Annotated in this window: 51 protein-coding genes and 4 pseudogenes (1 of these 55 running past the window's edge); 42 read left to right on the top strand and 13 right to left on the bottom strand. The window is 48.1% G+C overall.

The window, feature by feature from the left end; genetic code table 11:
• Nucleotides 1-296: 296 nt before the first annotated feature.
• Nucleotides 297-2,636 carry a histidine kinase gene (locus ACX1DY_RS00005; RefSeq protein ID WP_458962167.1) on the top strand — a complete coding sequence of 780 codons (2,340 nt, stop codon included), beginning with the start codon at nucleotides 297-299 and terminating at the stop codon, nucleotides 2,634-2,636.
• Between the two features lie 46 nt (nucleotides 2,637-2,682).
• Here ACX1DY_RS00005 and ACX1DY_RS00010 read toward each other — a convergent pair whose 3' ends face one another.
• Nucleotides 2,683-3,651 carry a LacI family DNA-binding transcriptional regulator gene (locus ACX1DY_RS00010; protein WP_458962168.1) on the bottom strand — a complete coding sequence of 323 codons (969 nt, stop codon included), beginning with the start codon at nucleotides 3,649-3,651 and terminating at the stop codon, nucleotides 2,683-2,685.
• A gap of 115 nt (nucleotides 3,652-3,766) precedes the next feature.
• Between ACX1DY_RS00010 and ACX1DY_RS00015 the strand changes: the two genes are divergently transcribed.
• The 11 genes from ACX1DY_RS00015 to ACX1DY_RS00065 all read left to right on the top strand — a co-directional run bounded on the left by ACX1DY_RS00015 (nucleotide 3,767) and on the right by ACX1DY_RS00065 (nucleotide 15,086).
• Nucleotides 3,767-4,624: a Cof-type HAD-IIB family hydrolase gene (locus tag ACX1DY_RS00015; RefSeq protein ID WP_458962169.1), complete on the top strand. Its 858-nt coding sequence runs from the start codon at nucleotides 3,767-3,769 to the stop codon at nucleotides 4,622-4,624.
• A gap of 186 nt (nucleotides 4,625-4,810) precedes the next feature.
• Nucleotides 4,811-5,938, top strand: coding sequence for an NAD(P)/FAD-dependent oxidoreductase (locus ACX1DY_RS00020; protein ID WP_458962170.1), 1,128 nt, complete (start codon nucleotides 4,811-4,813; stop codon nucleotides 5,936-5,938).
• 35 nt (nucleotides 5,939-5,973) lie between these two features.
• Nucleotides 5,974-6,897: a protein-ADP-ribose hydrolase gene (locus ACX1DY_RS00025; RefSeq protein WP_458962171.1), complete on the top strand. Its 924-nt coding sequence runs from the start codon at nucleotides 5,974-5,976 to the stop codon at nucleotides 6,895-6,897.
• On the top strand, nucleotides 6,898-7,743 hold the full coding sequence (locus ACX1DY_RS00030; RefSeq protein WP_458962172.1) for a Sir2 family NAD-dependent protein deacetylase: 846 nt from the start codon (nucleotides 6,898-6,900) through the stop codon (nucleotides 7,741-7,743). It abuts the gene before it with no gap.
• Nucleotides 7,744-7,884: 141 nt separating this feature from the next.
• On the top strand, nucleotides 7,885-9,501 hold the full coding sequence (locus ACX1DY_RS00035; protein ID WP_458962173.1) for an ABC transporter substrate-binding protein: 1,617 nt from the start codon (nucleotides 7,885-7,887) through the stop codon (nucleotides 9,499-9,501).
• Nucleotides 9,501-10,487 (top strand): ABC transporter permease, encoded by a 987-nt coding sequence (locus ACX1DY_RS00040; protein ID WP_458962795.1) that lies wholly within the window; start codon nucleotides 9,501-9,503, stop codon nucleotides 10,485-10,487. Before ACX1DY_RS00035 ends, ACX1DY_RS00040 begins: the two co-directional genes overlap by 1 nt.
• On the top strand, nucleotides 10,484-11,350 hold the full coding sequence (locus ACX1DY_RS00045) for an ABC transporter permease (protein ID WP_458962174.1): 867 nt from the start codon (nucleotides 10,484-10,486) through the stop codon (nucleotides 11,348-11,350). The genes ACX1DY_RS00040 and ACX1DY_RS00045 overlap by 4 nt, the downstream gene beginning before the upstream one ends.
• Nucleotides 11,350-12,108, top strand: a complete 759-nt coding sequence (locus ACX1DY_RS00050; RefSeq protein WP_458962175.1) for an ABC transporter ATP-binding protein — start codon at nucleotides 11,350-11,352, stop codon at nucleotides 12,106-12,108. The genes ACX1DY_RS00045 and ACX1DY_RS00050 overlap by 1 nt, the downstream gene beginning before the upstream one ends.
• A complete protein-coding gene (locus ACX1DY_RS00055; RefSeq protein WP_458962176.1) occupies nucleotides 12,105-12,890 on the top strand; it encodes an ABC transporter ATP-binding protein in 786 nt (261 codons plus the stop codon). Before ACX1DY_RS00050 ends, ACX1DY_RS00055 begins: the two co-directional genes overlap by 4 nt.
• The gene (locus tag ACX1DY_RS00060; protein ID WP_458962177.1) at nucleotides 12,874-13,932 is read left to right on the top strand and encodes a pyridoxal-phosphate-dependent aminotransferase family protein; all 1,059 of its coding nucleotides are present in this window, start codon (nucleotides 12,874-12,876) and stop codon (nucleotides 13,930-13,932) included. The genes ACX1DY_RS00055 and ACX1DY_RS00060 overlap by 17 nt, the downstream gene beginning before the upstream one ends.
• A gap of 2 nt (nucleotides 13,933-13,934) precedes the next feature.
• On the top strand, nucleotides 13,935-15,086 hold the full coding sequence (locus ACX1DY_RS00065; RefSeq protein WP_458962178.1) for an amidohydrolase family protein: 1,152 nt from the start codon (nucleotides 13,935-13,937) through the stop codon (nucleotides 15,084-15,086).
• Here ACX1DY_RS00065 and ACX1DY_RS00070 read toward each other — a convergent pair.
• Both ACX1DY_RS00070 and ACX1DY_RS00075 read right to left on the bottom strand, forming a co-directional pair.
• Nucleotides 15,075-16,370 (bottom strand): HNH endonuclease family protein, encoded by a 1,296-nt coding sequence (locus ACX1DY_RS00070; RefSeq protein ID WP_458962179.1) that lies wholly within the window; start codon nucleotides 16,368-16,370, stop codon nucleotides 15,075-15,077. The genes ACX1DY_RS00065 and ACX1DY_RS00070 overlap by 12 nt on opposite strands.
• Nucleotides 16,367-18,349 carry an AAA family ATPase gene (locus ACX1DY_RS00075; RefSeq protein WP_458962180.1) on the bottom strand — a complete coding sequence of 661 codons (1,983 nt, stop codon included), beginning with the start codon at nucleotides 18,347-18,349 and terminating at the stop codon, nucleotides 16,367-16,369. The genes ACX1DY_RS00070 and ACX1DY_RS00075 overlap by 4 nt, the downstream gene beginning before the upstream one ends.
• A gap of 148 nt (nucleotides 18,350-18,497) precedes the next feature.
• Between ACX1DY_RS00075 and ACX1DY_RS00080 the strand changes: the two genes are divergently transcribed.
• Nucleotides 18,498-18,767 carry a metal-sensitive transcriptional regulator gene (locus tag ACX1DY_RS00080; protein ID WP_458962796.1) on the top strand — a complete coding sequence of 90 codons (270 nt, stop codon included), beginning with the start codon at nucleotides 18,498-18,500 and terminating at the stop codon, nucleotides 18,765-18,767.
• Nucleotides 18,768-18,803: 36 nt separating this feature from the next.
• Entirely contained in the window at nucleotides 18,804-19,118 is a 315-nt protein-coding gene (locus tag ACX1DY_RS00085; protein ID WP_458962181.1) for a rhodanese-like domain-containing protein, read from the top strand.
• 59 nt (nucleotides 19,119-19,177) lie between these two features.
• On the opposite strand, the pseudogene ACX1DY_RS00090 reads toward ACX1DY_RS00085, so the two are convergent.
• Nucleotides 19,178-20,038: pseudogene (locus tag ACX1DY_RS00090) on the bottom strand (MurR/RpiR family transcriptional regulator).
• A gap of 146 nt (nucleotides 20,039-20,184) precedes the next feature.
• Here ACX1DY_RS00090 and ACX1DY_RS00095 point away from each other — a divergent pair.
• From ACX1DY_RS00095 to ACX1DY_RS00120, 6 genes and pseudogenes are all read left to right on the top strand, one after another.
• Complete coding sequence (locus ACX1DY_RS00095) at nucleotides 20,185-21,204, top strand: Gfo/Idh/MocA family oxidoreductase (RefSeq protein WP_458962182.1); 1,020 nt, start codon at nucleotides 20,185-20,187, stop codon at nucleotides 21,202-21,204.
• A 1-nt stretch (nucleotide 21,205) separates the two neighbouring features.
• The gene (locus tag ACX1DY_RS00100; protein ID WP_458962183.1) at nucleotides 21,206-22,195 is read left to right on the top strand and encodes a Gfo/Idh/MocA family protein; all 990 of its coding nucleotides are present in this window, start codon (nucleotides 21,206-21,208) and stop codon (nucleotides 22,193-22,195) included.
• Nucleotides 22,196-22,292: 97 nt separating this feature from the next.
• Nucleotides 22,293-22,673 (top strand): MerR family transcriptional regulator, encoded by a 381-nt coding sequence (locus ACX1DY_RS00105; protein ID WP_458962797.1) that lies wholly within the window; start codon nucleotides 22,293-22,295, stop codon nucleotides 22,671-22,673.
• Between the two features lie 31 nt (nucleotides 22,674-22,704).
• A complete protein-coding gene (locus ACX1DY_RS00110) occupies nucleotides 22,705-23,076 on the top strand; it encodes an MmcQ/YjbR family DNA-binding protein (protein ID WP_458962184.1) in 372 nt (123 codons plus the stop codon).
• A 282-nt stretch (nucleotides 23,077-23,358) separates the two neighbouring features.
• Nucleotides 23,359-23,719: pseudogene (locus tag ACX1DY_RS00115) on the top strand (carbohydrate-binding protein); the annotation flags it as partial.
• Between the two features lie 66 nt (nucleotides 23,720-23,785).
• Nucleotides 23,786-24,886, top strand: coding sequence for a polysaccharide deacetylase family protein (locus ACX1DY_RS00120; RefSeq protein ID WP_458962185.1), 1,101 nt, complete (start codon nucleotides 23,786-23,788; stop codon nucleotides 24,884-24,886).
• Between the two features lie 80 nt (nucleotides 24,887-24,966).
• On the opposite strand, the gene ACX1DY_RS00125 is transcribed toward ACX1DY_RS00120, so the two are convergent.
• Complete coding sequence (locus ACX1DY_RS00125) at nucleotides 24,967-28,077, bottom strand: ATP-binding protein (protein WP_458962186.1); 3,111 nt, start codon at nucleotides 28,075-28,077, stop codon at nucleotides 24,967-24,969.
• Between the two features lie 118 nt (nucleotides 28,078-28,195).
• Between ACX1DY_RS00125 and ACX1DY_RS00130 the strand changes: the two genes are divergently transcribed.
• The 3 genes from ACX1DY_RS00130 to ACX1DY_RS00140 all read left to right on the top strand — a co-directional run bounded on the left by ACX1DY_RS00130 (nucleotide 28,196) and on the right by ACX1DY_RS00140 (nucleotide 30,730).
• Nucleotides 28,196-28,837 (top strand): sugar O-acetyltransferase, encoded by a 642-nt coding sequence (locus ACX1DY_RS00130; RefSeq protein WP_458962798.1) that lies wholly within the window; start codon nucleotides 28,196-28,198, stop codon nucleotides 28,835-28,837.
• Nucleotides 28,838-28,873: 36 nt separating this feature from the next.
• Nucleotides 28,874-29,347 (top strand): MarR family transcriptional regulator, encoded by a 474-nt coding sequence (locus ACX1DY_RS00135; RefSeq protein WP_458962187.1) that lies wholly within the window; start codon nucleotides 28,874-28,876, stop codon nucleotides 29,345-29,347.
• Between the two features lie 153 nt (nucleotides 29,348-29,500).
• Nucleotides 29,501-30,730 (top strand): MFS transporter, encoded by a 1,230-nt coding sequence (locus ACX1DY_RS00140; protein ID WP_458962188.1) that lies wholly within the window; start codon nucleotides 29,501-29,503, stop codon nucleotides 30,728-30,730.
• A 46-nt stretch (nucleotides 30,731-30,776) separates the two neighbouring features.
• Here ACX1DY_RS00140 and ACX1DY_RS00145 read toward each other — a convergent pair whose 3' ends face one another.
• Nucleotides 30,777-31,313 (bottom strand): flavin reductase family protein, encoded by a 537-nt coding sequence (locus ACX1DY_RS00145; RefSeq protein WP_458962189.1) that lies wholly within the window; start codon nucleotides 31,311-31,313, stop codon nucleotides 30,777-30,779.
• A gap of 101 nt (nucleotides 31,314-31,414) precedes the next feature.
• The gene (gene hmpA, locus ACX1DY_RS00150; protein WP_458962799.1) at nucleotides 31,415-32,596 is read right to left on the bottom strand and encodes an NO-inducible flavohemoprotein; all 1,182 of its coding nucleotides are present in this window, start codon (nucleotides 32,594-32,596) and stop codon (nucleotides 31,415-31,417) included.
• Between the two features lie 152 nt (nucleotides 32,597-32,748).
• On the opposite strand from hmpA, the pseudogene ACX1DY_RS00155 reads away from it, so the two are divergent.
• Nucleotides 32,749-33,174 (top strand): annotated as a pseudogene (locus ACX1DY_RS00155) (RrF2 family transcriptional regulator); the annotation flags it as partial.
• A 13-nt stretch (nucleotides 33,175-33,187) separates the two neighbouring features.
• On the opposite strand, the gene ACX1DY_RS00160 reads toward ACX1DY_RS00155, so the two are convergent.
• The gene (locus tag ACX1DY_RS00160) at nucleotides 33,188-33,607 is read right to left on the bottom strand and encodes a hemerythrin domain-containing protein (protein WP_458962190.1); all 420 of its coding nucleotides are present in this window, start codon (nucleotides 33,605-33,607) and stop codon (nucleotides 33,188-33,190) included.
• A 284-nt stretch (nucleotides 33,608-33,891) separates the two neighbouring features.
• Between ACX1DY_RS00160 and ACX1DY_RS00165 the strand changes: the two genes are divergently transcribed.
• From ACX1DY_RS00165 to ilvB, 11 genes are all read left to right on the top strand, one after another.
• Nucleotides 33,892-37,566: a nitrate reductase subunit alpha gene (locus ACX1DY_RS00165; RefSeq protein ID WP_458962191.1), complete on the top strand. Its 3,675-nt coding sequence runs from the start codon at nucleotides 33,892-33,894 to the stop codon at nucleotides 37,564-37,566.
• Nucleotides 37,556-39,127 carry a nitrate reductase subunit beta gene (gene narH, locus ACX1DY_RS00170; RefSeq protein ID WP_458962192.1) on the top strand — a complete coding sequence of 524 codons (1,572 nt, stop codon included), beginning with the start codon at nucleotides 37,556-37,558 and terminating at the stop codon, nucleotides 39,125-39,127. Before ACX1DY_RS00165 ends, narH begins: the two co-directional genes overlap by 11 nt.
• A complete protein-coding gene (gene narJ, locus ACX1DY_RS00175) occupies nucleotides 39,120-39,683 on the top strand; it encodes a nitrate reductase molybdenum cofactor assembly chaperone (RefSeq protein ID WP_458962193.1) in 564 nt (187 codons plus the stop codon). The genes narH and narJ overlap by 8 nt, the downstream gene beginning before the upstream one ends.
• Complete coding sequence (gene narI, locus ACX1DY_RS00180) at nucleotides 39,683-40,372, top strand: respiratory nitrate reductase subunit gamma (protein WP_458962194.1); 690 nt, start codon at nucleotides 39,683-39,685, stop codon at nucleotides 40,370-40,372. Before narJ ends, narI begins: the two co-directional genes overlap by 1 nt.
• Nucleotides 40,373-40,423: 51 nt before the next feature.
• A complete protein-coding gene (locus ACX1DY_RS00185) occupies nucleotides 40,424-40,879 on the top strand; it encodes a GAF domain-containing protein (protein WP_458962195.1) in 456 nt (151 codons plus the stop codon).
• A complete protein-coding gene (locus tag ACX1DY_RS00190; RefSeq protein ID WP_458962800.1) occupies nucleotides 40,879-41,943 on the top strand; it encodes a sensor histidine kinase in 1,065 nt (354 codons plus the stop codon). Before ACX1DY_RS00185 ends, ACX1DY_RS00190 begins: the two co-directional genes overlap by 1 nt.
• A 7-nt stretch (nucleotides 41,944-41,950) precedes the next feature.
• Nucleotides 41,951-42,598 carry a response regulator gene (locus ACX1DY_RS00195; RefSeq protein WP_458962196.1) on the top strand — a complete coding sequence of 216 codons (648 nt, stop codon included), beginning with the start codon at nucleotides 41,951-41,953 and terminating at the stop codon, nucleotides 42,596-42,598.
• A gap of 128 nt (nucleotides 42,599-42,726) precedes the next feature.
• The gene (locus ACX1DY_RS00200) at nucleotides 42,727-43,149 is read left to right on the top strand and encodes a hemerythrin domain-containing protein (protein WP_458962197.1); all 423 of its coding nucleotides are present in this window, start codon (nucleotides 42,727-42,729) and stop codon (nucleotides 43,147-43,149) included.
• Nucleotides 43,150-43,344: 195 nt separating this feature from the next.
• Entirely contained in the window at nucleotides 43,345-44,835 is a 1,491-nt protein-coding gene (locus tag ACX1DY_RS00205) for a nitrate/nitrite transporter (protein ID WP_458962198.1), read from the top strand.
• A gap of 25 nt (nucleotides 44,836-44,860) precedes the next feature.
• Entirely contained in the window at nucleotides 44,861-45,877 is a 1,017-nt protein-coding gene (moaA, locus tag ACX1DY_RS00210; protein ID WP_458962199.1) for a GTP 3',8-cyclase MoaA, read from the top strand.
• A gap of 45 nt (nucleotides 45,878-45,922) precedes the next feature.
• On the top strand, nucleotides 45,923-47,599 hold the full coding sequence (gene ilvB, locus ACX1DY_RS00215; RefSeq protein WP_458962200.1) for a biosynthetic-type acetolactate synthase large subunit: 1,677 nt from the start codon (nucleotides 45,923-45,925) through the stop codon (nucleotides 47,597-47,599).
• A gap of 74 nt (nucleotides 47,600-47,673) precedes the next feature.
• On the opposite strand, the gene ACX1DY_RS00220 is transcribed toward ilvB, so the two are convergent.
• Nucleotides 47,674-48,387, bottom strand: coding sequence for a YwiC-like family protein (locus ACX1DY_RS00220; protein WP_458962201.1), 714 nt, complete (start codon nucleotides 48,385-48,387; stop codon nucleotides 47,674-47,676).
• Nucleotides 48,388-48,625: 238 nt separating this feature from the next.
• Between ACX1DY_RS00220 and ACX1DY_RS00225 the strand changes: the two genes are divergently transcribed.
• A complete protein-coding gene (locus tag ACX1DY_RS00225; protein WP_458962202.1) occupies nucleotides 48,626-49,519 on the top strand; it encodes a hypothetical protein in 894 nt (297 codons plus the stop codon).
• Between the two features lie 445 nt (nucleotides 49,520-49,964).
• Here ACX1DY_RS00225 and ACX1DY_RS00230 read toward each other — a convergent pair.
• Nucleotides 49,965-50,261, bottom strand: a pseudogene (locus ACX1DY_RS00230) (cupin domain-containing protein); the annotation flags it as partial.
• A complete protein-coding gene (locus ACX1DY_RS00235) occupies nucleotides 50,260-50,580 on the bottom strand; it encodes a carboxymuconolactone decarboxylase family protein (protein WP_458962203.1) in 321 nt (106 codons plus the stop codon). The gene ACX1DY_RS00235 and the pseudogene ACX1DY_RS00230, both read right to left, overlap by 2 nt.
• 146 nt (nucleotides 50,581-50,726) lie before the next feature.
• On the opposite strand from ACX1DY_RS00235, the gene ACX1DY_RS00240 reads away from it, so the two are divergent.
• The 5 genes from ACX1DY_RS00240 to ACX1DY_RS00260 all read left to right on the top strand — a co-directional run bounded on the left by ACX1DY_RS00240 (nucleotide 50,727) and on the right by ACX1DY_RS00260 (nucleotide 55,448).
• Nucleotides 50,727-51,587 carry a DUF3737 family protein gene (locus ACX1DY_RS00240; protein ID WP_458962204.1) on the top strand — a complete coding sequence of 287 codons (861 nt, stop codon included), beginning with the start codon at nucleotides 50,727-50,729 and terminating at the stop codon, nucleotides 51,585-51,587.
• Nucleotides 51,577-52,764, top strand: a complete 1,188-nt coding sequence (locus ACX1DY_RS00245) for a MalY/PatB family protein (RefSeq protein WP_458962205.1) — start codon at nucleotides 51,577-51,579, stop codon at nucleotides 52,762-52,764. The genes ACX1DY_RS00240 and ACX1DY_RS00245 overlap by 11 nt, the downstream gene beginning before the upstream one ends.
• Nucleotides 52,765-52,897: 133 nt before the next feature.
• A complete protein-coding gene (locus tag ACX1DY_RS00250) occupies nucleotides 52,898-53,800 on the top strand; it encodes a metallophosphoesterase family protein (RefSeq protein ID WP_458962206.1) in 903 nt (300 codons plus the stop codon).
• Nucleotides 53,801-53,833: 33 nt separating this feature from the next.
• On the top strand, nucleotides 53,834-54,832 hold the full coding sequence (locus ACX1DY_RS00255) for a histidinol phosphate phosphatase domain-containing protein (protein WP_458962207.1): 999 nt from the start codon (nucleotides 53,834-53,836) through the stop codon (nucleotides 54,830-54,832).
• A gap of 64 nt (nucleotides 54,833-54,896) precedes the next feature.
• Nucleotides 54,897-55,448 carry a GNAT family N-acetyltransferase gene (locus tag ACX1DY_RS00260; RefSeq protein WP_458962208.1) on the top strand — a complete coding sequence of 184 codons (552 nt, stop codon included), beginning with the start codon at nucleotides 54,897-54,899 and terminating at the stop codon, nucleotides 55,446-55,448.
• 124 nt (nucleotides 55,449-55,572) lie between these two features.
• Here ACX1DY_RS00260 and ACX1DY_RS00265 read toward each other — a convergent pair whose 3' ends face one another.
• Nucleotides 55,573-56,565 (bottom strand): glycoside hydrolase family 43 protein, encoded by a 993-nt coding sequence (locus tag ACX1DY_RS00265; protein ID WP_458962209.1) that lies wholly within the window; start codon nucleotides 56,563-56,565, stop codon nucleotides 55,573-55,575.
• 254 nt (nucleotides 56,566-56,819) lie between these two features.
• Entirely contained in the window at nucleotides 56,820-57,521 is a 702-nt protein-coding gene (locus ACX1DY_RS00270) for an SDR family oxidoreductase (protein ID WP_458962210.1), read from the bottom strand.
• A 75-nt stretch (nucleotides 57,522-57,596) separates the two neighbouring features.
• Between ACX1DY_RS00270 and ACX1DY_RS00275 the strand changes: the two genes are divergently transcribed.
• A protein-coding gene (locus ACX1DY_RS00275; protein WP_458962211.1) for a TetR/AcrR family transcriptional regulator crosses the window boundary here: on the top strand, nucleotides 57,597-57,671 show its 5' portion. 495 nt of this gene lie beyond the right edge of the window; only the first 75 of its 570 coding nucleotides appear in the window; the start codon lies at nucleotides 57,597-57,599; the stop codon falls past the right edge of the window.

Here is a 57,671-nt window from a genome sequence, read left to right on the forward strand (position 1 = left end):
GAACCAACTGATCCAAACAGACAAGCTCCATTTGATATTTCCCGCTATTCCCTTGATCCTTCTCGTTTAACATGAGACACCGCACTTTCTTACAAAGTTACCTATATTATACCAAATGATGCGATGTCGTATTGAATTATTGGGTTTCTCAACAGTCTGAGTTTTTCCCACTAAACATTCAGGGGGAGGTCACTCAGCGGAATGAAGTGGAGAAATTCCACCTCAGTTATTTATTCCTGATTAAAAAAATCTGTAAGCTATTGCCCTGGGCGAGAACGGAAGGGGTTGACCTATTTATGGCTCCATACAAACGTAAAACACCGGAAGAAATTTTGGATTCCATTTACCAGTTGCACAGGGGCAGGTTAAAAATTATTATCGGTTCCGTCAGCGGATCTGGTAAAACATACCATATGCTGGAGGAAGGCAAGCTCCTGAAGCAGCAAGGCATAGATGTAGTAATCAGCGCCGTCTCAACCATGCAGCGGGCGGAAACGGTTCAGCAGCTTGTGGATCTGGAGCGTGTCCCCAGCCTTCATTGGGTGAAGGACGGGAAGGAGCAGAAGGATCTTCCTTTGGAAGCTCTGCTGCAGCGCAACCCTGAGGTTCTGCTGGTGGACGGTCTGGCACACCGCAACCGGAAGGGAGCGCGGTTTAAGACCCGCCTGGAGGATATCCGTTATTTAATGGACAACGGCATCAGTGTGATCACGACGATTAATGTGTATGAGCTGGCAGGTATGGCCGAGATCATTCACCAGAAAACCGGTATCCGTGGCGAAGAAACTGTACCGCTCAACACGCTGGAGCTGGCGGATGAGGTGCGGCTGATCGACGTGTCTCCCGAGACGGTTCTGAAAAGAATCGAGGAGGGGGTGCTCGGCGGTGAGGCCCATCCGGCGCTGTCCCGCCGGGGGAACCTCGGCGTGCTTCGCGAGCTGTCTCTTCGGCTGGTAGCGGAAGGCGTCAATGAAACGCTGGAGAAGCATCGGGAGGAGCAAGGGCTTATCGGGCCTTCCGGTGCAAGCGAGCGGATTCTTGTCTCCACACAATACCACTGGAACGGTTCACTGTATGTGAGAAGAGGCCAGCAAATTGCGAAGCGGCTTAACGGCGATCTCATGGTCGTGACGTTCGTCCTCCCGAAGCGTCCGCTTACGAAGGAGCAGCAAAGCTTCAAGCGCTCCATAACGAAGCTGGTAGAGCGGGTGGAGGCCAGGTTCGAAGAGCTGCCTCTGCCAAGCCTGCGCCTGCTTCCTCCCGTATTGGTGCGATATGCTACTCAAAACAACGTAACCCGGATCGTCATGGGACACTCCAAGAAAAGCCGCTGGCAGGAAAAATGGCAGGGCTCCATTGCAAACCGTGTGCTGCGGAGGACGCGGAATATTGATGTGTTCCTGATGGCTGACCGGGCGGAGCAGGATGGGGAGCGGATCTTGCCGATCAGACCGCAGCCTAAGGAAACCGAGGAGCCTTTTCACCGTTTGACCCGCCAGGAGATGGAGCAAAGGATTGAGGGAATCCACCGGGGAACCTTCAAGGTCTATATCGGTGCGGCTCCCGGCGTAGGGAAAACCTACAAAATGCTGCAGGAAGGCAATCTACTGCTGAACAGGGGCATTGATGTAGTCATTGGCCTGCTGGAAACTCACGGCAGAAAGGAAACCCAGAAGCAAATTGGCGGATTGACCATGATTCCGCGGGCCAAGGTTCTCTATCAGTCCACACAACTGGAGGAGATGGACACCGATGCGATAATTGCCCGCCATCCTGAGGTAGTGCTGGTGGATGAACTCGCACATACCAACGTACCCGGAAGCCAGTCCAAAAAACGTTATGAGGATGTTATGCGCCTGCTCGAAAACGGGATTTCCGTCATCACAACGGTGAATGTGCAGCACCTGGAAAGCTTGAACGATGCGGTGGCACAGCTAACCGGTGTGCGTGTCCGGGAAACGGTGCCGGATGCGATTCTGAAGATGGCTGGCGAGGTGGAGCTGATAGATGTCACGCCTCAAATGCTGCAGGAACGGATGCGGGAAGGGAAGATTTATGCGAGCGAAAAGGTGAATCAGGCGCTGGAATCCTTTTTCAAGATCGGGAATCTGATTGCTCTGCGCGAGCTGGCCCTTCGTGAAATTGCCGATGATGTAGATGAACGGCTGGAAGCCTGGGATCGTGATAATTCCCTGCGGGGGCCTTGGAGCAGACGGGAGGTCATCTTTGTCTGTGTAGACCTCAGAGCACGGGCGGAACGGCTGATTCGCCGCGGCTTCCGCATTGCACACCGGCTGAAGGCGGACTGGTACGTACATTATGTACACTGCGGAGGGGTACGCACGCCCGAGGAGCAGAAACGGCTCGATGCACTGCGTCATTTGACGGAACGGCTTGGAGGGAAGATGGAGGTCGCACAGGCAGCCGGCAGCACAAGCGTCCATCAGCACCTGCTGACAAGGATGAATGAAGTGCAGACAACACAACTGATCATCGGATATTCGCGTAAACCTCTCTGGCGCAGCCTATTCAAAGAAAGCTTTGTCCATTATCTGCTCCGGCATGCCCGGCATATGGATATGCTGATCGTGGCGGATTTTGACCCTGAGGCTGCAGTTCCAGAGCCGGTAAGATGATTCTCAGGAGCACGGCGGAACTTACCTGTGACACGGTCTTTGTGTTTCAGGTAGAGCTCCGCTCAATGAGTCTGTATTCCAGGGAATGAAGCTCAAGGCCGGACTGGGTCAGTCTATTTTGAATCAGAATAAACGCATTTTCCGCTTGCAGGTCTACCGGATAGTGTATAGTTGTCAGATCGAGCAAATGGGCTACACCGGTATTGTCAAATCCCATAATGCCCACATCTCCGGGAACCGAAAATCCTCTTCTCCTAAGCTCTGTAACAACCCCGGCAGCGACTTCATCGTTGGAACAGAATATGGCATCCGGCCTGTCCGTCTGTGCGATCCACCATCCGGCGAGCTCCTCACCGTCCTGAACGGCGGCCTTGTCCTGAAACTGCGGGAACCCGTGATCCGGAATAGCATATTTTGCCACAAAATCGGCGTAAGCCCGCATGCGCTCCTTTGTATTGAGACCTGTGGACATCGCGTAGATGCTGAGTATTTTGCGGTAGCCCTTAGAATAGAGATGTTCAAGCCCAAGCAAGTAGGCCCGATAGTGGTCCATAAAGACAGAGGGGATTTTCTCGCTTTGCAAGCGTTGCCAGGTCACAATCGGACCGTATTTCGTGTAGGCTTCAATCACTTCCCAATCATTAGCCCGCAGCACGCATACCAGTGCATCCAACTGCTTGCTCCGCAGCATTTCAAGCGCAACAAGCTCCTTCTCCAAATCTCCGTTTGTCATGAACAGAGTGATATTGAACCCGTATTGCTGAGCAATCTCCGCGAATGCGCGAATAAAATTAAGCAGAAGCGGGCTGAGTGAAACCGCAATAATTCCGATTAACCGGGTGGAGCCCTTCTTTAAGGATCTTGCATTGGCATTGGGTACATAATCAAGCTGTGAAATAATCTCAAGAACTCTAGCCCGGATCGAACCGCTAACATATGGGTGCCCGTTAAGTACACGCGAGACTGTTGTGGTTGATACGCCCGCCAGCCGGGCGATTTCCTGAATATTTGCCATATTGAGCCACCTCATGGACAAGCATATCACAAAATATCCTTTGACCTGTAATGCATTCCACAGTTTACACTGTTCTTGCAGCATACATTAAGCCTCAAAAGGAGACTGAATGCCAATGACTCAGGAACGCCGAAAAATTGTTTTTATAGATATTGATGGAACACTTGTCTTGGATGACGGAAACGTGCCTGAATCCGCACAAATCGCCTGTAAAAAAGCGCGGGAGAACGGCCATCTGCTGTACCTGTGCACAGGCCGCTCGAAGGCGGAAATCTATGAGGAGATTTGGAGCATCGGCTTTGATGGCCTAATTGGAGCAGGAGGGGGCTACATTGAATCCGGCAGCGAGACTCTTTATCATAAAAAGGTTAAGCCTGAGGATGTCCGCCATATGGTAGATTTCTTCGATGCGCAGGGCGTGGATTTCTACCTGGAATCCAATTCAGCCCTGTATGGAAGCAGGAACCTGAAGGCGCACCTGGAACGCAGGATTTACGGAGATGTTGAAAATGACCCTGCGGCCAAGGAGCAAATGCTGCTTTCCCCGCATCCCTTCATTGCCGGTATCACTTATGGGGAGACGGATATGTATAAAGACGATGTCAACAAGGTTTGTTTTCTGGAAAGCAGTCTGTCCTTCGAACAGATTAAGCATGAATTCCACGGCAAATTTGAGGCCATTCAGTGTACAATCCCGATCTTTGGCGAGGACAGCGGAGAGCTGATGATTCCAGGTATTCATAAGGCAGTTGCTATTGCTGATTTGCTTGAGCATCTGAACTTTCCCAGGGAAGACAGCATAGCCATTGGAGATGGCATGAACGATGCTGAGATGCTTGAGTTTTGCGCCATAGGCATTGCTATGGGCAATGCGAAGCCGGCCCTGAAGGAACTCGCAAATGATATTACTGGCAACATCGAGGAAGACGGGCTTTATCAGAGCTTTGTAAAATACGGCTTGATCTCCGGTTGATAACGGAAGTATACTCCTCCGAAATGAGTAACCTCTTGACATTCGTCTCGAAGTGTAACTACAATGGTTACAGAAAAAAATTAGTACAAGTCAGCACCTCATCTCCGGTGTTGGCTTTTTCTATATCCGAGACGCGGGTATACTGAAGGCACACTATGGCGTTTGATATAGGAAAGGAATATACACATGAAGAAGGTCATCGTAATCGGAGCAGGAATTCTTGGGGCATCGACAGCCTATCAGTTAGCAAAATTGGGGGCGGATGTCCTGGTAGTAGACCGTAAAGATAAAGGACAAGCAACCGCCGCCGCTGCCGGCATTATTTGTCCTTGGCTGTCCCAGCGGCGCAACCAGGCTTGGTACCGCCTCGCCAAAGCCGGCGCCCGATATTACCCTGAATTAATTGCACAGCTTCATGGCGAAGGTGAAACAGAAACCGGCTATGCTCAGGTGGGAGCCCTTAGCATTCATCATGACCCGGAGAAAATTACCCGGATGGAAGAACGCGCACAGATACGAAAAGCGGATGCACCGGAAATCGGTGAAATTTCACGGCTGGGCGAATTACAAGCCCGTGAGCGTTTCCCCCTGCTGGCAGAAGGGTATCCCGCTGTTCACATCAGCGGAGCCGCCCGTGTAGACGGCCGTGCGCTGCGCGACGCGCTTATCCGTTCAGCACAGCGGAATGGGGCCGTCTTTGTAAACGGGGATGCTTCGCTTGAGTATCGCGCAAACCGTGTAACGGGAGTAATTGTCGGAGCACGTACCTTTGCGGCTGACCTTGTTATTGTATGTGCGGGGGCGTGGGCCAGTCCATTACTGGAGCCTTTGGGCATTCATTTCGGAGTTCGTTATCAAAAAGCGCAAATCGTCCATTTAGAGCTTCCCGACCCGCAAGATACCGGTAACTGGCCGGTCGTTATCCCGCCTAATGATCAGTACCTGCTTACTTTTGAAGGGCAAAAGATCGTCCTTGGATCAACGCATGAAAATGAGATTGAAGGCTACGATACAAGGATCACCGCGGGTGGAATTCACGAAATTCTGAATAAGGGGCTAGAACTGGCTCCTAGCTTAGCAAACAGCACTTTTCAGGAGGTGCGGGTTGGTTTCCGCCCTTTTACGCCCGGTTTTCTGCCCGTGATTGGAGCTGTTCCCGGCTGGGAAGGCCTTATTGCGGCCAACGGACTCGGTGCTTCCGGTTTGACAATGGGGCCTTTTTTAGGAAGTCAGCTTGCCAAGCTGGCTCTGGGTATGGCTTTGGATATCGACATCAGTGATTATGATATCCGCAAGGCGATGAATCAAGGCTGATCCTTGCAAATTCAACCAGTAAAGGAGGATTAAGAATGCGACATGAAGCACCTAATCTTGAACTGGACGCATACCGGGCAAAAATCCGTTTAGATCAACCGTACCCGGCAATTGCAGACGAGCGGTTAACCGAACAGCAATACCTGGAAAGCTTAGAGGCAGCAGCCAAGCTGCTTCTTGAAGACCCGGAATGTTATATGGAAGGTATTCCATCTGCATCAAATGACCAGAAGAGGGCCTACATCAAGGCGGCTCTGACCATTAAGACCCCGGGCGCAGCCACTGCGAAGCTCAATCCATATATGGATGTAATCCTGCAATATGAATGGCAGTTCAAGACGATTACCAAAGCTTCGGATCTAACACCTGTGTCGAAACAATCCCGCTTTATGAACCAAGATCCCGCTCCAGAAATATCCCTATGGCAGGGAGATATTACCGAGCTTGAAGCCGACGCCATCGTAAACGCTGCTAACAGCAGGATGCTGGGCTGCTTCCAGCCTTTTCATGCCTGCATTGACAATGCCATTCATGCAGTCTCCGGTCCGCAGCTGCGTGAGGATTGCAATGTCATCATGGAGCTGCAGGGTCATGCCGAACCGGCAGGTCTTGCTAAAATAACAAGAGCATACAACCTGCCATCCAGGTTTGTGCTGCATACCGTTGGCCCCATCATTCCGGCTGGACAAGCAGTTACTGAGTATCAGAAGGCTTTGCTGGCTGGCTGTTATTCCTCTTGCCTGACGCTCGCGGCCCAGGTTGCTTCCATCCGTTCGGTGGCATTTTGCGGGATATCTACGGGAGTATTTGGTTATCCCAAAAAGGAAGCGGCCGTCGTAGCCGTAAACACAGTGCAGGACTGGCTAAAAATGCATCCCGGGCATTTCGGGCAGATCATTTTTAATGTATTCAGCGACGAGGACCGGGAAATCTACGAATCTGTATTGGAGGGCAACTAGATGAAGCATATAGATCAGCAATCAGTCCGAAGAGCGAAATCGGCCGTCGATCAGGCGGAATATATTGTGATAGGAGGCGGGGCTGGCTTATCCGCTGCTGCCGGAATCGAATACAGCGGGGAAAGATTCACCTCGAATTTCAAGCCCTTCATTGAAAAGTACGGTTTAACAGACATGTACTCTTCCGGCTTTTATCCATTCAAGACCCAGGAAGAACGATGGGCCTATTGGGCCAGACATATCAGCCTTAACCGGTATGAAGCGACCAGCACCAAGTTATATACGGATTTGCTTCAGTGGGTGCAGAACCATAATTACTTTGTCATCACAACCAATGTGGACAGCCAGTTTGAGAAGGCAGGTTTTCCGCAGAATAAAATTTTTGAAATTCAAGGCAACTATGGCTTTTTACAGTGTGCTGCAGCTTGTCATGATATATTGTACAATAATGAAGCTTTGGTCAAGGAAATGCTTGAGCAAACTGCTAATTGCCGGATTCCCTCTGAACTTGTTCCCAAATGCCCGGTGTGCGGCGGAGAGATGAATCCGCACCTTAGAATTAATCAATACTTCGTTCAGAACGGGAAGTGGTATGATAGAAATGATTCCTATAACGAATTTCTGCGTGTGGCAGACGGAAAGAAAACTGTGTATTTGGAGCTAGGGGTGGGTTATAATACACCGGGCATTATTCGTTATCCCTTTGAAAAGCTTACGTACCGCAATGAACATGCGACCTTAATCCGCTTGAACAAACATAATCCCGAAGGCATGGAAGGAAATGAGGACAAGACCATCTCATTTACAGAGGATATGCAAGAGGTAATATCGGCATTGCTCAATTGAAGCATATACATTTCTAGCATTGGATATATTAGTTACATTCATGCTGGGAATATGATTTTTTGTTTGACAGACGATGGTGATTGATCCATAATACAATCCATACTAAACTTATATGATTTATAGGAAGGGGAAGGATCAGACATGTCACAGTTTACAGCATCTTTTAGAAAGTCGGTTTGGATAGGAGCATTAGCAATTCTGCTAGTGGTAGTAGCAGGCTGCTCCGCGTCCAAGAATGATCCTAAACAAAATAACAGCGCTCAGGCAACAACGAGCCCAGCGGCAACTCAGAGTGCAAATACAGATGTGCCTGCAGCGGGAGGAACCTTTGTCTATGGACGGCCTGCTTCAGTAACCTCTTTTGATTTACATAATGAGATTACGTCGAACAATGCTTTTGCAATTGACAAAGTATTCGAATCTCTGGTGGCTTTTAACAGCAAGGGCGAGATTGTGGATTGGCTTGCCAAGTCACACACCATCAGTCAAGACGGGCTGACGTATACCTTTGTCCTCCGCGACGGCCTGAAGTTTTCGAACGGCACGGCTGTAACTGCGAAGGATGCGGTGTTCTCGCTTAACCGGCATTTGAAGGTGGGCGGTCCGCTGGCTATCGCAGCCAAGGTTGCTTCTGTCAAAGCGCAGGACGACAAAACGCTCGTGATTACGCTTAAAGAGCCGTATACACCGTTCATCTCCGAGCTGTCCAACTTCTCGAACGGGATTATTCCAGATAATTTCGGCGGGGCTACCGAAAAAGAGTTCTTCAAGAAGCCAATAGGTACGGGACCTTTCGTTGTTGAAACATGGGACCCTGCAGGCGACCTGACCTTCACTAAGAATCCTAACTATTGGCAGGAAGGCAAGCCGTACATTGACAAGCTTGTGTATAAGCTGATTGAAGACGATAGCCAGGCGATCAACCAGCTTAAGGCTGGGGAAGTTGACGCAATTGAATCTTTGGCGCTGCAGAACGCAGACGAAATCAAGAATGGTGCTGACACAGCAGTAGTAACGAACGGCAGTTGGGTAACAGAGCAATTGTTCTTCAACACGCTGGACAAGCATTTTTCCGATGTGCATGTCCGCCGTGCTCTGGCTCTTGCGCTGGATCGTGAAGGCTTGACCAAGGCGCTTACCTTCGGTTACGCACAGACTGCAAATTCTTTGCTGCCGACAACCATTCCATATAACTCCAATGATACGATTAAGCCGCTGAACTACGACGTTACTGCAGCCAAGGAGGAGCTTGCCAAATCCGCCTTCCCGAACGGCTTCACAACAAAATTGCTTGTAGCATCCGGCAACAGCACCAGAGCCCAGGAGGCGCAAATTATTCAGGCAGCGGGTCAAGCCATCGGCATCAAGATCGAGATTGAATCCACTGAGCTGGCTACTTTCCGGGAACGTTTCTTCGCTTATGATTTTGCGGCAATGCTGAACAGCGGTCAAGCCGATTCCCCTGAAGCGAACTCGATTATTGCTTTCCAGACCGATCCGGAAGGCTTCAGCAAATCGTATTGGACGCATTATACGAATAAAGATGTAACCAAACTGCTCTATGACGGACAAAAGACAGCAGATGGCGATGCACGCGCGCAAATCTACTCCAAACTGCTGCAGACGCTTGCCGATGAAGTGCCTTACATTCCTTTGTACTACCCGGATATTCTAATTGGTGCCCGCTCTTCAGTCGATGGTCTTGTTGTTTTGCCTAACGGCAGCCTGCGCCTGGAAGAAGTCCGCACCGGAAAATGATGAAATCCAATAACACGTTAACTCCATCAACAGGTAGGAACGGTTCATACAGTTGGCTTGTGATCGCTCTTGCAAGAGCATTGATAGTGATCCTTTGCGTGATGACAGCAGTCTTTTTTCTGATCCGAATCGTGCCGGGGGACCCTGCAAAAATGATTTTGGGTGAATACAGCACACCGGAGGCGCTCAAGAGTATGCATCATACTCTTGGGCTGGATCTCCCTTTATGGGAGCAGTTCATCCGTTTTGTGCAGACACTGTTTACGCAAGGGGATACCGGAAATTCCATTGTTTCGGGAATCTCTGCAAGAGAGCTGATAGCCGAGCGGGCTCCTATTACTCTGCTGCTTATAGCAATGGCCTGTGCTCTGGCAATCGTAATTTCGCTGCTGCTTGCCACACTTGCAGCCACGAACAAGGACAAGCTGCTGGATCATTTGATCCGTATTTTTCCTACAATCACTCTGGGCATGCCAATCTTCTGGGTTGGCATCCTTTTGATTCTGCTGCTTAGTGTCCGTCTTCATTGGTTTCCCGTTGGGGGAGTTGGTGAAGGCTGGACCGGAACCTTAAACAGTCTTACGCTTCCGGCGATAACCGTCGCTTTTTCACAGATTCCTACTCTGGTTCGTTCGTTAAGGGCGCAGATGCTGGAAGTATTGGAATCCGATTTTGTCGTCACCTTGAAGGCAGCGCGAATACCTAGCAGGGTTATTCTGTTCAAGCATGTGCTGCGCAACTCTGCGCTTCCAACGCTGATGCTGCTTGGCGTCAATATTTCCTATCTAATCGGCGGTACACTGGTCGTTGAGCAGGTATTCGGCATCAAAGGGATAGGCAGCCTGCTGTTTACTTCAATTTCGAAACGGGATTTCCCGGTCATTCAAGGAATAGCGCTTTATTGTGCGATATCAGTGGTGATCATCAGCCTCCTGATTGAAATCCTATCCTGGTGGCTCGATCCCAGAACGAAAGGAAAACAATGAACACTACAACGATAGACCCACAATTGCAAGAGGGCAGCAAGAAGAAAAGCACTGTTAAGCGAATATGGGGAACACCTTCCCTTCTAATAGGGAGCATTATGTTTGCAGTGCTGATTCTCCTGGCTGCATTCATACCGTTTATTAGTCCTTACCAGCCTACGGAGCAGAATTTGAGCGCTTTTTTGCAGCCGCCGTCCGCCGCGCATTGGCTGGGAACAGATCAGCTAGGACGCGATTTGTTCACGAGACTGATCTATGCTGCACGAACCGATCTGAAAATCATGGTCCTGGCAGAAATTGTTCCTTTCTGCACCGGGATATTTCTGGGAATGCTTGCGGGGTATTACGGGAAATGGATTAATACTGTTATTACCCTGCTTACGGATACTTTTATCGCGTTTCCTTTTTATCTGATTGTTATTATCGTGGCTTTTGCCAGCGGGGCGGGCGAGCGAGGGATTTATATCACTTTCATGCTTGTGGGCTGGATCGTATTTGCCCGTGTAGTTAAAGGTCTCAGCGCATCGTTCCGAGAGCAGGAATGGGTGGCGTCAGCTCAGACTCTGGGACTTCCCGGAGTAAGAATTATTCTGCGCCATCTCCTGCCCAATGTTCTGCCTCAAGCAGTAGTTGTCCTAATGGCCGATATGGTTGGGCTGCTGGTCGCCATTGTAACACTCGGTTATCTTGGCATTGGCATTGCGCCTCCGACTCCAGACTGGGGGACGATGATCGCGGATGGACAGTCCTTCATAACTACCGCCTGGTGGCTCTCGGCCGTTCCCGGTTTTGCAGTGGTGTATACGGGGATCGCGTTGTCGCTTGTGGGTGATGGGCTGGCAGACATATGGAGGAAAAAATGATGGCTACACATCCGATTTTGACATTAGATTCCCTGTCGCTCGTCACTAAGTCAAAGGAACCACTAGTCACCAATGTCAGCTTTTCAGTGGGCAAAGGGGAGAGCCTGGGACTCGTTGGCGAGTCGGGTTCCGGCAAATCGCTTACGCTGCGTGCCATTCTGGGCTTGCTTCCCCGCGGGGTGGAGCAGAGCGGAGGGGTCATCGAGACTGCGGCAAGCAGCGCGATGGTGTTTCAGGACCCAAGAGGGGCGCTGGACCCGCTCTGCCCGGTTGTTAATCAGCTTGCGGAAGTCGTGTATTACAGACAGAGAGTAGGACGGAAAGCTTCACGCAGAATAGCGCTGGAATTGCTCGAAATGCTAGGACTTCCCGATTCTTTAAAGAAAGCAGACCGGTATCCAAGCCAGTTGTCGGGTGGTCAGTGTCAACGTGTAGTTATCGCTATGGCACTGGCATGCAAGCCGGACATTCTTCTCTGTGATGAACCGACAACCGCGCTGGACGTTACTGTTCAACGGCAAATTATCGAAACGATTACCCGTTTGCAAAATGAGCTGGGTTTTGCCATGGTATTTGTAACACACAATCTGGCGATTGCAGCTAACTTGTGCTCCAAGCTATGTGTGATGAAGCAGGGGCGGATTGTGGAGCATGGTGAGACTCAGCATCTTTTACAAAATCCGTCTGATTCCTATACACAGATGCTGATTGATTCCGTGCTTCCGCTGCCGGAGCTTGAAAGGAGCGAAGCTGAATGAATACTGCGCTGCAGGTACAGAATTTAACAGTCCGCTACGGCGGATTTACTGCGCTGGATCACATTAATCTGAGTGTGCAGGAGCATACCACCCTAGGCCTTGTAGGCGAGTCCGGTTCGGGCAAATCCACTTTGGCACGGGTAATTGCTGGATTGATCGCTCCTGATGAAGGGCAGATTCTGCTGGGAGCTCAGAAATTAGTGAAGAAGCGCAGCCGTGAGCAGCACAAAAAAATACAGATGATCTTCCAGAACCCGGATGCCTCGCTGAATCCCAAGCACTCCATCCGGCAGATTCTTTCCGAAGCGCTATTATTTCATAAGATTGTAGACCGCACAGCGGTCGAGAAGCGATGCAAAGAGCTTTTGGAGCGTGTTCACCTGGAGGCAAAAGCCTTGGACAGATTTCCGCACGAATTCTCTGGCGGACAGCGCCAACGGATCGCTATTGCGCGCGCATTAAGCGTTGAGCCAAGCCTTCTGATCGCGGATGAACCGACGAGTGCCCTCGATGTTTCCGTTCAGCTTAGTGTGCTCGAACTATTCAACACACTCAAAACTGAGCTTAATCTGACTATGCTGTTCATCTCCCATGATCTGGGAGTTATTCATGCGATTAGCGATACAGTAGCCGTTATGCGGCAGGGCAAGCTTGTTGAGAACAGTCCCAAGGATCGATTCTTTACTCGTCCTGAAGCTGCCTACAGCCGCGAGCTGCTGTCTGCAGTTCCGAAAATGCCGAAATCAAGATCAGCAGGAGGTTTTTATGAACCAAGAACATAAAGGATTTGTCCCGCTTTCCATTTCTGAGTTCAATACGCTTACGCGGTTGCTCTCCAAGCTTTTGTCTACTCAGCACCCCCCGGTCATCATCCCTGGCGAGGCTATTTTGGGAATTGAGGCGGTGGCTGCAGGAATAGCTGCGCCGGGGCGTACCATTCTAAACGTGGTAACCGGTCCTTATGGAAGTTTATTTGGAGAATGGCTTAAACGCGGCGGAGCAACGGTTGCTGAAGTGAAGGTCCCTTTTGACGAGGTGGTTACTGCAGAGAAGGTTGTTTCCGCGATTGAGCAGTTTAAGCCTTGCGCCATTTCCTTTGTTCAGGCAGAAGTGGTGACAGGCGGGTCAAATCCCGCTAAGGAAATATTCAAGCTCGCCCAGGATAACAACCTCATTACAGTGACGGACTCCGTGTCGGCAGTCGGGGGAGAGGCCCTGCTGGTGGATGAATGGGAAGTGGATTTTGCAGTGATTGGCGCGCAAAAAGCTCTGTCCGGGCCTAACGGTGTCAGTGCCGTAAGCATTTCACCACGCGGCTGGGAATTCCTTGCGTCTAACCTGAGTGCGCCGCGCAATTCGATTCTGTCCCTGCTGGATTTGAAACCATCTGCAGGCGGCGCTGCACCGTTACGTGTTCCGCCCAATATTCCAACTCTTGAGGCCAGAGCCCTGATTTCGGCTTTGACACAAATTGAAGAGGAAGGGCTGGAGCAGGTAATCAAGCGTCATGAACGGACAGCTGCCTCAGCCGTTGCGGGTATCCAGGCATTGGGGCTTACGCCGTGGCAGAAGGATAGCAGACATTATTCAACGCTGACAACGACGGTTCGAATTACCGGGGAGCAGAATTTGCGTATAGATCAGCCTATTGGCATCGTGGCTCCAGGGGACGGAGAATTGTTCGGACAGCTTCTGCGGATCAATCATTTCGGAGAGAACGCAAGCCAGCAAAGCGTGGAAGAAGCTGTGACTACACTCGCTCAATTGTTAAATCAAGAACCTGACCATGCCATAGCGGCTGTCCGGCTGGCTTGGGGGGAATGAGCATGATCATTAACCATCCAGAGCTGCAAACCTTCAAGGATATTGCCATTGCTGGCACCGCAGGGAAACGTTTTGACATTGTAATCAAGGACGGACGGTTCTCATCCATTGTTGAAAGCTCGAAGCCGCAGCGCGATGAGTCAACTGAACCTGCCACACAAGTATGGATAAGTCCGGGTGTGATTGATCTTCACACGCATCTGGCCTGGACAGACTTCGACCATGCCGACCAATTGAAACGGAGCAGTGGCGAGATTGAAGCTATGCAGGCCAAGGCTTTTGAAGCGACACTGCGGACCGGTGTTACGACTGCGCGCGATGCGGGCGGGATTCTGCCGAGCACTATTCAGCATCTTGTGCAGCACTATCAGCAGCCGCTGCGGGTACAGACCAGCAGCGATATGCTTGGCGCAGCAGATGCCCGCGGCATTCAGCATTTAGAGCACCGGATGGCAGAAATCTTCGCTACAGGAGCAGGCTGGATCAAAATCATGGCCACTGGCGGTCTTGGAGCGCCTACCGAAAAAGTGGTTGATCCGAATTTTTCGGAGGAAGAGTTCGCTTTTATTGTCCGGAATGCGCATGCCCACCATAAAAAGGTCTTAGTTCATACCTGGGGTGGAGTGACGATTGACTGGTCTATCCGTGCTGGCGTGGAGTCTATCGAGCATGGAATGTTCCTGACTGCGGATCAAGCCGGAAGACTTGCTGAATCCGGGACAGCTTATGTGCCCACAACTTCGATATATCGCATAGCTGCAGATCCGAAAGGCGTGCTGGCGCTAAACCAGGTCATTTGCGAGCGGGCTGCCCGCGCCGCCGAAGCTCACTCGAAAGCCATTGACTATGCCAAAAGAGCAGGAGTCCGTCTTGGATTCGGTACGGATTATGCCACGCCTGCGCTCCACGGGTACAACCTTCAGGAGCTCAATACGCTGATGGAGTACGGCTTGACCCGGACAGAAGCGTGGCAGTCTGCTACAGTCAATGCTGCTGAGATTCTGGGAAGCGGTAACGAACTAGGGCGTATTGCGGAAGGATACATTGCCGACGCGATTATTTTCAATGCCGATCCGTACCAGGCGCCCAATGCAGAGCAGCTTCGCACAAGTATCGTTTCCGTCATTACCGGCACGGACATTTCAAGGATTTGAACGGGTCTGATAGGGGCTCGCGACTATTTTTTTTAGCGCTTCGATCCTTGAACGGCTACAGCTACTCAGAAAGCCAAGCTGCTCTGCCAGGTCCCTCCTGAATTTCAAAAAGGCTTCATCGTTCAGCCTGCTCTCGTCATCAATATACCCGACAATGATTTGCTTGATCTCAAGCTCACTGTTGAAGTAGGCTTTGTTCTTCTCGTACAGGTCATGAATATAATCATCGGGATAAGCTATCCTTTTCTTCACAAGCTCTTCGGCTTGATTGCGATGATAATTGTACAGCGGCTCCAGCTTGAAAATATCCAAATGCTGCTCCGCTGCACCCCGGCCGTTCGTTACTGCCGATACTTCATAGTTCTGCACATCCGCTTCGAACTTGAAGTGATCGCCAATATGCTCCTCATAAGGGCTGAGGTTGGCAAAGGTGAATTTCCGGTCACCCTTCAAGGCCTGATTGCATGATTTGCAGACCGGTACGAGGTTATAGAGCGACATGGAGAAGTATGGATAATCGCATTTCGGCAGGAAATGGTCGATATCTGCCCGCATTTTCCCGTTATCAGAGAGGATGGGGGTAATGTACTGGCGGTTGCAATAGGGACACACGCGGATTCCGCTTTCCATCACGAAATGATAATCGTTCCATTCCTCCTGAAAAATATCCAGTTGTCTGAAATTATCCATGCTGATGTTAAGCTGCTTCAGCTTTTGAAATTGCTGTTCACAATCTGCTGCACTCAGACGGCCTTGCCCAAGGCAATGTCTGATTTCTTGACTTAGCTTCGGATAATTCGTCTCAAGGATGTTCACAATTTCCATCTGCGCCCTGGAAGAATACCGGTCCATTCCGATATTATCCAGGGCTTTTTTCTTGATGTAGTAAAAAAAATCCTTGACCTTAAACCGCTGATAGCCAAACAGCTTGTTCAGATGCTCGGAGTAGGAACGCTCTATAAGACGGATCATATGGTAAACAAACGGGAAATCCGCCTGAATCACTGCATCCAGGCTTTCTAAATCCTTCAGTTTGCCAATTGCGAAGGTTCTGTAGTTAGTTTCTACGTACTCTAAAAACAGATCATGCTGACGTTCGAATTCACTTCGGATTTGTTGTTCCTTCCACTGCAGCTTCAGCTTCGCGTTTAATTCGCTTAATATTTCAGACGTTGGGATGTACGTTGGATTGCTTCGTTCTTCTTTATGAGCTGGATTGATCTTCTCCATAAAATACTTCACATGATTATCTTCAGCTTTTGCGGATAGCTCGATTTTCCTCATTGGTCACGATCCCTCTCATTGTCCTTGATAATATAATCAATCAACCGGTCCCGGTCTTCCTGCGACAATTCCTCATAGAGACTAATCGCACTCTTGAGCTTTTCCGTCCGGTATGCCTCTTTAAGCCGCTGCAGCTTGGTTTCGAAGGCCTTTCTAATCACCGGCTCGCCAATGATGCCTGTAATGTATTCATAATATTCGAGGCGGGAGAGGTGTTCAGATCTCACATTGCTCACACCTTGCAGCATGGCGGACTGCACCAATTCGTTAAGTCCGTCCCCGACCCTTTGAATGACCCCGTTAGCAAACTCTCCTACCGTTAGGTCCATAAAGAAAGCGTCGTTGAACAACGTATAGATATTCTGTCCGAACGTTTCCGCATGGTCATTTGCCGAATCATTCGTACCCTCTTTTAAATACATGACATTGCTCTTCGGAACATCCGACAGCAGCATTGGGGAATGGGAGGTCAGGATAACCTGTACCGTAGCAGATTTGTAGATGGTTCTCAGCATGTAGAGCAGACGGCTTATGTACTGAACCTGCCATTTCGGATGAAAGGATAAATCCGCCTCGTCGATTAAGAGCAGGATACGGGTGCAAGGCTTATCCAAATGATTTACAACTTTATCGCCCCGCCCTCCGTCATCACTCGGCTTCAACACAGAGTGGAGTCTGGAATAGAGGCTTAACAAATTGCTCTGGCCCGTACTGAGCCCCCAAGAGAAATTCAAGAAGTAGAAGGGGTAGCAGGTTCTGTTGTAGTGATCAAAAAATACACGAAACCGTTCTTTATTATTATCATTAAGCATAATTCGGATGATGGGCGCAGATGCGGCATCAATCTCCAGATCAAGCGCCCATGATTCCATATCCAACCATTCTATAAAGGCGCGATACGGGACTAGACGTTCTGCGTATACGGAACCTTTTTTATCCAATTCGGTTCTTGCCCGTACTAAATATTCTCTGCAGTATGTAAGTATGTCCTCATTATCAGTTAATGGCCGATAGGCATTTAACAGACACTCTAACTCACGCCGTCTATTGTCTGATGTCGTGACCGGCTCCGCAGTATCCTTGATCGCATTGATGAGCAAGTGGTCTGCTATGAGGACTTTCCATAAGTTTCTGCGGCTAATTGAAGCGAAAGAGTCTGAAATCATCGTGAGTAACTTCCCGACTTCATTCTCAGGTATGCCACTAAAGTCCGTCAGTGAACCCGTAGCGGGCTTCTCTTTCTGCGGATAATATTTCTCGATGGATTGAGCAAGATATCTGCGATTCCAATCATTATCTGTAATTTCAACCTGTAAACTATTAATCATGTTAAATAAAAATTCGGTATCCAATTCACCCTGCTTATAGTGATACAAGAAGTCAATTTGCCTGTACACCTCATTATTGAAAAAATGGATGATAGGGTTCGCGTCATGACGGATGTGACGATTTTCCACTCCGCTTGAGTGGTCTCTTCGCATTAACCCGCCAACGGAGAGATCATGCGTATAACCCGGTTTATTGTAGGAATAGTCCAGGACGTCCAGCACATTGTTCACATAGATAAATTTAGTCATCTCCGCCCAATCTTCAAGCGCAATTTTGTCTATGATGACCGTCTTTATACCTTTACTATCTATATTCTGAATTTGAAGATCATGGCTGTATATTCTCAGCTCCTGCTCATCTTGGGCGAAGAAACCAGCGATAAAAGGGGACACATTAGTTTCATCCCCGGCAAGGCAGTCCAGGATCAACCTCAAAACAGTTGTTTTCCCCGCGCCATTATCACCCACAATCACGCTTAGATTCGATATATTTGTGCCAAAAAAATGGTTCGGCTTGTATGTATCCATTCCATTCTTGATTTGAAATTCACCAGACTCAGGATCATATTCAAATTGATACGTGTTGTTAAAATGAAAACCTGTTTCTTTGAAGCAGCCGTAGTGCTCCACCCATAAATAGACTAATTCCATGATTCGATAACCCTCCGCATTTTTCGACTGTGGTATATTATACCATTCAGCCATGTGGTGGAGCATGAGGTTGTACAAAATTATTTTTAGCTATATAATACCCCTAGGGGTATATGAAACGAAATGATCAGAAAGGTGAGATGTGATGATGGAAGTACAGTATACAGATGAACTAAAAACCCGTTTGCGGAGAATAGAAGGGCAAGTTAGAGGCGTACTGCGGATGATGGAGGAAGGTAACTCCTGTAAGGAAGTAGTTGCTCAGCTATCTGCCGTTCGCAATGCGTCGGATAAAGCCATAGCGCAATTGGTGGCGGAAAACTTGCATCAATGCATATTGGCAGAACAGGCAGCAGGCAATCAGGATACCGGCAAACTGGTCAAGCAGGCCATCGAGCTGCTCGTAAAAAGTCACTGATAAAAATGAGCTTTTTAACCAAAGGAGAGAACTTGTATGGCATTTAACATTCCAAAAGCAATAACGCCTAAGGAAGTAGCAGCACAGTTGAATAAAGGGAATTCTGTCAGGATGCTGGATGTCCGTGAAAATGGTGAATGGGCTATGGGGCATATCAAGGGGGCCAAGCATATCCCGCTGGGGCAGCTTCTGGAAAGACTCCAGGAACTGGACCCCGAGCAAGAAACCATCGTGATCTGCCAGAGCGGCAGCAGAAGCGGACTTGCCTGTGAGCTCTTGAATGAGAGAGGCTATAATGTAGTGAACATGACGGGCGGGCTGAACGCATGGGCCGATAAACTGGTTGTATAGAAAAGGGGAGTTTACCTAGTGATTGTCCAGGGTAAACTCCTTTTTACGTTAATGCATATTCATTCTTCATCTTGCTTATGGGTGATACTCTTGAATGATCGCGCCGCGGATTCCCTGTTTTTTGCATAAGAAATTTTATAGATACAGGAATAAATCACGTTCAGCACTTACTCGAAGGCGATTTGGGAGGAAAATGTGCCGATTTTGGCATGTTTTTCTTCATCGTTAGGCACATAGATACACAGATTACTGAGCTTGGCCACTTCACTTTGACGGGACGCCGTAATCGTGATAAAAGGGATCCTTTCACGTGAGAAATGCTGCGCTGCTTGTACATAAATTGGCGATTGTCCGTGGTAGGTCAGGAAGATAGCGCAATCCCCATCTGTGAGATTAGCCGTATGATAAGCCCACTCCGACAGCTCGGTGGCAATTACTGCGTATTTGTTGATTTTAATCAATTTGTTCTGAAAGCTTTTCGCCCGGATTTGGGAATCTCCTACGGCATAGATAAAGATCCTTGCAGCTTGATCGAGCAGCGCGGCTGTCTGTGCCAGCAGGCCATCGTCCATGAAGGTAAAGCTTTTATCAATCGTTTCCTTCATTAATTCGGCAATTTCTTTCGCCACTTGCAGAGGAGACTCATCCAGACCGAACGGATAGTTGGGATCAACGCTGGAAATACTTTGGGTACTTTGCTGGAAATCACGGGCCAGATTGATGCTGAACTCCTTGAAGCCGGATAATCCCAGTTTGTGCGTTAACCGGTTAATCGCCGAATGCGAAGTATATGTTGCTTTTGCCAGCTCCTGAATATTCAAATGCAGCATACTTTCCTTGTGAGTCAAAATATAGGCGGCGATGCTTTTTTCGTTAGGCGTAAAGTTATGCATTTCCGCTAATTGCAGCAGTATTCTCAATAGCTTCACCTCAATAAACATTTTGTTCAAAAATTAACCGCCTTGGACACGAGGAATTGGTCGATTGTACCGTTTTGCCGGCTAATCTGTTACGTCCGACTTTCTTCTTCTATAATTAATGAAATAGAACCTGAGGGGGAATGTACATGCTAACTATTGGATATATCGGGAATGGCAAAAGCACGAACCGTTATCATCTGCCATTTTCGATGAACCGGGATAATTTGAAAGTGAAAACCATATACGCCCGCAATCCAGAGAAAGGCGAGTGGGAGAAGGCGCCAGGTGTGCTCTACACCGATAATATTGAAACGTTGATGAATGATCCAGAGATCCAGTTGATCGTTGTCTGCACACATATAGACTCCCATTATGCTTATGCCAAAATGGCGCTTGACCACGGCAAGCATGTGCTTGTTGAGAAGCCTTTCATGTTAACCGCAGATGAAGCGGTGTCGATCTTCCAATACGCTAAAGAGAAGAACCTGATCATACAATGCTATCAGAACAGACGTTACGATTCGGATTTCCTCACAACCCAAAAAGTGATAGAATCAGGCAAGCTTGGCGAGTTATTGGAGGTAGAATTGAATTATGATTATTACCGCCCGGAGACTCCGCTTTCGGTGACGCAATTTTCTAAGTTTAACAGTTACTTGTACGGACATGGGGTTCACACTGTTGACCAGGCACTTTCTTATTTTGGCGCACCGGAATCCATTCACTACGATGTTCGCCAATTGCTGGGTCCCGGGAGAATGAATGATTACTTTGATCTGGATTTCTTTTACCCGTCACTTAAAGTATCCATCAAATCAAGCTTTTTCCGCTTAAAAGCACGGCCAAGCTTTGCGGTGTACGGTAAAAAAGGGGTATTCGTAAAACAAACGATCGACCGTCAGGAAGAGCACTTGAAATTATTTTATCTGCCTAAGGGACATGCTGACTTCGGTATCGACCTGCCGGAGCATTATGGCATTGTAACCTATCTGGATGATGAAGGCAAATATCATGAAGAAAAGGTCGTCTCGGAAAAAGGGGACTACGCCAGAGTCTACGACGATATTTATCAGGCCATTGTCCATGGCAAAGAAAAAGTGATTAAGGACGAAGAAACGGTGGCAGTCATGCAAATCCTTGAAAAAGGCATAGAGGGGTGCAGCTAAGATGAAATTGGGAATTGTCGGAGCCGGAATGATCGTAGGGGATTTGCTGGGTTTTATTCATGAGATCCCTGGCATCTCTTTGGAGGCTATCTGTTCCAGAGCAGGCAGCCAGGATAAAATTCTTGAGCTGCAACAGAAATACGGAATTGCTCAGACCTATTCGGATTACAGCGAAATGCTGATGGATACGGAGGTCGATACTGTCTACATCGGGCTGCCCAATCATCTTCATTATGCATATTCGAAAGAAGCGCTGCTCAGCGGCAAGCATGTCATTTGCGAGAAGCCTTTTACCTCTAATGTGAAAGAATTTCGTGAGCTGAAGGAACTCGCGCAGCAAAAAAAGCTGGTATTGGTGGAAGCAATCACGAATCAGTATTTAAAAAATGTTCTGACGATGAAGGAATTTCTGCCTAAGCTCGGTGAGATTAAGATCGTGGAGTGCAACTATTCCCAATACTCCTCCCGCTACGACGCCTTCAAAGCCGGAGAGACACCGCCTGCATTCAGCCCGGAAATGTCCGGTGGAGCGTTGATGGATATTAATTTATATAATATTCATTTGGTGGTCGGCTTCTTCGGGAGTCCTGAGAAGGTGGAGTACTACGCCAACATGGAGCGTGGAATTGATACTTCCGGTGTGCTGCTGCTTGATTACGGCAATTTCAAGTGTGTCTGCATCGGGTCGAAAGACAGTACAGCCCAGAGCAGTGTGAACATTCAAGGAAATAAGGGATATATACACATGCCAAGTTCAGCGAATGTATGCGACTTCTTCCATTACACTCCTAATAAGGAAACACCAATCCGGGTGGATCACAAGGATCATCTTCATCGTATGTATGATGAATTCGTTGAATTTGAGCGTATCAGCAGAGAGCAGGATCTGGCAAAGGTCAAGGAGATGCTGGAGCATAGCGAGAAGGTCATGAACGTAATTGAACAGGCCAAGCAGTCGGCCAATCTTGTCTTTAGTTCAGATAACCATTAAAGTACCGGCTGGGTATTGACTTGGAGTTAACTCCAGACTGTACACTTCTCTATGTAGTTGTGAACAATACGGTATTAGGCGGTGAGTGAATATGGCGATGGCGATAAAGCAAGTAAGCGAGAGATTCAATATTTCACAGGATACCCTCCGTTATTATGAACGGATTGGACTGATTCCTCACGTGAATCGCAATAAAAGCGGCAATAGAGAGTATTCTGAAGAAGACTGCAACTGGGTTGAGTTCATCATATGCATGCGAAATGCCGGTCTTTCGATTGAAGTACTGATAGAGTACCTTGAGCTGCTGCAGCAGGGTGATGAAACTGCCGAGGCACGAAAAGACCTTTTGATAGAAGAACGTAAACAGCTCATCTCAAGAATGGAAGTTATGAAAAAAACGCTGGAACGTTTGGAAACTAAAATCACACGGTATGAGCAGACTATAGGTGAAAAGGAAAAAACACTTAGCAGATCGTGAATTCTAAAGGTAAAGTAGGAGCGTTGCTTATATGAAGGACATTGCGAAAGAAAATATAATAGAATTCTGTTTAAAGAAAAAGGGAGCGGCTAAGGATTATCCTTTTGGGCCTGATCCATTGGTGATCAGAATCGAAGGTAAAATGTTCGCTCTTATTTTTGAGAATTTAGAGAAGCATACAATCATCAACCTAAAGTGCGACCCGGTAATCGCAGATAACTTGAGAGAGCAGCATGATAAAGTTCGGCCAGGCTACCACATGAACAAAAAACACTGGAACTCCGTCACCCTTGACGGCTCTGTGCCAGAGGCTGATATCTTTTTTATGATCGACCACTCTTATAACTTGGTTGTTAAAAGTCTTTCCAAAAGCCTACGGGAGTCGATACTGGAAAATAATTAACAGTCTTATGTGACACATCCGTTCGTTTTCAGAATTAAATAGACTTAATTTGTTCAACAAGTAACCTGCCTAATTAAAGGTAGGTTCTTTTCTTTTATTGTGTGCAGAGAGAGCAAGCATAAAAATACTAAAATTTCCAAAGTAAAACCTTAAATTTGTGCAGATAAATTATAAAGGAGTTATGGTAACATATTAAATGTAATCGCTTTCAATAATATTTATGGGAGGAATTTCAAATGAAAGCAAAAAGAATGAGGTTAGCCTGGGCGATTTTAATTTGTTACAGGTACGAAAATTGAAGCAAAATATGACTAAAGGCGGCCAGTACACCTCGAATATCAGCTCGCCGTTCAGCGGAGCCGCTTTATATGCTAACAATGACTCGGTGAAATACACGCAGTATTTCGGGAGCGGTACCCATAATTTTTCACTTCGCGGGGCCTCAAATAACTCTAATATGGCCAGAGTCGATTTGAAGATCGGTGGTGTGACGAAAGGTACCTTCTACTTCGGCGGGAGCAATCCTGCGGTCTATACCTTGTCCAATGTCAGTCATGGAACCGGAAATCAAGAGATTGAGCTTGTGGTAACAGCAGATGACGGAACATGGGATGCGTACCTTGATTATTTGGAGATCAATTAATTAAATGAAGGGGTCAGGATAAGCGAACGACCATTTTAGCATTTTCATATGTGAGGAGATACTATTATGTTCACTTCAAAAGTAATAAAGGGGGCCGTGGCCCTGGTACTATTCGGTACTTTGTTCTCATTCTCTAATCCGGCGAGGCCTGTCGCGAATGCTGCCGATGCCAGCTGCTCTATGGGCTACGTAGGCCTGACATTCGACGATGGCCCGAATCCCAGTAATACGACAAATCTACTTAATGCGCTGAAGCAGTCAGGGCTGCGCGCAACGATGTTCAACCTCGGGCAAAACGTGCAGAATAACCCGTCTCTGGTGCGGGACCAAGTGGCCGCAGGCATGTGGGTCGGCAATCACTCCTATACGCATCCTCACATGACTACATTGAGCAGCTCGCAGATGTCGTCGGAAATCACGCGGACTCAGCAGGCGATCCAGTCGATTACCGGAACGGCTCCGAAGCTGTTTCGTCCGCCGTATGGCGAGACCAACGGAGTGCTAAAGTCCCTTGAGGCCCAAAATGGTCTTACCGAAGTTCTCTGGAACGTTGACTCCCAGGACTGGAACGGCGCCACCACCGCCCAGATCGTAGCCGCTGCGGGCAGGCTGCAAAACGGCGATGTAATTCTGATGCATGACCAATACCAGACTACGCTCCAAGCGATTCCGCAGATCGCGCAGAACCTCAAGAGCCGTGGGATGTGCTCAGGCATGATCTCGCCGAGCACAGGTCGGGCCGTCGCGCCTGACGGCGGAGGCGGTGGTACAACTCCTACACCTACTCCAACTCCAGGTCCAAGCACAGGCACGAAAATGGAAGCAGAGAATATGACTAAAGGCGGTCAGTACACCTCGAATATCAGCTCGCCGTTCAACGGAGCTGCTTTATATGCCAATAATGACTCGGTGAAATACACGCAGTATTTCGGGAGCGGTACCCATAATTTTTCACTACGCGGGGCTTCAAATAACTCTAATATGGCCAGAGTCGATTTGAAGATCGGTGGTGTGACGAAAGGTACCTTCTACTTCGGCGGAAGCAGTCCTGCGGTCTATACTCTAACCAATGTCAGTCATGGAACCGGAAATCAAGAGATTGAGCTTGTTGTTACGGCAGATGATGGAACATGGGATGCGTACCTTGATTATTTGGAGATCAACTGAGTGTTGGTCTGATTAACGCTTCAGTGAGCGAAAAGCTAAAACAGCCGGGATCGCCCCGGCTGTTGTGCTGCGTAAATTTGCTATAAGCGTTCTTTCTGCACTCGGAATGAAACTACAGTCCCCGAATTGGCAATGCTCTGCACTCTCAGCGCACTGCCGCAAAAGCGTTTTAACCGCCTGTCGGTATTCAGCAGACCAATCCCCGTTCTTCCGTTTGCTTTAATATCCAGAATATGGTTCATCGTTTCTTCATCCATCCCAATCCCGTTATCGGAAACAGAAATCTCGACAGCCCGGCCAATATCGGCTACTCTAATTCGGACTTCACCACCCGCAGACCTCTTTAAAAGGCCATGAGTTACCGCATTTTCTACAAGCGGCTGAATTGTCAGTGGAGGGATGCGGACTTGTATATTATCTTCAAGCTCCCATACAACCTGAAGCCGGTCCTCGAACCGCTTCTGCTGGATATACAGATAGGAACGAATGAGGCTAAGCTCCCGGTCAAGCGTGATCAGGCGGTCCGAATTTCGAAAATCTATGCTAAGCCTGAAATAGTTGGTCAGCTCATCAATTAAATCATCCATTTTGATTGGATCAATCTTGCTGAGTGCAGATACTGCGTTAAACGTATTGATTAAGAAATGAGGTTTGATTTGTGCCTGCAGCAAAGCAGCTTCCATACGCAAGATTTCGTTTACCGATTTTTTGAGATTGGTCAGCGACCTTACCCTGGATTTCAGCTCCGTAGCATTCACCGGTTTGGTTACGTAGTCATTTGCCCCGGACCGGAATCCCGCCTCAATATCCTTATCCCGGTCACTTGCCGTCAAAAGAAGGACTGGAAGCTCTGCAATAGAATAACGTTCACGAATTCGCGCCGTCAGTTCGTACCCGGACATGATCGGCATGGTTACATCCGAAATAATGATGTCCCATTCGCCTTTTTCCAGCAGTGCCAGTGCTTCTACACCGTTGACAGCCGAAAAGAGGTCATAGGGCTCATTCGCAAAAATTGCTCTAAGCACATTAAGATTAACCGGATCATCGTCTACAACCATCAGCCGCATCCTGTCAGGAGACGAAGTGAGGTTTAGCTCCATGTCAGAAGGGGACTCATTTAAAGTAGCTATAGCCTCACTGCTTGCAGCAGTTTCATATGGAAATTCAGGCTGCGGTGCAGTGAGCTTTTCATCAGCCGCGTCATAATCAAGTCTTATTGTGAAGGTAAAAATAGAGCCTACATTGGTCTCCGACCGTACCCCTATGGTTCCCCCATGCATTTCAACCAGCTGCTTACATATATTAAGCCCCAGGCCAACGCCTCCCATTGGCGAAGCTGAATCCAAAGGTGCCTGAACATACGCTTCGAAGACTCTGCTCATTGTCTCTGAATCCATCCCAATCCCCGTATCTGCAACCGATATGCTTGCCCGTCCGGCTTTCACTTCGGCATTCACCGATATCTCGCCCGCTTCGGAGTACTTAATTGCGTTATGTACAAGGTTGAACAGAATTTGATTCAATCTATACTCATCAGCAAATACTGAAGGGAAATCCGCCGGAATGCGGTTGACCAGCTGAATCGGCTTGCCCTCTGTCATAAAACGAAGCATATCAAGCACGCTGGAAGCAACGCCATGAACGGAGACAGCCTCAAAGTGCAAATGAATCTGATTTTCCTTCAGCCGGGCCATATCCAGCAAATCATTCAGCATATAAGACATGCGGCGGCCAACGTTGACCAGCAGGTGCAGGTCATTAGCGCTGTTAACCCCCAGTTTATTCTGTTCTCTATCGGCAACCGACTGTGAAAGGTTAATCATCCCGTGCAGCGGATTGCGCAGTTCGTGGGCGACTGTAAAAAGAAACTCGTCTTTCTGCTTGTCCGCCTTTTGCAGTATACCTGCGAGCTTCTGAGCGTCCCGTGACACCCCGATAAAACGCTTGAACCAAAAGACTGTAATACAAATCATCGCTATAATTAGGTCGAAGGGATATGAGGGAACCTCCATGCGAGCTTTTTCGTAAATAATCAGCCAAATCATACTGCTAACCGCAGCGAGAGCCGCGAGGAGCAGATAAATATTTTCCGACACCTGCTTGACAGTTGATCTGTACATCACATAGGGCATAAGCAGACAAGGAATGAACATTAGCGCAAAGAACAGGGCTTCATACCCCTGTACAATACGTAAAGGCAGAAGACATACCGCCACAATCGCAATGCCGCACAGGAAATTGTAGACTCGAACCGCCCGGGGCGGCAACCATCCAGGGAACTTGTCCTTAATCAATTGGTGCAAAAAAAACGCGCCTGACAGCATAACGATATAAATAATTTTGTATCCCCAGACGTAGGAAAAGGGAAGCCATTTATACAATAGCCGTACATCGGTTAGCAGCGTAGCGAAAATGACACAAACCACCATCATAGAAAAGGACAGCAGTTGCTTATTCCGCACTCCTAATATATATAATAAAAATCCGTAAAGGGCATGAAGAGCATAAGCCACACAAGCAATCCAGAGTACATTTTCTTCTAATTCCATGTCTTTTCTAAGTACATTTTCCAGTCCGAAGGTAGCGGAACGAACAATCCCGCTGCCACGAATGCTGTCGAAATTAGCGACCTGTATGATAAGTTCAATTTCTCTCTCATTTTTTAATGTAAAATACATCGTATACGGTTTTTCCAGCGGTGAATAGCTGTCCTTGGTCAGTCCCGGCTGTCCTGAGTGTCCGAGCAGCTTACGGTTTATGTATACTTCTGATGCACTTTTTATCCTCGTGATGTGGACGCCGTAAGACTCTCCCTTGTCCGGGTCCACAAGAATCCTCAAGCGGTAAGTGCCGGAGCCATGCTCTCCTTTGCCAGATGAACCCTTTTTGAAATTCAAGCTGCCCGGAACCTGGACCCATTGCTTCGGTGATTGAAGCCCAGACATTGAACTGCCATTCTCGAAGGGAAGCACACCAGGATAAAATTCCCACTCGCCATTCAGCGGCAAAGAATGTTTGCTTAGAGATTCCCATCCCCGCAGATCCAGCACCCCCCGTTCCGCGACAGGATAGTTTGCAGCCAGCGTATATTGCAACCATTCATAACGCAGCGCAGTCAAGACGACCATAAATATTGTACATATAATCCATATTTTCGTTTTCTTCATAATGGTTCTATCATTCGACATGGCATTGCAATTTCCCTCCAAAGAGGCAAAATGCGCTTGACGTTGCGCCTATCAAGGTATTCGGATAAACTGATTGAACACTACACCTTTACAATCGAAGGAGATTTTTGCAATGGCAATGACTGAGAAAGAAAAGGCTCAAAAAGGGTTGCTGTACGACAATAATAATGATAAACAACTGGTGGAAGAACGTCTTCAGGCCAAAGAGCTGTGTTATGACTATAACCACCTTCGTCCAAGCAGAATAGCAGAGAGAGAGGCTATGATCAGAGAACTTTTTGCAAAGACCGGAACAAAGTTTCTGATTGAGCAACCCTTTCTATGCGACCAGGGATATAATATTGAAATTGGTGAGAACTTCTACTGTAATCATAATTGTGTCATGCTGGATGCGGCTAAAGTTACCTTTGGGGACAATGTGTTTATTGCACCGAATGTTGGATTCTACACTGCCGGACATCCACTGGATGCAGAACAACGCAATCAGGGCTTGGAAATTGCTTATCCCATCACGGTAGGGAATAATGTATGGATTGGCGGGGGAGTGTCTGTTCTTCCGGGAGTCAGCATAGGGGACAATACGGTTATCGGGGCTGGGAGCGTAGTGACCAGAGACATTCCTTCAGGGGTTATAGCCGCCGGCAACCCATGCCGGGTGATTAGGGAAATTACCGAGGCGGATAAGGATAAATACCCAAGGGATGGAAAAGCCGATTTCGTATACAATTTACCCGAACAAGCAAAGAAAAGCTATAATTAAGACTAGTCGCTGCATGAGCGGGTGGGAGGACAGGCCATGAACAAAGAAGATCAGGTCTTAATGGGTTTCAGGGACTTGTATAACAAGATGGTTTGGCTTAATAAGGATAAGATGGAAGACAGTCTTAAGGGCTATAAGTCTTCTGAAGTACATTGCATCGAATACATTGAAAAAAATGCAGATTCCAACGTGACAAACCTTGCGGAATCCTTTTATATGACCCGCGGTGCCATAAGTAAACTAACTAAGAAGCTCATAAATAAAGGCCTTATCGAGAGCTACCAGAAGCCGGATAACAAGAAAGAAATCTATTTTAGGCTTACTAAGCAAGGGAAAGTCATTTATAAAATCCATGAGGACCTGCACAAGGAATTTCAAGAGCGGGATAAGGCCGTATTTGAGCAGGTCACCGATGAACAATTTGACAGTATGCTTAGCTTCCTGGATAAGTATAGCAGGCATTTGGATGCAGAAATAAAGAAGCTGGGTGCAGATATTAAGCCGGAATAAATTTGAATAATGAAAATGAAACCACAGGCAGCCGGACTCTATTGAGAACTGGCTGCATTTTTATTGCTATTATTTTGTTGACAAGGAAACAAAATAAAGATACGATAATTGTGTTTCCAAGGAAACAAAACCGTACTTTCGAAGGAGAATTAAATGACTAAATTCAGATCACACCATGAACAGAACACAGAACAAACCGTAGATACACACGCTTTAATCTTCGGTCTTATCTCTGTATTTCTTTGCGGAATAGGCTTCAGCATCATAGCACCTGTCGTTCCATTCTTAGTGCAGCCTTATATCAGCAGTCCGGGAGAACAAGCTATAGTTGTTACGCTGCTGACCTCATCTTATGCAGTCTGTGTGTTTTTTGCGGCCCCCGTACTTGGAGCTTTGAGCGACAAATATGGCCGTCGTCCATTGCTCTTAGTATGCCTTTTAGGTTCCGCAATCGGGTACTTGGTTTTCGGCATAGGAGGAGCTCTATGGGTGCTATTTGCCGGGCGCATAATAGAAGGTATAACAGGCGGGAGCATAAGCACGATCTTCGCATATTTTGCAGACATCATTCCTCCAGAGCAGAGAACCAAATACTTTGGGTGGGTGAGTGCGGTTGTAGGTGTAGGCACCGTCATTGGCCCGACTCTAGGCGGATTGCTTGCCAAGTTTGGTTATGCTGTACCCATGTATTTTGGAGCATCAATAACTTTATTGAATGTTGTGTATGGATACTTTTTTATGCCTGAGAGCCTAGACAAGAATAGTAGACTGAAAGAGATTCCCTTGGTAAGACTGAATCCATTTTCACAGCTTGCAAACCTGCTGTCCATGAAAAGCTTAAAAAGGCTGCTTATCTCAGCCTTCTTGCTTTGGATACCGGGCGGATCTTTACAGTCAGTTTTATCACAATTTACACTGGATACCTTCAGTTGGAAGCCTGCTCTAATCGGACTTATATTCTCAATTATGGGCGTCCAAGACATCGTCTCACAAGGTTTCATCATGCCAAAGCTTTTGAAGAGACTTAGTGATACACAAATAGCAATTCTTGGAATGGCCTCGGAGATTATAGGCTACAGTCTTATTGCGCTATCTGCGTTGTTCTCATTCTATCCGCTTTTTATCGCTGGAATGTTTGTATTTGGGTTTGGTGATTCGATCTTTGGGCCATCATTCAATGGGATGCTATCCAAGTCTGTCGATTCTAGTGAACAAGGAAGGATTCAAGGGGGCAGCCAATCTATTCAGGCTCTAGCAAGAATGATCGGTCCGATCATCGGAGGTCAAATCTATGTATCGCTTGGGTCAGCGGCACCTGCTTTTATGGGAATGATTCTTATAACAGCGGCAATACCAGTTTTATATAAGAGGACGCTATCATAATAATAGGGCTTCAGAACTTAGGGATAAGCTCTGAAACCCTATTTGTCTACTGCAAATATCTAAAGCTCTTTTGGCGGCCATCCCCGATATAGAGAACATGGTCAAATTTGGAGGAATCCAATCCGTTTTCATCGTTCAGGTACTCTTTTGCAACATATCTGCCCTTGATCTTAGCCAGTATGTTAGTAATCCCCTTGAACTCGTCATGTTCGATTACATCCGTGAGCGTACATTCAATGGCGATTGGACATTCCCGGATCATAGGAGCATTAACGGCCTGCGATTGAACATGCGTTAGATTGATGTTGTCAAATTTGTTCAGATCATATCCGGAATGCGCTCCGCAATAGCTGATTGCTTCTACCAGAGAACGGTCAGGCACATTGACGATGAAATCACGAACCGCTTTAATCTGATTGACAGCATATCCCTTGCTGCTGAAGCCAAGAACCACCATATCCTTCAACGTATACGAAGAAGAGATTGTAGTTACATTCGGACGTCCATCGGTATCGTAAAAGCTCACCAAAATCACCGGAAATCCGTAATACATTTTCTCATAATCCACAGCTACCTTATCCATTATGCAATCCTCCTGATAATCTTACTTACCATCAAGTGGCAGTTTCAATACAGAAAGCATAACGCAGCGGGTAAGGAGCCTGAGTGATTTGACGCACATGCCTAGTTGCTATCCAGTTGCAAGGACGGGCCAAAAAACTCATAGTGGATTTGTTCTTCCTTCATTCCTAGGGCGTGTAATTCCCGGATCATGGCTTCCATAAAAGGTACCGGACCGCAAACATACGCATCACCGGAAATGTCCACATACTCTTTCAGGACTTCGCCTGTAATCACGCCATCGGGACCGCTGGAATAGAAGGTTTTGGTCTTGACGTTGCTCATGGCCGCAGCATATTTCTCGATATCCGCACCGAAAGCAGAGAGCGCTTCATTCCGCGCAGAATGCAGAAATACAGTCGGCCGGTCCGGCGTGGTTGACGACACGGTTTCGAGCATACTCATCATCGGCGTTATGCCTACGCCACCAGAGATAAAGGCTACCGGTGTTGTTTTGGAAGCATCAAGCAAAAATTCACCGGCTGGAGCGCTAACTTCAACAGTATCTCTTTCAGCCACCTGCTCATGAAGATAAAGCGAGACAACGCCGTTTGGATCATTATCTGCTTCGCGTTTTACGGAAATGCGGAATTCATCTGCTTTTGGCGCTTGTGAAAGGCTGTACTGGCGGATCATCGTGTATTTCTCGCCCGGGATCAAGACACGCACAGAGATATACTGGCCTGGCTTGTAGTCAGGCACATTGGAGCCATCTGACGGTTTTAAATAAAACGATGTAATATTGTCGCTTTCTTGCACCTTGTGCACAACAGTGAACGGCTTGAAGAAGTTCCATCCATTGTCCTGCTCCCGCGCTTCCTTATACATGCTGTCTTCAACGCCGATAAAGGCAGCCGCGATGACCCCGTAAGCTTCTTCCCAAGCCTTAAGAATGTCATCCGTTGCCGCATCGCCCAGCACTTCCTTAATCGCTTTCAGCAAAAATTCGCCGACGATCGGGTATTGCTCCGGTTTAATGCCAAGGCTGACATGCTTGTGTGCGATCTGAACAACTGCAGGCAAAATATTCTCGAGGTTGTCAATGTGGACTGCCGCTGCATACACTGCATTCGCAAGTGCTGCCTGCTGGCGGCCTTGTGCCTGGTTGGCATGGTTAAATACATTAAGTAGCTCAGGATGGGCGGCGAACATATTCCGGTAAAACACCGATGTAATGGTTGTGCCATGTTCTGCCAAGACGGGTGCTGTGGATTTGACAATGTCCCTGGTTTGCTGTGATAAAATAACGATCCACTCCTCTCAATTAGTACAAAATTAATATATACTGATTTTAAATTAAAAGATATATCTAAAATACCACTTTAACAATTTGGACAATTTATGTGATATCATTTGTAATAAATATCACTTACTATGCATGTCGATTGGAGAAAAACATGAGACTTACGTTATACACGGATTTTTCTTTACGAATTCTCCTGTATCTTGGAGCCAAAGAGCTATCTGAATTATCAACCATACAAGACATTTCGAACGCATACCATATCTCCAAAAACCATTTGATGAAGGTCTCGCACGAACTAGGCAAGGCGGGATATATTGAAACGGTAAGAGGGCGGGGAGGAGGGGTACGGCTTGCCCTTGCACCTGAAGAGATTAATATCGGGGAGGTCGTGCGCCGGATGGAGGACGATTTCTATCTTGTCGAATGCTTCAACCCCTCAGGCGGCAGTTGTCCGATCTCCCCGGTGTGTGGACTTAAAGGAGCGCTTGGCAAAGCGCTTCAAGCCTATCTGCAGGTGCTGGATGAATATACCCTGCAAGATTTATTAAGCAACAAAGATGACTTGCGGGCTGTTCTGCAGCAGGATAGGATTATGACTCCCCAAACAACAGACGTTCTTCATCCCGGCTATGAACGGAGTTCAGAACCAGCAGCGCGTAGAACTGCCGAATCACCGCAGGAGTAAGGCCTTCAGTACCAAGAGATGTCTTAACATCGTTTACTATGGTTCTCAAAAGCTCATGATCGCGTGTAAGACGGGTAATTGCCTCTTGAAGGTGAGGTTTCTTCTCGGCTATTTCCTGATAGAAGCCTTCTTCTTCAGCATCGGCGTGACTAAGAATCCGCGTTTTCCAGTATTCAATCAAATAGTCGGCAGCTTGACGCGCCACCTCGAATTCCTTCGCTTTCAGAAGCTCTTCTATCTCTTCGGTTTTGGCTGCAGCACCGGATAGCCCTCCCTGATGAATCGCATGATGGGCGTGCAATTGGCGTAATGAAGGTCCTGACATATAGCTTCATCCTCTCGTTTTTTGTTCAGTATAGCACACAAGAAAGTAGTGAAATTCCCGGTAAGGCTTCTACCCGATATAAAAGAGGGAAGTCCCTGACAGGATCATATTGCCGCGGATCGGCATCGCTCGAGACCAGCTTTCCTCAAAGAGAGGAAGGCTTTTTTGCTGCGACTAAGATCAAGGGAATTCCCGCTGCTCAATAGGACATTCCCTAATGGGAAGTATGGCGCCTTAGATACATAATGGTATTAATTGAATGCTACAAAGGAGTGTTCGTCTCAATGAAGAAAAAATACGGTCTTAACTTTTTTAAACCGATCGAAAGCTATTCCAGGAACTGGTCCATTCTCGAAGAGAAAAACCGGGATTGGGAGAACATGTACCGCCAGCGCTGGTCACATGATAAAGTAGTCCGCACCACACACGGAGTCAATTGCACAGGCTCCTGCAGCTGGAAGGTATTTGTGAAGAACGGCATCATTACCTGGGAGAACCAGCAGATTGATTATCCTTCCTGCGGACCGGATATGCCTGAGTTTGAGCCGCGCGGCTGTCCTCGCGGAGCCACCTTTTCATGGTACGAGTACAGTCCTCTGCGGGTGAAATTCCCCTATATTCGCGGGAAGCTGTGGCGGTTATGGCAGACAGCCTTGTCCCAGCACGACAATTACATTGACGCCTGGGCCAGCATTGTAGAAGATCCAGAGAAAGCTAGCCAGTACAAGAAGGCCCGCGGCAAAGGCGGTCATATTCGTGTAGCATGGGACGATGTACTGCACCTTATTTCAGCACAGCTCATCTATACGATCAGAAAATACGGTCCCGACCGGATCGCCGGCTTCACTCCGATTCCGGCAATGTCTATGATCAGTTATGCTTCAGGCGCACGTTTTATCTCGCTTCTGGGCGGACAAATGCTTAGCTTCTATGACTGGTACGCTGATCTTCCTCCGGCTTCTCCACAAATTTGGGGTGAGCAGACGGATGTTCCTGAATCTTCCGACTGGTACAATGCAGGCTACCTGATCATGTGGGGGTCCAATGTGCCGCTAACCCGGACACCGGATGCACACTTTATGACGGAAGTACGCTATAAAGGCACCAAAGTCGTGTCGGTGGCACCGGACCTTGCGGAGAACGTCAAATTTGCCGACAACTGGCTGGCGCCAAATCCCGGCACGGATGCCGCAGTCGCCCAGGCTATGACACATGTAATCCTGAATGAGTTCTACAAGGAACGTCAGGAACCGATGTTCCTCAATTATGCCAAGCAATATACCGACATGCCTTTTCTGATTCTGCTGGACCCGCACGAAGATGCGCTCAAAGGCGGCCGTTTCCTCCGGTCAAGCGATCTCGGCGATGCCTCGGAGCATTCCGACTGGAAGCCTGTTATTTTTGACGAGTCAGCCGGCGAAATGATTGTTCCTAATGGGACCATGGGTCAACGCTGGGAGCAAGGCAAGGACTGGAACCTGATTCTTGAGCGGGAAGATGGAAGCAAAGTGGAGCCGGCGCTGAGCATTGAAGGCCACGGCGAAGAGTGGACAGAAATCGTGTTCCCGTACTTCGATAATTCGGGAAATGGCACTTTTAAACGGATGATTCCGGTCAAAAAAGTACGGCTGGCAGACGGTACAGAGCGGCTTGTTGCCACTGTCTATGACTTGATGATGAGCCAGTATGGCATCGCACGTACAGACAGCCCGCTAAATGCCAAGGACTATTATGATCAATCTTCTCATTACACGCCTGCATGGCAAGAGAAGATTACGAGTGTTAAACCTAGTGTCGTGGTTCAGATTGCCCGTGAATTTGCCCAGAACGCAATAGATACAGGCGGACGCTCGATGATTATCATGGGCGCAGGGATCAACCACTGGTTCAACAGTGATACCATCTACCGTTCCATCTTGAATCTGGTCGTTCTGACTGCTTCCCAAGGCGTGAACGGCGGCGGCTGGGCGCATTACGTCGGCCAGGAGAAATGCCGTCCGATCGAAGGCTGGTCAACCGTCGCGTTCGCCAAGGACTGGCAAGGCGCAGCCCGGCAGCAAAATGCCACATCATTTTTCTATTTTGCTACAGAGCAGTGGCGTTATGAGGAGAGCGGCACCGATTCGCTGAAATCGCCGACCGGCGGGGATGTAGCCTATCAGCATCCGGCTGACTATAACGTGCTGGCTGCACGTCTCGGCTGGCTGCCTTCCTTCCCGCAGTTCAATAAGAACAGTCTTCTATTCGCTGAAGAAGCTGCGCAGCAGGGGAAGAAGTCCAATCCGGAGATTATCAGCCACACCCTGGAAGAGATCAAGTCTCGGACAACCCGCTTTGCGGTTGAAGACCCCGGCGCACAAGAGAATTTCCCGCGCTCGCTGTTTATCTGGCGCTCGAACCTGATTTCAAGCTCCGCCAAGGGGCAGGAGTATTTCATGAAGCATTTGCTTGGAGCCTCCGATGGGCTGCTTGCCCAGCCGAACGAAGAGCAGAAGCCGGAGGAAATCATCTGGAGAGAGGATGTAGAAGGCAAACTTGATCTGATGGTTGCGCTTGATTTCCGGATGACTACAACACCGCTACATGCAGACATTGTTCTGCCTGCGGCTACCTGGTATGAGAAAACAGACCTGTCGTCAACAGACATGCACCCGTTTGTGCATCCGTTCAACCCGGCAGTTAATCCGCTGTGGGAATCGCGTTCGGACTGGGATATTTACCGCCAGCTTGCGGAGGTTTTCTCCGAAATGGCGAAATCGCATCTGCCTGGGGTCTATAAAGATCTTGTTGCCTCACCGCTGGGCCATGACTCAATTAGTGAAATTTCACAGCCTATGGGCCTTGTCAAAGACTGGGCCAAGGGAGAAATTGAAGCGATTCCGGGCAAAACGATGCCAAATCTAAGCATCGTGGAGCGCGACTATACCAAAATTCATGACAAATACAGCTCGCTTGGGCCTAACCTTGCAACAGGCAAAGCAGGCGCACACGGTATCAGCTTCTCCGTAGCCGAAGAATATGAGGAGCTGAAGCGGATTAGCGGAGTGTATACCGATGAGTCCATCAAAAACGGTCTGCCGAAGCTGCAAACTGCCCGCCAGGTAGCAGATACCATTCTTCATTTGTCTTCAGCCACCAATGGCCGGGTATCCCAGAAGGCATACGCGCAAGCAGAAAAGGATTCGGGCGTCGAGCTAAGAGATATTTCGGCGGACCGGGCAGCAGAGAAAATCACCTTCCAGAGCATCACCGCACAGCCGCGGGAAGTGATTCCGACACCGGTATTCAGCGGCTCGAACAAGCAAGGACGCCGTTATTCGCCGTTCACAACGAATATCGAACGTCTCGTTCCTTTCCGCACACTGACGGGAAGACAGCATTTCTATATTGACCATGAGATCTTCCTCCAGTATGGGGAATCGCTGCCTGTCTATAAGCCAACCTTGCCGCCTATGGTCTTCGGAACCTCCGACAAGGAAGTGAAGGGCGGACTGGATACGCTTGTATTGAGATATTTAACACCGCATGGCAAGTGGAATATCCACTCCACTTACCAGGACAATCAGCATATGCTGACGCTGTTCCGTGGCGGTCCAACGGTGTGGATTAACAACGAGGATGCGGAAGCACACAGCATTTCCGATAACGACTGGCTTGAAGTATACAACCGCAACGGTGTCGTAACTGCACGTGCGGTCGTCAGCCACCGGATGCCGAGAGGCACCATGTTCATGTACCATGCTCAGGACAAGCATATTCAAGTGCCTGGCTCCGAAATTACAGACACACGCGGCGGAAGCCACAATGCGCCTACCCGAATTCATCTTAAGCCTACGCAGATGGTCGGTGGGTATGCACAGCTCAGTTACGGCTTCAATTATTATGGTCCCATCGGTAACCAACGGGATGTCTACGTAGCCGTGCGCAAAATGAAGGAGGTCAACTGGCTTGAAAATTAAAGCGCAAGTAGCAATGGTAATGAACCTGGATAAATGCATCGGCTGCCACACATGCAGTGTGACCTGCAAGACGACCTGGACAAACCGCAAAGGCGCGGAATATATGTGGTTCAATAACGTCGAAACCAAACCTGGTATCGGGTATCCGAAACGTTGGGAAGACCAGGAGCTTTACAAGGGCGGCTGGCAGCTCCGCAAAGGAAAGCTGGAACTGAAATCCGGCAACAAGCTGTCCAAGATCGCACTCGGAAAAATCTTCTACAATCCCGACATGCCGGAAATGAAGGATTACTACGAGCCGTGGACTTACAACTACGAGCATCTGACGAATGCAGGCGAACAGAAGCATTCTCCGGTCGCTCGGGCTCATTCTGCGGTGACAGGCGAGAAGATGGATCTGGAATGGGGGCCGAACTGGGAAGATGATCTGGCTGGCGCGCATGTAACCGGGCCGCTCGATCCGAACATCCAGAAGATTGAGGAAGAGATCAAATTCAACTTTGAGAAATCCTTTATGATTTATCTGCCACGCCTCTGTGAGCATTGCCTTAATCCGAGCTGTGTAGCATCCTGCCCTTCCGGTGCGATGTACAAACGGGACGAGGACGGAATTGTGCTTGTCGATCAGGAAGCTTGCCGCGGCTGGAGATATTGCATGACAGGCTGCCCATACAAGAAGGTGTACTTCAACTGGCAGACCAACAAAGCGGAGAAATGCACCTTCTGCTTCCCGCGCGTGGAAGCTGGCTTGCCGACTGTCTGCTCCGAGACTTGTACCGGCCGTATCCGCTATTTAGGCGTTCTGCTGTACGACGCCGACAAAGTTCTTGACGCGGCTTCAACGCCTGATGAAAAAGATTTGTATAAAGCACAATGCGATCTGTTCATGAATCCGCATGATCCGGAAGTGATTGCTCAGGCAAGAAAAGACGGCATTTCGGAAGACTGGCTGGAGGCTGCGCAGAACTCACCGGTCTACAAGCTTGCCATCGAGCATAAGCTGGCATTCCCGCTTCATCCCGAATACCGCACGCTGCCGATGGTATGGTATGTGCCGCCGCTTAGCCCGATCATGAATTATTTTGAAGGCAAAGATTCACTCAAGAACCCGGATATGATCTTCCCGGCCATCGAAGAAATGCGGACGCCGATTCAGTACCTGGCGAACATGCTGACTGCAGGGGATACGGTTACAGTAAAAGAAGCCTTGCAGCGGATGGCGATGATGCGTTCCTACATGCGCGCCAAATCCGCAGGGCAGGAGTTCGATCTGAGCCGGCTGGAACGTGTGGGTATGACCGCAGAGCAGACGGAGCAGATGTACCGGCTGCTCGCCATCGCCAAATATGAAGACCGTTTTGTCATCCCGACTTCCCACAAGGAGCAGCATATGAATCCTTACCGTGCGCAAGGCTCCACCGGATTCGGAAATATCATGGGTGATATGGGCTCAGGCTCCGGTTGTGACGGCTGCGGGCCGGTCAGCTCTACAGGAACCGCAATGAAGACTGGTAAGGAAATGTATGAAGAAAACTTCTACGGAGGGATTTGGCGTGATTGATCTGACCAAACTGCACGATTACAAAACATCCTTCAGATATTTCGCCCTGCAGCTCATGTACCCGGAGAAGCTGGATTTTCATCCAGCTTTTCTGGAAGAGGCGTTCGGCAGCGGGCATCCGGGTTATGCCCATGTGCACACCTACTGGTCAGTTATGCAAACCTTCAGTCTGGAGGAGATTCAGGAGAGCTATGCGGCAACTTTTGATTTCCAGAAAGACTGCGCGCTGTATATGACCTTTTTTAAATTTGAGGAAGGCAAGGAGAGGGGGCAGATGCTCGCCAAGCTGAAGCTTCTGTACGAAATGTTTGGGCTGGAAATGCCGGAAGGCGAATTGCCCGACTATCTTCCGCTTATGTGTGAATTTCTGTATGCCGCCGAATGGCTTGAAGTCCCGGGAGCTCCCGAGAATTTCCGGATGCTGATTGCGATCCTTGAGGATGGCACCTACCATCTGCTCAAAGCGCTGGAGAAAAATCAAAGTCCCTATTACCATCTGGTGAAGGGACTCCGTGAAACATTTAAAGCTTGTGCAGGGCAGGAGGCCATTAGTTAATGAATATGTCTGGTCAGTTCTTATGGGTTATTTTCCCTTACATTTGTTTGGCAGTCTTTATCGTCGGACATATTTTCCGCTACCGCAAGGACCAGTTCAACTGGACCGCTAAATCCAGTGAATTCATCGAGAAGAAGCAGCTTAAATATGGAAGCATCTTATTCCATCTTGGAATCATTCCGGTCATTTTCGGCCATATCGGCGGTCTCGTGGTTCCGAAGTCGTGGCTGGAGGCGGTAGGTGTAAACGATCATCTCTACCACATTGGCGCAGTTTACATTGGCAGCTTTTTTGGCGTGGCAACACTGCTGGGCATGATTATCCTCACCTCGCGCCGGTTTACGATCAAGAACGTCCGCCGGCTCAGCAGCGCCTCCGATTTGATTGTCAATGCACTGCTGCTCTTCATCGTGTTCATGGGGATGTATTCAACAGTCGTAACCAATGCCGTACAGCCTGAATTTGATTACCGGGAGACCATTTCCGTCTGGTTCCGGGGCCTGTTCATGTTCAGACCCGATCCGTCGCTCATGGAAGGTGTGCCGTTTTCCTTCAAGGTACACATACTTTCAGGCTTTGCCATCTTTGCCTTCTGGCCGTTCACCCGGCTGGTCCATGTCTGGAGCGTTCCGTTGAATTATGTAGGCAGAAGTTATATTCTATACAGAAGAAATAAAAAATTGAATTAAGGAAAGCAGTGTGAATCTTCTTTCCTGTTCAATTTAGGAGAGAAAACGACGATGAATAAGGTGGATTACCAGCTCGAGCTTGACCAAATCCGCGAGGCTTTAGGTTATGATTTCTTGTCACTGGCCCTTGCTGAACCGGCAGAATATGACTATGTTATCCGATGGAAATACGCCTCCGGGAACACGAATGACCGATTCAAACGGATTGTGCTGCAATCCGGAAGAGGGATTGCGGGCATCATATTCAAGACTGGCAAGCCGTTTTTACTCTCTTCTGTGCAAAAACATGTGAAACCTGATACATTGTTTACCTTTCCTATAATTAAGATGGAGAATCTGAACAGCATAGTAGCTGTACCCATGTGGAATGATGCCCGGGTTGCAGGCGTGCTTCTCGGCGGCTTCAGGGGAGAACGGCAGGTAACCGATGATATGCTGCGGGACCTCGAAGCAGTGGCGCGTAAAGGAATTGGAGACTTGAACGGGAAGGACTTGTTGCTGAATTGATGAAACCCGGAATGGATCTGCCAAATGCTTTGATGACGAAGCTGTTTGAGAACAGCACGGAGGCCATGTTCTTTTTTGACAGTGCAGGGAAAGCCCTGGCAATGAATCCGGCTGCCGAGAATATCGTAGACAAGGATATCTTGAAGATGCTGTATCAGGGAAATCCCCTGGCCCTCTGCGGAACTTGCCGGGGGTATACGAGTGAGACGGAGCTGCGCACATGCCTTAATTGCTATTTCAATACACCGGACTCTGAGGATTTCACTTCTTATCAGGTGTACCTGGAGACGAAGGACAAAGGGATTGTGCCTTACGCAGCTTCCTTCCATACGATAGATTTCGAGAACGACATTCGGGTATTTATGCTTAGAGATTTAACCAGACAATTCAAGACGCAAGAAAAGTTCTATCAGAACAAAATGATGAAGCATATCATTGAAGCTCAAGAGAAGGAGCGCAAACGTATTTCCCGCGAGCTGCATGACAGCGTGGCCCAGGAGCTAATGAGCGCTGTGATTGATCTTCGCGTGCTCAAATATATGACGGATGACGAGCAGTTGCTCAAAAAAGTAAAGCACACCGAGGTTTCGATGACCCGGCTGCTGAATGATATCCGCAATCTGTCTGTGGAGCTTAGACCTGCAGCGCTCGATGATTTAGGACTGGATGCTGCCTTTCGGTCACACTTCAAGCGGATGGAGCAAAGCTACGGTCTTATGATCGAATATGAGACCCAGCTTGCAGAGAAACGATATGAAAGTGAAATCGAAACGGTCATGTACCGGGTTTGCCAGGAAGCCTTGTTGAACGCCCTGAAGTATGCGCAGGTTGATACGGTCAAAGTATCCCTTACCGAAAAAGACGGTGTGCTGCGCCTCCTGATCGAGGATGAAGGAGTTGGCTTTCATCCGGGAGACGAACCCAGCGGGACCGGGCTTGGACTCTATGGCATGCAGGAGCGGGCAGAATTGGTAGGCGGTACTTTCAGCGTGGATTCGGGGATTGACAGAGGCACAAGGATTCTTTTACAAATTCCTGTAGGGCTTGCACAAGGAAAGGAATGAGATTCTGATGAAGATCGTCATTGCAGACGACCATGCGATAGTACGCAGCGGATTCTCCATGATCCTGAATTTTCAGGATGATATTGAGGTGATCGGAGCGGCGGCAGACGGAAAAGAGGCCTATACAATGGTAGCCAAATTCCGGCCGGATATTCTTATCATGGACCTGAGCATGCCGCCGGGAGAAAGCGGACTGATAGCAACAGGCAAGATTAAAGAGGACTACCCGGATACCAAAATCCTGATTCTGACGATGCACGATGATGAAGAATATCTCTTCCATGTGCTGAAGAACGGAGCTTCCGGTTATGTACTCAAAAGCGCGCCGGACGAGGAGCTTCTGCTCGCTATCCGGACCATCTACGAAGGCGGAACCTATATCCATCCCAAAATGGCGACTTCTCTTGTCCGCGAGTTCATCAAAAAGGATAAGTCCGCCACTACAGAAGATCTCTTCGAGCTGCTCTCGAAACGGGAATTAGAGATTCTGCCGCTCATCGCCAAGGGCTATGGCAACAAGGAAATCGCGGAAAAGCTGTTCATATCCGTAAAAACGGTTGAAGCCCACAAAGCCAAAATCATGGAGAAATTGAACCTGAAAAGCCGGCCGGAGCTGGTTGAATACGCTTTGAGGAAAAAAATGCTGGATTTCTAGCCAGTGAATGGAGGAAGCAACTGCGTGCCGGATTATGCAGATTTACAGTTTACAACACCCGCCATGCGTATTCTTGAGAATGAACACCGCTATCTCTCCTTTTTAATGGAAGAATGGCATGCCCACGTGTGTGGTTTGAACAGGGAACGATTAGCCTGGAGGAGGGCAGGGGGCGGCTGCAAGAGCTGCGTCAAGGAATTCTCGATTTTATCAGTCCGCTGCAGAAGCATACCGCGAAGGAAGAAGAGCATTTTTTCCCGCTGCTGGGTACTTATATCGGGTTTGACCAAGGACCGCTGGTTGGGATTCAAGAGGAGCATCGTGAGATTGACGGATATATCGGCCATTTCCTGCATCACACTAGCGGCGAACTGGATCTGCTGTCTCTTGAGGCTATCCGTGAAGCTGTTCAAAACGCCGGGGAGGCTTTTGAAGTACTGACTGTGCATTTTGTAAAAGAAGAGACGGTCATTTTTCCGATGGCTGAACAGCAGCTCAGCCGCTTGGACAAAGAACGGCTAAGCCAAAAACTGAATACGCTCATTACCTGAAACACACAGGCTGCTTTTTCATGAAGCGGCTTTTTTTTATTTTCCGGGCATTCAGCTCCTTATATTTATTTTCAGGGTTTACCCTGTCAGGGAAAGGGTACTCCCCTATATCTGGACAGGGGGATCGGCGGATACAATGAGGACAGGAGTATCTGTACAGACAATCATGAGAATAAATGCGAAAAGGTGAGTCGAATGATCAAAAAGATGCAGTTGCCGCTTCAAACGTTAAACTTGATCACCGGATTTATGGTATGGGTTATTATTTCTTCCCTAATGCCTTTTATCTCCGAGGACATCAGCATCCCGCCCGGAAAATTGGCAATGGTCACAGCAATTCCAGTTATCTTAGGTTCAGTTTTAAGAATTCCGCTTGGCTATTATGCAAATATTTTTGGAGCACGCATTATATTTATGACGAGCTTTGTCCTGCTCTTGTTCCCTGTCTACTTTATTAGTGAAGCCTCTACGATGACTCATCTAATTATTGGAGGACTCTTCCTTGGAATCGGCGGAGCAGTATTCTCCGTTGGGGTTACTTCGCTGCCAAAGTACTTTCCCAAAGAAAAGCATGGGCTGGCTAACGGGATCTACGGAATAGGTAATATCGGAACTGCCATTACAACCTTTTCCGCCCCGTTAATAGCCAAACAGATTGGCTGGTCGCCGACTGTTAAGCTGTACTTGATCCTGCTGCTTGTATTTATAGCGTTGAATTTCCTTTTCGGGGACCGGCATGAACCCAAGCTGAAAACGCCGATTATCGAACAGATTAAAGGTGTGGCCAAAAATGAGAAGCTCTGGCTGTTCTCGCTGTTCTATTTCATTACCTTCGGATCATTCGTGGCATTTACGATTTATCTGCCGAACTTCCTGGTCTCGAACTTCGGCCTGGATAAAGTGGATGCAGGGATGCGCACAGCCGGATTCATCGCGGTTGCTACCTTTTTCCGGCCGGTAGGCGGCTGGCTTGCGGATAAATTCCAGCCTTTATTCCTGCTGATTGGCACATTCAGTATTTATACGGTTGCAGCGATCATACTGGCATTCCTGCCTTCCATGGGCCTGTATACAGTGGGCTGCCTGGCAATTGCGGTAAGTGCGGGGATCGGAAACGGTGTGATTTTCAAATTGATGCCCTTGTACTTCAATAAGCAGGCGGGGATTGCCAACGGGATTGTGTCCATGATGGGCGGGCTTGGCGGCTTTTTTCCACCGATTATGCTGTCTATCATTTATTCGGCTACAGGCCAATATTCCATCGGGTTCATGCTGCTGTCGCAGGTAGCGCTGGCAAGTCTGGTGCTTGTGGTATGGCTGTATTATCAGGACCGCTTGGCGCTAACCGCTGAAGTGTTCAACTCGACCGGGCAGGGCATTCTCGTAACGGATGTAACCGGCCTTATCAAGACAGTCAACCCGGCATTTACGAAGCTTACGGGCTATACAGAAGAGGAAGTATTGGGCAAACACCCTAGTGTTCTGAAGTCAGGACGCCAATCCAAGGATTTCTACCGCGATATGTGGGGTGAGATCAAGACGAAAGGGATGTGGCAGGGTGAAATTTGGAACAAACGCAAGAATGGCGAGGAATATTTGCAGTGGCTAAATATCAGCGCTGTCAAAGACGAGACAGGCGAAGATGTCCGGTATGTCGGCACGTTTAGCGATATCTCGCTGAAGTAAGCTTTTCGAAAGGAACGATGGCCAGATGAATGCACATCCACTACAAGATCAACTGCGGCGGCCCATCCACGATTTGAGGATATCGGTAACAGACCGGTGCAATTTCCGTTGTTCCTACTGCATGCCTAAGGAAGTATTCGGTGACGATTATGCCTTTCTGCCGACAAGTGAGCTGCTGACCTTTGATGAAATCGAGCGTTTGACCAGGCTGTTTGTCTCTCTTGGCGTAAGCAAAATCCGGCTGACCGGCGGCGAGCCGCTGATGCGGCGCAATCTTCCCGAGCTGGTTGCCAAGATTCGCACGATTGACGGTGTGGAAGATATCGGTTTAACGACCAATGGGATGCTGCTGGGACATCAGGCGACGCCGTTATACGATGCGGGACTCCGCCGGCTGAATATCAGCCTGGATGCGCTGAATTCTGAGCTTTTTGGGAAGATGAATGGGCGGGGCATCAAACCTGACTTTATTTTAAAACAGATTGATCGTGCGATAGAAGCCAGGTTTGAGGTCAAAGTGAACATGGTAGTCCAAAGAGGCGTAAATGAGTCGGAAATTCTGCCAATGGCCGGTTATTTCAAAGATCGTAATATACCGCTGCGGTTCATCGAGTATATGGATGTCGGCAACGACAATGGCTGGAGCTGCGATAAAGTTGTAACGAAAAAAGAAATTCTGGAGCGCCTTCAGGAAACCTACGAGCTTGAAGCACTTGACCACAATTATTTTGGAGAGGTTGCCAAGCGCTACCGGTACAAGGACAGCAAGGCACAGATCGGATTTATTACTTCGGTATCTGAATCGTTTTGCTCCTCCTGTACACGCGCCAGGTTATCCTCTGACGGAAAATTTTATACCTGCCTGTTCGCTTCGGGCGGTTTTGACCTCAGAGAGCTGCTTCGCGGCGGGGCGGATGACCAGAGCCTGCTTGCAGCCATAAAGAGCGTATGGGAGCTGCGGGCAGACCGCTATTCTGATGAACGGACAGAACAGACTGCAAGGAATAGAACGAAGATCGGGATGTCCTATATTGGCGGTTGATGGAGCACATATTACGACGTATACGACAGGAGACGAATTGTACCAATGAACGGAGCTCAGCTGCTGATTCAGATGTTGATTGAGAACAATATTACAACCATATTCGGGTACCCGGGCGGTGCCGTATTGCCTTTGTACGATGCCTTATATGATTGCGACAGCATCCAGCATGTTCTGGTTAGGCATGAGCAGGCAGCGGTTCATGCCGCTGACGGATATGCAAGAGCAACAGGTCGCCCGGGAGTGGCGCTTGTCACCAGCGGCCCGGGTGCAACCAATGCAGTTACCGGAATTGCCACAGCTTTTATGGATTCCATTCCATTAATCGTCCTTACGGGCCAGGTTTCCACTGAGCTTATTGGGCTGGACAGCTTTCAGGAAGTAGATATTTATGGGATGACGATGCCCATCACCAAGCATAACTACATTGTCAGGGAAATCGCTGATCTTCCGAAAATTGTGAATGAGGCGTTCCATGTCGCTACAACTGGACGCCCCGGACCAGTCCTTATTGACCTCCCGAAGAATGTGATGACCGCGAGCTTCACTAGTGAGCACAATTCTGACACTCAGAAACATCAGCCCTCTATCAGGGGGTATCAGCCGAATACCGACATTGAGCTTCAGGACATTCAGCTTGCAGCAGAACGGTTGAACCATGCAGAGCGTCCACTTGTACTGATTGGCGGGGGCTGTATAGCAGGCAACACTCCGGCATTGTTAAAAGAGTTCGCAGAGCAATTCAATCTTCCCGTAGCCAGCACGCTAATGGGCTTAGGTGCTTTCCCATCTGGACATCCCCTGCATCTGGGTATGTTAGGGATGCACGGGACAGTGGCTGCCAATCGTGCACTGCAGAGTGCCGACGTTGTGCTCTGTCTCGGGGTGCGGTTCAGTGACCGCGTTACCGGGAACCGGAAGGCGTTCTCGCCGGACTCTTATAAAATTCAAGTCGATATAGATACATCGGAGCTTAACAAGAACATTCCGATTGATCTTGCAATTACTGGACAATGTGCAGATCTGCTTACCGGACTGCGGGAGATCATACATATTCAGGAGCATGCTGCATGGGATCAGCAAATCGAGAGCTGGCGTAAGCGTTCAGTGAAATCCCGCCGGGTGCAGAATACCCAGTTGATGCCCCAAGAGGTAATCCATTGCATAGAAAAGGCTACGGATGGAGATGCCATCATCGCTACGGACGTAGGCCAGCACCAGATCTGGACGGCTACACATTATAATTTCACGGAGGCCCGCTCTTTTCTGACCTCCGGAGGGCTTGGCACAATGGGGTATGGCTTGCCCGCGGCCATTGGCGCTGCAGTGGCTTTTCCTGACCGTCATGTCGTATGCATCACGGGGGACGGCAGCTTCCAGATGAATATGCAGGAGATCATGACCGCTGTCGATCTGGGGCTGAACGTCAAAGTCGCTATCTTCAAAAATGGCTACCTGGGCATGGTAAGGCAGTGGCAGCAGCTATTTCTCGGCCGCCGTTATTCTTCCGTGCGCATCAGTTCCCCAGATTTCGTTGCCTTGGCCCAATCCTTTGGCGCCCACGGTTTCCGGGCACGCAATCTAGCTGAAGCGGAGCATATTATTCATCTTGCGCTGGACACAGACGGCCTTGTCGTCATGGAGTTCGATATTACTGAGGAATCGAATGTATATCCAATTGTCCCTCCAGGGTCCAGCAATCAGGACATGATCGTCGAATAACATCATAGCAAGCAAAAAGGATGTTCCTCTATTGAATCACCAATAGAAGAGCATCCTTTTTTTGCTGCTGAAGGCTAGAAATACAACACAAGCACAGACACATATAACATGAGGGAGAAGCCTATTTCACTCATACCGGTACGCCTGCCTGTAATCCCTGTCTTTGGCAGGATTGCCGCCCGCAACAGCAGGATGACGAGTGGAGCAAGCAATGAAGGGAACAGGAGCATCCCAACCAGTGCAAACAGCAGATGATACAGAACTGATCCGTAATAGAAGCGGAGGTTGTTTCGTTCACGAATAACTGTTTTGACATATACAGCAGTCCCGATAAAATACAGCGCCGCAAGCAGGAACAGCTCTGTCGCTGTTCTCCAGCTATCTCCCTTGCCGAAATAAGCTACAGGATAAATGATCAGGCAAAATGCTAGAATGGCCGAGATGTCATTGAGCAAGGCGCGTTCATTTTTGGTTTTGGCATAGTAGAGATTAACAGCAAACAAGGGAACCAGCGGAAGGACAAACCATAACAGCTCAGGCTCGGAAATCAGCAGATAAAGGCTTAATGGCAGCAGCAGAATCCCGTACACCTTCATGGGCCCAATATAACGTTCAGATTTCCCTGTCTTTACCCATTGCAGCAAGGGGAAGCTGAACAAGTAGATCAGAAGCCAGCAAACAAACAACGGAATGTGTATAACCTGCCCTGTAGAAGCTGCTATTCCGAACAGAAAAGGGAGGATAAGCATGGCCCAAGCTCCGTGCTGGTTGGGGATATACTTCCTCATACAACAATAACCTCCTACCTGAAATTATCATGCCTGCCAGAGCCCCAGACTACTTAACTATACGTTCTTTGCTACGCGGCAATAGTGATTTGACACACAAAAACCTGGTGGGATCATAGTGGCTCTTTTGATCATTTCACTTACCATGTCCGGCGCTGAAGGAAATATTTTCTTGTCTACTTTTCAAAAAAATATTGGTAAGGTAGGGGATATTATTAATAAGAGGTGATATGTTGACATGAATAAGAAACATTGTTTGTTCTGTGATGAGATTGTCCCCATTACACCGGAAGGCGATTACGATAGATATATAGGCTGTTCTTGTTCACCCGGCGGGTTCTATAGTCTACTGAGAGACAGCTATGAGCCTATTAATTCCTTCCCATATCAAAAGAAACGTGACATGCTTCATTTAGTATCGGCTTACATCCGGGAGTTGACAGATTGTGATGAAAAAGTTGCTCTATCGGCCAAGGACATGGAGTCCATTGCGAATTCTCCGAAAATCCCTGTGACCATTGAAGATAAAGGACACCGGCTACTGCAATATTTGTACAGACATTCCGAAGGCCCGGGGGAAGCGGTTGTCATTCACCCACTCTCCAGCAGCTACAACCTGACGTATTCTCCCAATCAGCAAGAGCTGGTATATATCATCGAAAAGCTGAGAAATGAGCAGCTGCTCATCAGGGAAGGCTTGAGCTTTAAGCTTACGGAAAAAGGATGGAACGAGGCCGCCGCAAGCACTGAAGGCAAAGAACTAAAGCCATGCTTCGTTCTCATCTCGGATAAGGAGGAGCTACGCACTGAGTGGCTGGAAAAGCTGTTGCCTAAAATCGAGCAGTGTGGCTATCTGCCGCGCTTGCTTACACATACGAAAACGCAGACTCATGAAAAGTATTCCTTAGAGCTTATCACGGACAGCAAGCTGATTATCGCGGATATAACCGGTCAATCCCCTGAGGTGTATTTTACGGCGGGATATGCGCTCGGTTTAAATATCCCGGTGATATGGACCGTGAACAGCAGCGATAACGATAAGCTTTTTGTACACACCTCAGTTATTCGTCCAATCGTTTGGAATACCGCTGAAGAATTAGCAATAATGCTTGAGCAGAGGTTGAGTTTATAGAATTAAAAAGGGCATCCCATTCTTCAGCCACCATTCCACTACCCCGACATAGGCCGTACAAGAGTATTGAAGAATAATCTCTTTGCTCAGACCGGCGTTTTTCCCTGCGTAATATCGACCTCATCTTCTCGAAATATTCGAATTAGACCAAAGTAGCAGGACAAATTCCAATTCACATGCCCAGGATAATAAACACTTTCGCTATCATTTGTGCAGTAATCAACGAATCCAAGGATTTTAACCATTGAAAGTATGATAGCTCTTTCTATAATTATTAACAGGTGTTGATTTATGGATACTTACGGAGCGATAGCGACTGCGAACAGCGGTACAATCCAAAACATCTGGAGACAACAGCGGCCGGAAGTCCAAACATACCCCGCAGTTACGACCAGACCCCAATATGAAAATAACGCATCGAATCCATAGACTCGATGCGTTATTTTTAGAGCTTATCGTACCAGTCGCTGTCAACAGGCTCCAGCCATACCGTTTCACCCGGCGTGATGGCCAAGTGTACAAACCAGCTGTCTTTGGTAGCGCCATGCCAGTGCTTCACATTCGGCGGGATATTCACCACATCCCCCGTTTTGAGCAGCTGCGCCGGCTTTCCTTCTTCCTGATACCAGCCCTCGCCGCCTGTCACCAATAAGACTTGGCCGACTTTATGAGAGTGCCAGTTATTGCGGGCGCCCGGAGCAAAGGTCACATTTCCAATGGGTGCATTATTCCTTCTATCTTTAGCTTTTGAAGATTTCTTTTGCAATGTTAAATGCAGACCAGGCTTTGGGCCAGCCGGCATAGAACGAAAGATGAGTAATGATCTCTGCGATTTCGTCTTTTGTCACTCCGTTTTCCTTCGCTTTATGAAGGTGTGGAGTCAATTGTTCGAAGTTACCTCCGGCAATTAAAGCGGAAACGGTGATCATGCTGCGGTCGCGCGGAGATAATTCCTTTTCCCTGGACCATACTTCACCAAATAAGACATCGTCGTTAAGTTCAGCAAATTTAGGCGCGAATTCACCCAGCAAGTCCCGTCCTGCTGTCTGTTTTTTTGGCATATCCGTCATTCCTTTCGTCTTTTCATGGGTTCATGAAGAAGTATAGACCTTAAAGTGGACTTCAATGCAAGTATTGAATTATTGAAATTTGACTTAGAGTTAACTTCAGGGTGTAAGCTGGCATTAAGAGATGGGAGGAATAACCTTTGAAAACACTGAATCAACAACTTTTAACCGGAGAGCGGGCGCTTTTTAAAAGCAGAGAGCTTGTAATCACTAATTCTGTTTTTGCGGATGGTGAATCACCGCTGAAGGAAAGCCGCGATATTTCAATCCATAATAGTATTTTTAAATGGAAGTATCCGCTTTGGTATAGCGAACACATTCATGTGGAGAACAGCACATTTCTGGAAATGGCACGCTCGGGAATTTGGTATACGCGCCATATTTCAATCCATGACAGCGTTATAGAAGCGCCCAAGACATTGCGGCGTTCAAGCGATATCCACCTGGTGAATGTCAATTTGCCAAATGCGCAGGAGACCTTGTGGAATTGTGAAGGCGTGTACTTGAAACATGTGACTGCACATGGAGATTACTTTGGAATGAACAGTCAGAATATTACAATTGATGATTTGACCCTGGTAGGAAATTATGCCTTTGATGGTGCGAAGAATATAGAAGTCCGTAATGCGAAGCTGATCTCAAAAGACGCCTTTTGGAATTGTGAGAATGTTACTGTATATGATTCGCTTATCATTGGCGAGTATCTCGGCTGGAATTCCAAAAATATCACCTTTATCAACTGTACCATTGAAAGCAATCAAGGCATGTGTTACATGGATCATTTGGTCATTGAGAATGGAAAGCTCATCAATACAGATTTGGCATTTGAATATTCAACGATTGATGTGGATGCAGCAACATGGATTGACAGTGTGAAAAACCCGATTGCCGGAAGGATTAAAGCGAAGGGCATTGGCGAATTAATCCTGGATGATGAAGATATTTCTGCTTCAAATACCCGGTATGAACTGGAACAGGCAGGTGAGCCTTGTGAATTATGATTTTGATAAAATGACGAACCGCTTCGGCACAAACTCTTATAAATGGGACGTCGGCTCCAAGGAGCTGCCCATGTGGGTAGCGGATATGGACTTTGAGACATCCCCCGAAGTGATCGAGGCCTTTCAAAAGAGATTAGACCACCGTATCTTTGGCTACACCTCCGTACCGGACGCCTACTTTGATGCGGTTGCCCAGTGGTGGGGCAGGAGACATCATTTTCGTGTTCAGCACGAATGGATAATGTTCTGCACAGGTGTGGTGCCGGCGATTTCTTCCATCGTGCGCAAAATGACCACGGCCGGTGACAATGTGCTTGTGCTGGCACCTGTATATAATATCTTTTACAACTCTATTGTGAATAATCAGAGAAACGTTCTCGTAAGCGAATTGGTATATTCGGAACATAAATATTCTATTAATTTTGACGATCTGGAAAAAAAGCTGGCCGCTCCCGAAACCACGCTGATGATTTTTTGCAATCCGCATAATCCAATCGGTAAGGTCTGGGACAGCGCTGTTCTTCAAAAAGTGGGGAATCTGTGCATCAAACACAATGTCCTTATCCTGTCCGATGAAATTCATTGTGATTTAACTCATCCTGGGCATCGTTATATCCCCTTTGCATCGGTTTCAGAAGAAATTGCCCAACATTGCATCACCTGTGTAGCACCAACGAAGGCATTTAATCTTGCGGGAATACAATCTTCGAGTATTATCGTACCAAATCCTAGTTTGCGAGCGCTCGTGAATCGGGGGATTAATACAGATGAGGTTGCTGAACCTAATGTTTTTGCGGTTGAAGCGGCCATATCGGCATTTACAGAAGGCGAACCTTGGCTTGCTGCATTATTAAGCTACCTAATGGAGAACAAGCAGCTTCTCGAACAGTTTATAGCAAGTCAACTCCCGGAGCTTCAAGTCATTCATTCGGAAGCCACCTATTTGGCCTGGATAGACTGCAGTGCTGTAGCCCGGGATACAAAAACCTTATGCGAGTATATAAGAAAAGAAACGGGGCTGTATGTCTCGGAAGGGGCCATGTTTGGCGGAAACGGCAGCACATTCATTCGAATGAACTACGCCTGTCCGAAAGTGCGGCTTAAAGATGGGTTACAGCGGTTTGCTGAAGGAGTGAAGGCATTCCAAAGCCTCAAGATCACAGCGGATCGTCCTTAGGCAAGAAAGTTTCTCTTGCATTCTTTTGGCTATTAATGATATTTTAAAAGAAAAGAACACAATAAACAAACTAATCACACACAATACAACACAGATATCTCAAAATGAGAATTTGAATCCCAGGAGGTTCAAAATGAACAAGCGACGTCTCTCCTTCCACACGGATGGAACCTTTAAGATTGTGCAATTTACCGATATTCATCTTCAAGACGGAATCAACCCGGAGCATGATGCCCGGACACTGGCCCTTATGGAGCGCATTATGGAAACCGAGCAGCCGGATCTGGTAGTGTTCAGCGGCGACCTGATTTACAGCCATGATACGGTGGACCCTGAGGCCACCTTCCGCCGGGTCATTGAGGTTGCGGCACGGGCGGAAACGCCATTTGCCGTGATCTATGGCAACCACGATTCGGAGAAGGGAGTGACCCGGCCGGAGCTTCAGGAGATTTTGACAGAATATGAGTTATGCATGGCCGAAGCAGGGCCGGAAGAGATCCACGGTACAGGTAACTATGTGCTGCCGCTCTTCAGCCATTCCGGAGACCGGGAAGCAGCAGCGCTGTATTTCGTGGATTCGGGTGAATATGCGCCTGAAGCAATTGGCGGATATGCCTGGATTCACCCCGATCAGATTGCCTGGTATACCCGGGAATCAGCCAAGATCCGGGAGAGAAACGGCGGGGTGCTGCCTGCGCTGGCTTTTATGCACATTCCCATTCCTGAGTATCATGAAGTATGGCAATCGGGAAGAGTAGCGGGGAGAAAAGGCGAAATGGTCTGCTGCTCCAAAGTGAACAGCGGCTGGTTCGCGGCAATGCTGGAGGCGGGGGATGTGATGGCAGCCTTCGCCGGGCATGATCATGACAATGATTACATAGGTAATCTGCACGGAATTACGCTGGCCTATGGCCGGGTTACCGGGCATAACACATACGGGGCACTGCAGCGGGGTGCACGGATCATTCAGCTTCTGGAAGGGGAACGGCGCTTCGAGACTTGGATCAGGCTGGAGGATGGCGGCGTAATTGACTAGCATTGACAGGAACATATCAGGAGGACTTACGAAATGAAGGTAGATTTTCATCTTCATCTGGAAGAAGGGCCGTATTCGCCAAGGTGGCTGCAGCGTACGCTGGAGAGCCTGACAGCTATGGCTGACAGCGGCAAGAAGGAGCACACACTGGCCTGGATGCAGGAGAGCTTTCGTCTGCTGGAACGGCGCATTGCCGACGGGGCTTATTCCGATGAATGGCTGGACTTGTATCTGAAGCAAGCCAAGGAGCGCGGCATGCACACTGTCGGCATTGTCGATCATCTGTACCGGTTCAAGAAATATAAAGCTTATTCCGAGAAGCACATGCTTCTGGATAATAGCCCGATAGGCCGCTTGCAGCGGGAATGGCTGGAACAGGTGTGCATAGCGGATGTGGAAGAATTTACAGCTTGCATTCAGAGCCAGAAGATGAAGTGGCGGCAGGAAGGGATTGAGCTCCGGCTCGGCATTGAGGCCGATTATTTCCCGGGCTGCGAGCAGGAGTTAAGCAGGATCCTAGAGGAACAGCCGTACGACTATGTCATCGGCTCGGTGCATTTTGTAGATGGCTGGGGCTTTGACAATCCGGCGACGCAGAAGCATTTTGAACAATTCGACTTGGAGGCTCTCTACACCCGGTTCTTCGAGCTTGTCGGTGGTGCGATTTCTTCGCGCCTGTTCGATATTGTTGCCCACCTGGATAACCTCAAGGCCTTCAACTACCGCCCGGACGAGCAGCAGCTGCTGCCGATGTATGAGCGGATTGCAGATCTGCTGGTCGAGCATGATACGGCCACCGAGATCAACGCCGGAATGTTGTACCGCTATCCGATCCAGGAAATGTGCCCAAGTCCAGCTTTTCTGGCGGTATTGGCGGCCAAGGGGGTGCTTTTCACGACCTCTACCGATGCCCACTTTCCTGACGACCTCGGCTGCTATGCGGATCAGCAAGTGGAGCTGCTGAAGCAGGCGGGGATACGGGAAATTGTAACCTTCCAGAATCGGCGGCGGAGCCGGCACGAACTTATGTAACGACTAAATATATAAGTTGAACTAAAGAAAATATAGAAGGGGCAGAAGTGACGGAGGTAAATCAATGTACAATCAAGAGAAAAGAACAATTACTACCGAAAGATTGATTTTAAGACCCTTTGAATTATCTGATGCACAACGTGTCTCCGAGCTCTGCAATAACTACAATATCTACAAAAGTACATTGACTCTGCCTTATCCATACCCCATTGAATGTGCAATATCTTGGATTCAGACACATGAAGATAATTTCAACAATAACAAATCATATGAGTTTGCCATTACTGACAAAAGTACTAACGAGCTTTATGGAGCCATAGGACTCACCAATAACCAAACACACAGAAACGGCGAGCTTGGATATTGGATAGGTGAGGACAATTGGGGGAAAGGGTATGCAACTGAAGCAACAAAAGCGGTCACTCAGTTTGCTTTTTCAGAAAAGCATTACCACAAAGTATACGCGAGATATTTTGCTTCAAATCCAGGCTCTGGACGGGTTATGCAAAAATCGGGAATGGTGCAAGAAGGCGTATTATTACAGCATGTCTATAAAGATAATAAATTTGTAGACCTTATTCATTATGGGATTATAAACCCTAAACAGACCTCTTAACACCGTACATTTCACGATACTATAATGACTTACAGACAACGGATAACATAACTCTTAGATAATGAAAAATTCACACAAACGGCTGTGTCCACCTTGAAAGGCGGCACAGCCGTTTGTTCTGTAGCTATTCTATGGCATCCTTGTATGGATGAATGGTTTGAATGGTGCCGTCATCGCCATATTTCAGCTCCGTATATTTCACGCTGCGCTTATTGTCGGCTCCCCTGGATAAGGAGCTGTCATGGTAGAACAAATACCATTTTTCCTTAAATTGAACAATGGAATGGTGCGTTGTCCAGCCTACCACCGGTGTAAGGATCTTTCCTTGATATACATAAGGCCCAAGCGGATTTTTACTGATAGCGTAAACAATAGTGTGGGTAGTGCCAGTGGAATAAGAAAGATAATAATAACCGTTATATTTATGTACCCATGGACCTTCAAAATATCTTCGCTCTTCATCGCCGGCAAGGATCGGATCACCATTCGCATCGACAATGGATATTTCTTTGGCTTCGCCCTTGAAGCTCAGCATGTCCTCGCTCAATTCCGCTACGATAGGACCAAGTGCAGGTGCTGCTGCGTCCGGCCCCTCGGCATCCGCGATAAATGTGCCGGTCTGCCATTTTTCAAGCTGGCCTCCCCACAGGCCGCCAAAGTAAATATAAGCTTTGCCATCGTCATCGACGAGTACGGCGGGATCAATGCTGAAGCTGCCGGGAATATAGTTCGGTTCAGGCTTAAATGGCCCCGAAGGGGAGGAGCTTGTCGCTACGCCAATCCGGAAAATATCATCATGGTCCCTAGCCGGGAAATACAAATAGTAGGTATTGTTCTTGTATGCGGCATCTGGGGCCCACATTTGCTGCTTGGCCCACGGAACATCCTTCAGATGAAGCACTTCGCCGTGATCTACGCAAACGGAGCCTTCTTCTTCCAAGGACAGAACATGATAATCCTCCATATTGTATTGATCGCCGTTGTCATTAGAGACCATTTCTTGATCGAGGTCATGAGAGGGATAAATATAAATTTTGTCTTCAAATACATGTGCGGAAGGGTCCGCGGTATACATATGAGTTACAATCGGCTCATTTGGCTGCACGGGCTTGGTCACGTCATTTCCTCCTAAATATTTTTGTCAGCAAATCTTCACAGATTCAGGTTCGTACAACAACCACTTCGGAAGCATATGCTAATTTAACCGCTTACAAATGATGTTAGCAGGAAAAGGCGGCCCTGTGAATATAGAAAATTATAGTTTATACCCGATAAACTTTACATGTTATAAGCGTGGGGGGCTGGAGGATCTCCAGGTGAGGCGCAGAGATCTCCAGCCCCCGGCTAAGAGGGTTCAAATATTGTGTTGCTTTATTTTGTTAATTCCGGATATAAAGCCTTAACGCCGCCGGCAAGACCTTTTTGCACTTTCATACTGATTTCATCGGCAAGGATTTCATAAAGCTCGGCTTCAATACCATCTACTGCAATTTTGGCAATGTCCTTTGGATCAGACTTAGGGGCATTTAATCTTTCAGTCATGTCAGTATCCATATAACCTACGTGTAACCCGGCGACTGTGATATTTCGGGGGGCTAAACTTAATCGTAGAGCATTAGTCATTGCCCATTCAGCAGACTTTGCAGCCGAGTAGGCTCCCGCACTGTCTGAACTGAACCATGATAATACGGATAAAATATTTAAAATTGATCCGCCGCCATTTTTCTCGATAAGAGGTGCAAAAGCCTTAATCACTGAAAGCGTGCCGAATACATGGGTATTAAATTCTAACTGGATATCGTCCAAGCTGCCCGTTAGAAAAGAGGCTCCAGTTGACGAACCGGCATTATTAATAAGCAGAGTAACATCTTGAGCAGCTTCCGCCGCAGCCGTTACGGAGCCGGGATTTGTGATGTCAAGCTGTAAAGGAATGGCTCCAGGAATGTTGACCAAATTCGGGTTTCTTGCGCCAGCATATACTTTTGCACCCCTTTTTAAGAGTTCCATAGACAAATACTTACCGAACCCCCGGTTGGCTCCACTAACTAAAGCTACTTGTTGAGAAATATCCATTGTACTCGCTCCTTTTCCATCGCCTTAAAATATGATGAATATAATATTTTGATTTAAATTAAAGAGGGTGTTGAAATGCCATATCCAGTAGGCCATAAAGCTAAGGTTCGCGCTCGTATTCTTGACAGTGCTGCTCAAGCTTTTAGAAAA

The organism is Paenibacillus sp. BAC0078 (assembly GCF_054483875.1).

What these genes read in the sequence shown, in the direction of transcription:
- ACX1DY_RS00005 (WP_458962167.1), top strand. Translation starts at nt 297, where the DNA reads ATGGCTCCATACAAACGTAAAACACCGGAAGAAATTTTGGATTCCATT.
- ACX1DY_RS00010 (WP_458962168.1), bottom strand. Translation starts at nt 3,651, where the DNA reads ATGGCAAATATTCAGGAAATCGCCCGGCTGGCGGGCGTATCAACCACA.
- ACX1DY_RS00015 (WP_458962169.1), top strand. Translation starts at nt 3,767, where the DNA reads ATGACTCAGGAACGCCGAAAAATTGTTTTTATAGATATTGATGGAACA.
- ACX1DY_RS00020 (WP_458962170.1), top strand. Translation starts at nt 4,811, where the DNA reads ATGAAGAAGGTCATCGTAATCGGAGCAGGAATTCTTGGGGCATCGACA.
- ACX1DY_RS00025 (WP_458962171.1), top strand. Translation starts at nt 5,974, where the DNA reads ATGCGACATGAAGCACCTAATCTTGAACTGGACGCATACCGGGCAAAA.
- ACX1DY_RS00030 (WP_458962172.1), top strand. Translation starts at nt 6,898, where the DNA reads ATGAAGCATATAGATCAGCAATCAGTCCGAAGAGCGAAATCGGCCGTC.
- ACX1DY_RS00035 (WP_458962173.1), top strand. Translation starts at nt 7,885, where the DNA reads ATGTCACAGTTTACAGCATCTTTTAGAAAGTCGGTTTGGATAGGAGCA.
- ACX1DY_RS00040 (WP_458962795.1), top strand. Translation starts at nt 9,501, where the DNA reads ATGAAATCCAATAACACGTTAACTCCATCAACAGGTAGGAACGGTTCA.
- ACX1DY_RS00045 (WP_458962174.1), top strand. Translation starts at nt 10,484, where the DNA reads ATGAACACTACAACGATAGACCCACAATTGCAAGAGGGCAGCAAGAAG.
- ACX1DY_RS00050 (WP_458962175.1), top strand. Translation starts at nt 11,350, where the DNA reads ATGGCTACACATCCGATTTTGACATTAGATTCCCTGTCGCTCGTCACT.
- ACX1DY_RS00055 (WP_458962176.1), top strand. Translation starts at nt 12,105, where the DNA reads ATGAATACTGCGCTGCAGGTACAGAATTTAACAGTCCGCTACGGCGGA.
- ACX1DY_RS00060 (WP_458962177.1), top strand. Translation starts at nt 12,874, where the DNA reads ATGAACCAAGAACATAAAGGATTTGTCCCGCTTTCCATTTCTGAGTTC.
- ACX1DY_RS00065 (WP_458962178.1), top strand. Translation starts at nt 13,935, where the DNA reads ATGATCATTAACCATCCAGAGCTGCAAACCTTCAAGGATATTGCCATT.
- ACX1DY_RS00070 (WP_458962179.1), bottom strand. Translation starts at nt 16,370, where the DNA reads ATGAGGAAAATCGAGCTATCCGCAAAAGCTGAAGATAATCATGTGAAG.
- ACX1DY_RS00075 (WP_458962180.1), bottom strand. Translation starts at nt 18,349, where the DNA reads ATGGAATTAGTCTATTTATGGGTGGAGCACTACGGCTGCTTCAAAGAA.
- ACX1DY_RS00080 (WP_458962796.1), top strand. Translation starts at nt 18,498, where the DNA reads ATGGAAGTACAGTATACAGATGAACTAAAAACCCGTTTGCGGAGAATA.
- ACX1DY_RS00085 (WP_458962181.1), top strand. Translation starts at nt 18,804, where the DNA reads ATGGCATTTAACATTCCAAAAGCAATAACGCCTAAGGAAGTAGCAGCA.
- ACX1DY_RS00095 (WP_458962182.1), top strand. Translation starts at nt 20,185, where the DNA reads ATGCTAACTATTGGATATATCGGGAATGGCAAAAGCACGAACCGTTAT.
- ACX1DY_RS00100 (WP_458962183.1), top strand. Translation starts at nt 21,206, where the DNA reads ATGAAATTGGGAATTGTCGGAGCCGGAATGATCGTAGGGGATTTGCTG.
- ACX1DY_RS00105 (WP_458962797.1), top strand. Translation starts at nt 22,293, where the DNA reads ATGGCGATAAAGCAAGTAAGCGAGAGATTCAATATTTCACAGGATACC.
- ACX1DY_RS00110 (WP_458962184.1), top strand. Translation starts at nt 22,705, where the DNA reads ATGAAGGACATTGCGAAAGAAAATATAATAGAATTCTGTTTAAAGAAA.
- ACX1DY_RS00120 (WP_458962185.1), top strand. Translation starts at nt 23,786, where the DNA reads ATGTTCACTTCAAAAGTAATAAAGGGGGCCGTGGCCCTGGTACTATTC.
- ACX1DY_RS00125 (WP_458962186.1), bottom strand. Translation starts at nt 28,077, where the DNA reads ATGTCGAATGATAGAACCATTATGAAGAAAACGAAAATATGGATTATA.
- ACX1DY_RS00130 (WP_458962798.1), top strand. Translation starts at nt 28,196, where the DNA reads ATGACTGAGAAAGAAAAGGCTCAAAAAGGGTTGCTGTACGACAATAAT.
- ACX1DY_RS00135 (WP_458962187.1), top strand. Translation starts at nt 28,874, where the DNA reads ATGAACAAAGAAGATCAGGTCTTAATGGGTTTCAGGGACTTGTATAAC.
- ACX1DY_RS00140 (WP_458962188.1), top strand. Translation starts at nt 29,501, where the DNA reads ATGACTAAATTCAGATCACACCATGAACAGAACACAGAACAAACCGTA.
- ACX1DY_RS00145 (WP_458962189.1), bottom strand. Translation starts at nt 31,313, where the DNA reads ATGGATAAGGTAGCTGTGGATTATGAGAAAATGTATTACGGATTTCCG.
- ACX1DY_RS00160 (WP_458962190.1), bottom strand. Translation starts at nt 33,607, where the DNA reads ATGTCAGGACCTTCATTACGCCAATTGCACGCCCATCATGCGATTCAT.
- ACX1DY_RS00165 (WP_458962191.1), top strand. Translation starts at nt 33,892, where the DNA reads ATGAAGAAAAAATACGGTCTTAACTTTTTTAAACCGATCGAAAGCTAT.
- narI (WP_458962194.1), top strand. Translation starts at nt 39,683, where the DNA reads ATGAATATGTCTGGTCAGTTCTTATGGGTTATTTTCCCTTACATTTGT.
- ACX1DY_RS00185 (WP_458962195.1), top strand. Translation starts at nt 40,424, where the DNA reads ATGAATAAGGTGGATTACCAGCTCGAGCTTGACCAAATCCGCGAGGCT.
- ACX1DY_RS00190 (WP_458962800.1), top strand. Translation starts at nt 40,879, where the DNA reads ATGAAACCCGGAATGGATCTGCCAAATGCTTTGATGACGAAGCTGTTT.
- ACX1DY_RS00195 (WP_458962196.1), top strand. Translation starts at nt 41,951, where the DNA reads ATGAAGATCGTCATTGCAGACGACCATGCGATAGTACGCAGCGGATTC.
- ACX1DY_RS00205 (WP_458962198.1), top strand. Translation starts at nt 43,345, where the DNA reads ATGATCAAAAAGATGCAGTTGCCGCTTCAAACGTTAAACTTGATCACC.
- moaA (WP_458962199.1), top strand. Translation starts at nt 44,861, where the DNA reads ATGAATGCACATCCACTACAAGATCAACTGCGGCGGCCCATCCACGAT.
- ilvB (WP_458962200.1), top strand. Translation starts at nt 45,923, where the DNA reads ATGAACGGAGCTCAGCTGCTGATTCAGATGTTGATTGAGAACAATATT.
- ACX1DY_RS00220 (WP_458962201.1), bottom strand. Translation starts at nt 48,387, where the DNA reads ATGAGGAAGTATATCCCCAACCAGCACGGAGCTTGGGCCATGCTTATC.
- ACX1DY_RS00225 (WP_458962202.1), top strand. Translation starts at nt 48,626, where the DNA reads ATGAATAAGAAACATTGTTTGTTCTGTGATGAGATTGTCCCCATTACA.
- ACX1DY_RS00235 (WP_458962203.1), bottom strand. Translation starts at nt 50,580, where the DNA reads ATGCCAAAAAAACAGACAGCAGGACGGGACTTGCTGGGTGAATTCGCG.
- ACX1DY_RS00250 (WP_458962206.1), top strand. Translation starts at nt 52,898, where the DNA reads ATGAACAAGCGACGTCTCTCCTTCCACACGGATGGAACCTTTAAGATT.
- ACX1DY_RS00255 (WP_458962207.1), top strand. Translation starts at nt 53,834, where the DNA reads ATGAAGGTAGATTTTCATCTTCATCTGGAAGAAGGGCCGTATTCGCCA.
- ACX1DY_RS00260 (WP_458962208.1), top strand. Translation starts at nt 54,897, where the DNA reads ATGTACAATCAAGAGAAAAGAACAATTACTACCGAAAGATTGATTTTA.
- ACX1DY_RS00270 (WP_458962210.1), bottom strand. Translation starts at nt 57,521, where the DNA reads ATGGATATTTCTCAACAAGTAGCTTTAGTTAGTGGAGCCAACCGGGGG.